Source organism: Paracidovorax konjaci (genome assembly GCF_900112675.1).
In the GTDB taxonomy this organism is placed as follows: Bacteria; Pseudomonadota; Gammaproteobacteria; order Burkholderiales; family Burkholderiaceae_C; genus Paracidovorax; species Paracidovorax konjaci.
Genome location: NZ_FOMQ01000006.1, coordinates 1 through 56,313, shown reverse-complemented (window position 1 = coordinate 56,313; position 56,313 = coordinate 1). Strand labels below are relative to the sequence as shown.

Here is a 56,313-nt window from a genome sequence, read left to right as displayed (position 1 = left end):
GCTTTGCACGGGCGCAGCGCGAGATCGGGCTGGCGGCCGGAGAACCCCCGGCACGCCGCGGCTTTCCGCCTTCGGTGTTCGCCGAGATCCCCCGGCTGCTCGAACGCGCCGGCATGGGAGCGCGCGGCTCCATCACCGCGCTCTACACCGTGCTGTACGAGGACGAGAGCGGCAACGACCCCATTTCCGAAGAAGTGCGAGGGATCCTGGACGGCCACATGATCCTGTCGCGCAAGATCGCGGCGCGCAACCAGTACCCCGCCATCGATGTGCTCGGCAGCCTGTCGCGTGTCATGTCGCAGATCGTCCCCAAGGACCACCAGCAGGCCGGTGGCCGGCTCCGCCAGCTGATGGCCAAGTACGAAGAGATCGAACCCCTCGTGCAGATGGGCGAATACAAGCCTGGCAACGATCCGCTGGCCGACGAGGCCATGGAGAAGTACGAGGAGATCCGGGCTTTTCTCAACCAATCCACCGCGGACCTGTGGGAGTTCGACCGGTCCGTCGACACGCTGGCCGGCATCTCTGGCTGAACCTCGCATCCGGTACCGCGGCGGCTGCGGCCGCCCGCAGGTGCGTCTTCTCTCCGCCGCTGTCTCTGCACGAGCCCGGGCATGTCCTCCCAGGCTGATCCACGGGCATCCCCGTTTTCAATGGGGCGGCGCTTCCCGTATCGGCCGCAGCGACACCGCCACGGCATCCCTTCGCACAAAGAAGAAAGCCTCCAACCGGGGGGCCGGCGGAGGCTTCTCGGTGCGAGGACCGCTGTCAGGCTTCGCGTCGGGCGGCCATGCCGCCGCAGGCCTCATGCGCCGGACTGAAGAGCCTCACATAGGACACATAGACCCCGGAACGTGTGAAGTCGTCGGCCACGAAGGCCTGGTACTTGGCGCGCAGCCACTCGCCCGAGGTCGATCCGCCACGGCGCAGTTGCGCGAGGATGTCGCCGCGCAGCTCGTCGATGTCGGCTTCGGTCATGCCACCCCTGCGCAACGCGACCAGCGCCTCGTCGCGCGGCAGGCCGAGAATGGACACCCGCCGCTCACCGACCGGCTCGGGCCGCAGGAGGATGCCCACCACGGCAGCCGTGCGCTCCACGATCACCTCGCGCAGCTCCGCTTCGCTGAAGGCGGCGCGCAAAGCCTTCCAGTTGGCCGAAGCGGTGCGGTGCGCAGGGCCTTGCCCCGGCCGCCGAGAAACTCCACCACTTGCCGCATCTGGCTGCGCTGCATGGCATCCAGCTCGGAGAACTGGAACCGGTCCATCAGTTGCCGGGCCGGCGATGGCGCGAGGCCATCGCAGACATCGGCGTTTCCGGCCGGCGCGGGCCGGGCCGTGGGCCCGAAGCGCACCATGGGACTGGCGCGCCGCAAGGCCGCCGCGAGCGGAAGCGGCAGGCGCGGCGCCCGCCGCGGCGCGCCCACCAGCGGCCGGGCACCCCGCACGCGGCGATCGCTGCCGGCGCGGGCCATGGAGATGTCTGACAGCATGGACATGGCAGAGATCTCCTCGGTCCTCAGGCGTTTTCAGGGCCGCGGGGCTCGGCCCTTGGGCGGTCTTCCGCAGCACGTACCGCGCCATCGGCTTGCCAGGTGCTGCCGATGCTCTTGTAGTTGACTGCGGCCCAGGCCCCCACGGCGCCGTTGGTGAGCAGCGCACTGGCGGCAGGCGGAAAGTCCTTGGTCACGAATCCCACCAGGTCGCCCACCGAGTTCGCGCTGTCGATGAAGGCCACGCGCGCAGCCACATGGTCTTTCAGCCGGCCGAAGTCGTTGTCCTTGATGTGCGGGGCCAGTTTCTGGAGCGTGTGCGACTGCTGGGCCTCGTGCTCGGTGACGGAGAACCAGTCGGCCGTCTCCAGCACGGTGTTGATGGCCGCCTTCACAGCGATCATCTTGGCGGTGGACGCCGCCGCGTCTCCCAGAGAGAGGCCTTCGACAGGCACGCCACGCAGGACATCCCTCACGTTGGCCGAGGTCACGCCCTTGGGCAGCGTGAGCCCCGGCAAGCCGCCCCAGGCATACCCCGCGGCCATATTGGCACCGCCGTAGAACAGGCCCGCGCTGACGATGTGGCTGCCGCTCACGCCGTTGCTCCGGCCTTCGGGTGTGAGCTTGACCATCCCGAACTTGGACTGGATCCCGTCGCGCATCATCGAATAGACGAGCACCTTGGCTTCACTGGCGATCGTGGCCGCCGCGAAGGAGTTGTCGTCCTTCGCGTAGCCATGTATCGCGAAACCCACATTGACCGCCAGAGAAGCCAGCTGCATGGCAAGCACCAGGTCGGAATGCACCGTCTGCTCTTTTTTCAGTTCGGCTTTTTCTTCGGGCGTCTTCCGGGCCCACTCATCCACGCTCAGTGCATGGAAGCCCCGTGCGGCTTCGTCCGGATTGCGGCGCTCGCGCGCCTGGCGGAGCACCTGCAGCCCCATGTTGGTCACGCCCATGCCGACCTCGATGCCCAGCAGTGCCCCGGCAGGTAGGTGCCTCAGTCCCGCCTGCAAAGCCTCGGCGCCGACCTCCCGAACCGCGGTGGTGACACCCACCGCCACGCTCTGATGGGTCAGGTGGCCGGCAATGGCGCCCACGATCCTCGGATTGGGCGTGAGCAGGTGCTTTGCCACGGGCAGCAGGCCGCTCGCCGATCGCCCGGTATGGTGCAGGGCGGCGCTTGCGCCATCCTTGGCACGCGACATGACGTGGAGCGCGCCGTAGCCCGCGGCTGCGGCGGTGTTGGTCAGGACGCCGCCCACGGCGCTGGCCGCCGTGCGAGCGTCCGCTCCCACTTTCGCCAGCGAGTCTCTCGCCATGGCGCGCCAGCTTTGCTGCTCGGGCACCGGCACATAAGGAGTTTCGTCGCGCGGACCCAGATCGATATTGTCAAACTCGGGAATCTCCCTCTCGTCGGAAAAATCGAAATGCGCCGACTGGAACCGGATGTCCTCCGAACGCAGACTCGATCCCACGCGGAGGGGCGCTGCGTCATGCGTAGGGGACCTATCGGTAATAGGCAAAGGCGTCCTGCGCCGAGAAGACGTCGACATGGTGTCTGTCGACGCGCTGGGATGGCGTTGGGGCGGGCCTCCCGCTGAAGTCTGGTCGTGCCGACGGCTTCGGCCTGCGGAAACCTGTGATGTCTGGGTGCTGGTGCCGGCAGCGTGATCGTCGCTCTGCACGGAAGTCCTCGGCGCGGGACGGGAGCTGTTGTTGGTGGAATTGATCATGGTTCACTCCTGACTTGCCTGGGCAACGGCCACCGGGGTGGCAAGAGGGCTGGCGGCAGCTGACGTGCTCGGCACGCCGAAACCCTGCGCCAGCGCACCCATCTGGCGCACGCCGTTGGCGAGGTGGTCCGCATCGGTGGCAGGCCAGCGGCCGACCAGCACCGAGCCCCGCAGGCCCCGCGCGAACACGACGCCGGCCTTCACGAAAAGATGCATGTTGGCGATCAGACCTGCGCGTGCGCGCGCCGGATCGGCAAAGTAGGCATCGCCCAGTTCGATGGACAGCAAGAGCGTGTCCTCATCTGCATTGGGAACCACGCCCACGCGGTGGCTCTCCAGCTCGAAGAGGCCGGTGCGTGCCGCCTCGCGGCTCTGCTCGGGTGTGGCGCCGAGCTTCAGTGCGGCATCGCGCACCAGGGCCTGCACGGCGGCGGATGCCTCGAACTCCTGCACGGGAGAGGGGGGCTGCGGGAAATCGATGCGTGCATTCATGCTGCAGCCTCCTGTGGGTGGGCCGCCTGCGCCACGGCTTCGGCACCGGCTGCCACCGCTGCGCAGAGAGACAACATACCGTCGAAGTTGGCCGAGAGCATGCGCGGATCGTGCAGATCGGCATCGAGCGGCAGCAGCAGGACGGCATCGCCACCTTCTTCCAGGCTGAAGGCCCAGTTGGCTAGCAGGATCGCCTGACCGTTCGCCAGCAGCAGCGCCTCGGCCCAGCGGGCTTCGGACACGCTCGCCGGGCGACGCACCAGGGCGGTGGCGAGCAAGCGTCCGTCGTCGCGTTCCGACAGCGACGAGACACCCAGCAGGATGCCGTCGGCCATGACCATGCCCTGCTCGCTGAACGCGCGCACGGACGCATCGTCGGCACCCATCAGGCGCACGGCGGCTTCCAGGCACGCTCGGCGCGTGGGTGAAAGATGGAGTCGCGGGGTCGAAGCCGCCTCCGCGATTTCGGGAGTGGTAGTCATCATGCTCCTCCAGCACGTTTTTCGAAGGCCCACCATGTGCAAGTCCGGGTGGCCGGCGGATCAGCGCGCGTGCCGCGCTGCGGCAGTCCGGACAAGGGGGCTGTCGGCTGCTGGAATCCATCCTAGGAACAGCGCCCCACCGCGCGGCGCCGGGTGCGAAGCGCCGTGCCCTGCTGCGAAACGCGGCCGCTCGCCCGCGGCCTGAGGGGCCCATCGCCTTCCAACCGGTCTCTTCGCCCGGGATCGGAGATTCCGCGCGTGGCGGCCTACCCTGGCTCCCTCGACGATTACGCACGCACGATCCCATGATCTCCATTGCCCACGCCGCTTCCGAGGAAGCTTCCACTTGCGAAGAACGTACTGTCCGCGACGTCCGCGGCCTGATCGCGCTGTGCCAGGGAGAAGTCCGGAACCTGCGGAGACTGGCGCTGCGCGGAGCCTTCTGCGACGAAGATCTCCGCCTGCTTCCGGCCACGTTGAGAACACTGGAGCTGGCAGACTGCCCGGCCGTCAGCTCACGGGGGCTGGCCCTGCTGCACGGGCTGCCGCTCGAAACGCTGGTGCTGCGGCGCGTTCCCCTGGATGCGCAAGGCGCAGACCTCCTGGCCCGCCATGCGTCTCTGACCACGCTGCACCTGGAGCATGTCCCGGTCGATGCAACCTGTGCGCAGGCGCTGGCGCGTTCCGGCACTCTCACGGCGCTGCACCTGAACCAGTGCGCACTGACACCGGGCTGCATCGCCGCGCTGGCAGAGAGCCCGCGGCTTTCGCATCTGCAGGCGCGCGGCAACGCACTGGGCCCCGAGGCAGGCGCCGCTTTGCTCGCCTGCCGCACCTTGAAGGTACTCGACCTGAACGACAACCGGCTGGGTCCCCAGGGCACCGCGATGATCGCGCGCATGCGCGGCCTGCAGTCGCTTTCGCTGAATCACAACGCCATCGGCGATCCGGGGGCCCAGGCACTGGCGGAGCTGCCTGGCCTCCATACTTTCATGGCCCATGGCAACCTGATCGGTGAGGCGGGCGCCGGCGCTCTGGCGCAGAGCACTGCATTGCGATCCCTCGGGCTGCACCGCAACCGTCTCGGCGATGCCGGCACCCGCGCCCTGGCAGCCTCGGGGGGACTGGAACACCTCAGCCTCTCCCGCAACGGCATCGGTGTTGCGGGCGCGGCGGCGCTGGCACACATGCCCACGCTGGCGACGCTGGTGGTGGCGCACAACCCCTTGGGCGATGCAGGCGCCACGGCGCTGGCCACCTCGGTCTCCCTGCGCTTCCTCGATGCCGGGGATTGCCAGATCGGTGACTCTGGCGCGGCTGCACTGGCCTGCTGTGCCCGCCTGATGGCGCTTGTCTTGAACAACACGTCATCGGACACGGTGCGCATCGGAGAGCGCGGCGCGCTCGCGCTGGCAGCCAGCCCTTCCCTGGAGGAAATCGACCTCGAAGGGCAGGCCGTCGGCTCGGCGGGCGCGCGCGCATTCGCCGCCAACTTGCGGCTGCGATGCCTCAGCCTCGCGCGCAATGAAGTGGGCAATGCGGGGGCCCACGCGCTGGTGCGCAACGCCACGCTGGCCAGCCTGGATCTTTGGAACAACCGCGTGACCGATGCGACGCTCGACTGCCCATCGGCCCCCTGGATCCGTCGACGAGGCACCGCTTCGCGGTCGGTCGGCCGCGTGTCCGGCTGACCTCTGCGCCCACCCCTTTCTGCGGCGGTCGGGCGACTGGCGGAACCATGCGGGAAAAGCCCGCGGGCTGAGTCTGCGCGGCTTCCTGCGGCTTTCACAGGTGCGCACCGCTTCCTGCTTCACTCCATATCCCGGCACGGACTGCAACCGTCCAGCGCGCTGGCACGCTCCACCGTCCACACCCGGCGGTTCGGAAGCGGTCCCGCTCTCGACCGGGCAAGCCCCTCGCGCAGACGCCTTGCCCCGAGAAGGTCTCTTCACCGTGCCCATCAGGTGTTCCCGGCAGAGGTCTGACCCGCTGCCGCAGCCTCCCAAGAAAAAACGCCCGGGGCACGTTACCGTGCCACCAGGCGTTGCGGGTGTGCAGGATTGCGCAGGCAGCTTGCATGCCACGCGCATCCGGCCGGGGCATCAGCCCGTGTAGTTCTTCCAGCCGCGGTTCTGCGCCCCTTCGACCTGCGCGGCCTTCGGAGCGATCACGTCGTAGGGCGTATCGGTGATGGTGTTGCCACTCAGATGGATCTTCGCCTGGGTGGCGTCCGAACGGACCACGGCTTCCTTGCCGTTCGTGAACGACGAGTTGGTCACCGAGATGTCGATCGGGAAATCCTTTCCGCCATTCGTGCGAACAGCCTTGCCGAAGGTGTCGGCCGTGAAGCCGTCCAGCTTGAAGGATCCACCGGCGTTGAGCTGGAAGATCTTGTCGTTGGCATTGAAAGCGCCGCCGCCGTTCACCTCCACGTTGCCGGGGCCCTTCATGGTGAAAGCGTCCTCGCCCACGTCGCGCCACCAGACATTGTCCAGCTTGGCATCGCCCTTGGCATGAATGCCGTCCGCACCGGAGAGCTGGACGTTCTTGATGCTCGCGCCGGGCTCCAGCAGGAACACAGGCTTCTGGCCCTCGGCTTGGCCGCCGTCTCCCAGCGCCGGGCCCGCCTGGAAGTGCTTGCCGCCGCCGTCGAAGACTTCTCCGGCCTTGACCACGATGGTTTCATTGACCGTTACCTCGCCAGTGGCTGCAGGCAGTGCCTGGGCTTTGCCGGTACCCGCAGTTCCGGAAGGTTTGGTTCCAGCACTGCCCTCCACGCCATCGGTGCCCTTGGAGCCGCTGCTTCCGCCGCCAGAGCCTTCCACGCCCTTGCCGCCGCCACTGCCGCCGCCACCGCCGCCAGAGCCTTCGACGCCCTTGCCGCCGCCGCTGCCGCCGCCACCGCCGCCAGAGCCTTCGACGCCCTTGCCACCGCCACTGCCGCCGCCACCGCCGCTGCCATTGCTGCCCTGGGTGTTTTCATCTCCAGGCTTCTTGCCGGTCAGCATTTCGATGAGCTTCATCAGCAACTCGAGGATCTGCTGCAGTTGTTCCTGACCCTGGGCGCCTTTGCCGCCCAGGCTGTCGACGCCGCTCGTATCGCCATTGATGAAGTTGTCCAGCAGCTGCTTGATCTGATCGCCCGGGCTGGCGCCCGTGGCGCCGCCGGTGCCACCTGCGCCACCGCTGCCACCACCGGTACCGCCCGCGCCGCCTGCGCCACCCGCGTTGCCGCCGCCACCGCCGGCCGCAGCGCCGCCGGCAGCCCCACCGCCATTGCCCCCCTTGAGGGCAAGTCCCAGCAGTTCGGTGAACGACTTCAGCACATCGAGCAATTGCTCAAGGGAGTTCCCGCCGCTGCCGCCCTGGCCTGCCTTGCCGTTCAGCAGGCGCTCCAGCGCCTTGGGATCGCCGCTGAGCAATGCCTCGATCAGCTGCTTCACCAGATCGCCCGTCCCGTCGCCCCCGCCCTGGCTGCCGCCCACACCGCCGGCATAGCCGCTTCCGCCCACGTTACCGCCGCCGCCCGATGCGCCGCCGTTGGAGAGCGACTCGAGGTTCTGCAGCAGGTTCTTGGCGGTGTCGTTGAAGCTGCCGTTCACCGCGCCATCGTCCAGTTGGTCGAGCGTCTTGCTGTCGGTTCCCAACGCGTTCGCAAGCTTCTGCGCAAAGGCGTTGGCCTTCTGGTCGGCGAGCGACTTCTCCAGCGCTTCGGTGAAGCTCTTGAGCAATTCCGTAAAACGCTGCAGCACACCCTCTGGCCCGGACCCGCCGCTGCCCTGGGTGCTGCCGGAGCCGGAAGCGGGATCCTTGCCGCCGACATTGGAGCCTTCCTTGCCGAGCTTGTCCTGAACCGCCTTGAGCACCTGTTCGAGAATCTGCAGGATGATCTGCTGGAGCGGGTTGCTCCCGTTGCCACTGTTGCCGAGGGAGTTCGAAGAACTGCTGGAAAAGCTCAGGGACGAGGCCTGAAATTGCGTCTGGAGAGAGACGGACATGAATGGGACTCCTGTGAAACGTTGAAACAAAACCTCCACCTTGCGGTGAAGCCAGAGCAGGCCCAAGGGGTTGCAGTCCCCCCGGCCCACCTCCCGAGCGATGGGTAGCCAGCCGAGCGCGGGCCGCGACGGGGCGGGCTCCTGCGCAGCGCGCGCATGCGACACATCCCGACTTAGCGCCCCCGTTTGGACGTCCCGTGGCAGCCACGGAGACAGCCCGTACCGAAACGCGGAAGTCGTTCCTGCACGTTACGGGGAGGTTCCGGAGAAAAGAGGCGGTGGCACGAATCGGGGGCCAGGCATGCGAACCGACTGGTCTGCGCAGACTTTCCGCGTGGGACCGGCCTTCCCCGGTGTGCGCTGCCGGCGGAAGGCGTTCCGCCATGGCCGCCCCCGAGCCATGGCGCAAGGCGCACGGGCCCCATGGGCCCGCGTGCATCAACGGCGGGTGCCGTTGCCCGCAGGCTGCGGTGCCGGGGCAGGAGTGGGCGCCGGTGGTTGCGTGTTGTTCTGCTCCGGGGCCGGAGTTTTCTGCGTTTCAGGAACCGGCGGAGGAGGAGGCGCTTCGGTATCTTCAGGGTTCACTGGCTCGGGCCGGGTAGAGGCGGTGTCCTGGAATTCGCGGCCATCGGTCACCGGGGCGGCGGGTGGAGGGCTGGACTGGGTGCCCGTGCTCGCAGGCGCTGCGGGGCTGGGGCTGGGGCTTGCGCCTCCGGCGCCCTGGGGAGCCGGGCTTCCGCTGCCGCCGCCTGCACCTTGTGGCGCAGGGGTTCCACCGGAGCCGCTGCCGGAACCACCGCCCGCCTGCCTGGAATCCTCGCCGCCTTGCTTTTTGCCCATCAGCGCTTCGATCAGCTTCATGAGCACTTCAAGAATCTGCTTGAGTTGCTCTTGCCCTTTCTCACCCTGGCCGTTGAGCATGTTGTCCACGCCACTGGTGTTGCCCTTGGTGAAATCGTCCAGCAGCTGCTTGATCTGGTCGCCGGGGCTGGCGTTTCCGGCAGAACCGCCGTCGGCACCGCCGGTACCGCCCGCACCCGAGCCGGCGCCGCCCGAACCCGAGGCGCCACCGCTTCCTTGCGCGCCACCGCCCCCTCCTGTGCCTTCTGCACCGCCCGTTCCCCCGGAGCCGTCTGCGCCGCCGGAGCCTCCGGCGCCACTGGAGCTGCCGCCCTCACCGCCGGCAGACTTGTTGCCGGACTGGAGCGCCATTTCGAGCAACTGAATGAACTGCTTGAGCACTTCCATGAGCTTGTCGAGCGAGGCGTCGCCCTTGTCGCCCTTGCCATCCGCACCGCCGACATCGTTCTTGCCGCCCAGAAGGTCTTCCACGCCCTTGGAGTCGCCCTTGAGCAGGCCATCCACCAGTTGCTTGGCCAGATCACCGACGCTGCCAGCCCCACTACCGGCGCTGCTGCCTCCACCGCTTCCGCCGCCCACGCCGTCGGTGCTACCGCCACCACCGCCGCTGCCGCCGCCCTGTACATCGCCGCTGCCTCCCGCGCCGCTACCGCCGGACAGGGATTCCAAACTCTTCATGAAATCCTTGGCGAACTCTTCAAAGCTCCCGTTGCTTTGGCCATCGTCCATCTGGTCCAGCGTCTTGCTGTCGGTGCCCAGGGCATCTGCCAGCTTCTGGGCGAAATCATTCGCTTTCGTGCCACCTTGCGAAGAATCCAGAGCCTCGCTGAGGCCCTTGAACATATCGGCGAACTTCTGCATGGCCCCTTGGGGACCGGCGCCACCACTTCCCTTGGAGCCCCCGCCGGAAGCCGCATCGGAGCCACCGACAGCATTGTTCTTGTCGTCCTGTCCCGATTGGTTCTGCAGCGCCTTGATGACCTGCTCGAGGATGAGCATCAGGATCTGCTGCAGGGGATTTTCCGAACTGCTGCTGCCCGATGAATTTCCCGAAGAGTCTGAGAAGCCCAGGGATGATGGTTGAAGCTGCGTTTGAAGAGAGATTGCCATGGATGAACTCCTGTGAAGTGTTGGAAGACAGCGGCCTCCCCGAGGCGAACGCCGGAGCAGCCCCGGCCCCGATGGATATTCCGGCCGCTGCTGCGATAGCGACGGACAGCCCGCACGGGCGCCCGACCCGACCCCTCATCCCGGCACCGCGCCGCCCTGCCGCACACGCGCAGACGCGGGCGCAAGCCATCGGCTCCGGCGCCAAGGAAGGCAGGAGATCGTCCTTTCAAGGTAAAAGGCACGTCCGGTGCCACCGCCGCGGCATGCGAAACGAGCACCGCGCAAGCGAACGCCCGAGAGACCGGAGTTCACGGGCCTGCGCCGGGCGGCAAGGCCGTCAGCGCGCCGGATCGGTGGGGGTGCCAGCCCCTGCGCGACCACCCCCCGGCGCCGGAGCTGGGCTTGGCGCTGTCGCCGCTGACGGCGCCGGAGATCCCATGTCGCCCTGGCCGAAAATGCGCTCCAGGCGTTGCGCCACGGGGCGCAGGGTGAGCTGGGCACGGACCTGGTGGAAGAACACCCCCACCAGCAAGACCAGCAACAGCATGGTGGCGGCCCCCTTGACGGGTTGTGCCAGGCTGCCTGGCTCGAGCTTTTCCGCGGCCTTGCTGAGCAACCCCATCCCCAGGTCGATGAGCATCAGGGTCACGAGCACCGGGCCGGCGATCTTGAGCACCGTCTGCGCGTAGCTGGTGATTTCATCGGGGAAGAACCGCTCCATGAGCACGGGCCAGCTCGGCATCATTCCGCTGAGCGGCCACCAGTCGTAGCTGTCGAACAGCAGCCCGACAAACACCAGCATCCCGCCCAGCATGTAGAAACCCACGATGGCGAGCTGCATGAGCAGGTTGCCCACCGGTGTGCTCTGCTGGCCGCTGAGCGGATTGGTCTGCTGGATGTTGTTGTAGCCCGCCTGGTTGTCGATGAGCATGCCCACGCCTTCCGCCACCCAGAACACCAGCGACACGGCGAACCCGATCAGCATGCCGATGACGGCCTCCTTCAACGCGAGCGCGAGAAACAGCAGAGGGCCGGTCGAGGCGAGCAGACCCGGCGGCTGCCCCCAGGCGATGAAGCCGCCAAGGATGAGAACGGTGCCGTTGCGCACGCGCCCCATCAGCAACTGGTCATTGGTGGCGGGCAGCACCAGCATGGCCGCATAGAAACGCGTGCAACAGAGCGCGAGCAGGCCGAGCATGCCCTTGAAATCCGCCCCAAGCTGGAAGAGCGCCAGGGCATTGTTGACATAGCCGTCCATTGCGTTTCAAGCCCTTGCAGAACGCGATTCCCGGCCCACTGAAGCAGACCGGCGACGCCCACGCACGGCCGCCAACATGCGTGCGACGGCCGTCTCTTCGGCCTCTTCGTCCTGAGCGTCTTCCTGTGCCTTCTCGGCTTCAGCGATGGCGGCGGAGAGCCGGTCCCGCGTCGCCTCGAGCTGTTGCTGCGCGCGGCGCACTGCCACCTCGCAGCGCCGCATCTGGTCGCGGGCGGCCTCGACGCGGCCATTCGCTTGCGCAATCTGCTGTGCAGCCTCTGCGCTCCGGCCTTCCGCCTCGGTAATCAGCATCTGCAGCGTGATCGCATCGCTGCCCAGAAAGCGGCGGCCCTGCTCCGTCGCTGCGGACAGCCGATCACGGCATCCGCGCTCGGCGTCCCGTGTCTGGGCTTCGGCCGCCTGGGCCTGCGCATGGGCCTGCTGTTCGTCCTGCAATGCGCGGACGCTGTTCTGCAAGGCGGCCTCCGCCTGCTCCGAGCGACGGGCCTTGAGGCGCACGAGGGTGCGCAAGCCTTTGATCGTGCTCACTGGTTCTCCATCGGCCAACCCCCGCCGGCCTGCTGCACGCCAGCCTAGGGAAAGGTGCGGCGGCCGAAACCGCAGGGGCCGAAGTGGCAACACGCCATGCGAAGCCGCATGTTCGCGCCGCAAGGCGTTTTCGCACCGCTTCGCACTTGGCGGAACCGCTTCGCGCGGTAGCCGTGCCCGCGCCTCAAGGGCTCCTAGATTGGCGCATGCCGTGCATTCCGCGCGTCGCTTCAACGGTGCCCCATGTCGGAAAAAACCGAAGAACCCACAGCCAAGAAACTCAAGGATGCCCGCAAGAAAGGGCAGACTGCCAAGAGCCAGGACCTCGTGGCAGCCGCTGTCCTGGGCGCAGCCTTGCTGGTGCTGGTCGGGGCCGGTCCGCTGCTCTACGACCGCATGCAGCGCATCGTGTCGACCGCCCTGGAGCAGGGGATGCAGGCACAGAGCACGCAGGATCTTCTAGCCCTGCTCTCCTCCATGGCGCTCGACGGCATGGTGGTGGCCTTCGGCATGGTGATCGTCTCGGTGCTGGTGGCAGCCCTGGCGCTGCTGCCGCAGGTCGGCTTCGCGATCACGTTCGAACCCCTGACGCCCAAGTTCGACAGCCTGAACCCGGCGGAAGGCCTCAAGAAGATGTTCAACGCGCGCTCCCTCGTCGAGTTCGCCAAATCGGTCCTGAAGGCCGTCGTGCTGGGGGCCGTGCTCTGGAAGATCGTGATCGGGCTGGTGCCGCTGCTGGTGGGCTCCGTGTACCTCACACCGGAGGCCAGCGGAAAGATCGCATGGAGTGCCCTCCTGCATCTCTTCTCGTTCGCATTTCTGGTCTTTCTCGTGATCGGGCCCGTCGATTTCGGCCTGCAGCGCTGGCTTTTCATGCGCGACCAGAAGATGAGCAAGGACGACGTCAAGCGCGAGAACAAGGACAGCGAAGGGGATCCGCACCTCAAGGGCCACCTCAAGTCCCTGCGGGAGGAGATGGCGACCAGCCCGCCGCAGGAACGCGTTCCCGGCGCGACCGTGGTCGTGACCAATCCTACGCACTACGCCGTGGCACTGCGCTATGAAGCCGGCGTGACACCGCTGCCCATCGTGGTGGCCAAGGGCATGGACGAACAGGCCGCCGTCATCCGCGGCCTGGCCACCATGCACCACATCCCGCTCATCGCGAATCCGCCGCTGGCACGGGCGCTGCACAAGCTGCCCCTCGATCAACCGATCCCCGAAGAACTGTTCGAAGCCGTTTCCGTGGTTTTGCGCTGGGTGGCCGAACTCGAGCGGCTCGGCGGCGGCGCACCGAACTGACGTCTCCTTTCCATTCCCTGTCCCGTATCGAGAAAGCAAACCATGGCCAAACGATTCGACTCCACCCTCGTCAATGACCTGACGATGGCCGGCTTTCTCGTCGGTGTCATCGCGCTGATGATCCTGCCGCTGCCCACGCTGCTGATCGACACCCTGCTCGCCATCAACCTGAGCATCAGCGTGCTGCTGCTGATGACCACGCTCTTCATTCCGGATGCGGTGTCGCTCTCCACCTTTCCGTCGCTGCTGCTCTTCACCACGCTGTTCCGGCTGTCGCTCAACATCGCATCGACCAAGGCCATCCTGCTGCATGCGGATGCGGGCCACCTGATCGAAAGCTTCGGGCAGTTGGTGGTGGGCGGCAATCTGGTCGTGGGGATCGTCGTGTTCCTGGTGATCACCATCGTGCAGTTCATCGTGATCGCCAAGGGATCGGAGCGGGTGGCGGAGGTCGGTGCGCGGTTCACCCTCGATGCCCTGCCCGGCAAACAGATGAGCATCGACGCCGACCTGCGGGCCGGCCTGCTCACCGCCGACGAGGCCAAGGCCAAGCGGGCACGCCTCAGCATGGAAAGCATGCTGCACGGCGGTATGGACGGCGCCATGAAGTTCGTGAAGGGCGATGCGGTCGCAGGCCTGATCATCACCCTGGTGAACATCCTGGCGGGCGTGGTGGTCGGCATCATGTACCACAACATGACCGCGGGCGAAGCGGCCAACCGCTTCGCGGTGCTGTCCATCGGCGACGCGATGGTGTCGCAGATCCCGGCGCTCTTCATCTGTATGGCCGCCGGTATCCTGACCACGCGCGTGGCGGACGAACACCGCAAGAAGCCCACATCGCTGGGCGAGGACATGACCGAGCAGCTCACGCGCAACACGCGCTCCATGTATCTCGCTGGCGCGCTCACGCTGGGCTTCGCGGCCATCCCGGGATTTCCGGCACTGCCCTTCTGCCTCCTCGCGGCAGGGCTGGTGGGCGGCGGGCAATGGCTCTCGCGCCAGCGCAAGGCGGACAGCGGGAAGACCCATTCGAAACCCATCGCTGCCTTGCTGCGCGAAGGCGGCAAGGGCGAGGGGTCTGCCATCCAGCACCGCGCTCCCGAATTCGCCAAGCCCCTGTCGATCCGGCTGTCCGACCCGCTGGCGAAACTCATCAACGCCGAGCGGCTGAACCAGGCACTGAACAAGGAGCGTGAAGGGCTGCAGACGCGGTTGGGCCTGCCGTTCCCGGGCGCTGCCATGTGGGTGCTGGACGAGTTGCAGGACATGCGCTTCGAAATCCTCATCAACGACGTGCCGGTGGCGCAGCCGCAATTGCCCGGCGACATGCTGCTGCTGCTCGATCCGCAGTCGCCCCTCGCCGCGCAGGCACAGCGCCATGGCCCGCTGCTCGGCATGGTGGAGTCCCTCTGGCTGCCCCAGACCGCGGTTCCGCCGGCCCAGCGTGCAGGCACCTTGCTGGAAGTGGAGCAGGTGATCGCCCGGGAGGTGGTGGAGACCCTGCAGCGCCACGCGCACCTGTTCATGGGCGTGCAGGAAGTGCAGTGGATCATCGAGCGGGCCACGCCCGAATATCCCGGACTGGTTGCCGAAGTGCAGAAGGTCATGCCGCTGCAGCGCATGGCCGAGGTGCTGCGCCGTTTGCTGGAGGAGCAGGTTCCCATCCGCAACATCCGCAGCATCTTCGAAAGCCTCATCACGTGGGCTCCCAAAGAGAAGGATCTGCTGCTGCTCACGGAGTACGTGCGGTCCGACCTCGGCCGCTACCTGGCGCACGAAGCCGGCGGTGGACAGAAGCACCTCTCCGCCATCCTGCTGGCGCCCGAGATCGAACAGGCCATCCGGGGGTGCATCAAGCCCACCCCGGCAGGCAACTACCTGGCCATGTCGCCAGACGATGCACGTGACCTCACGGACCGGATTGCCGCCGTCGCGGGCTCCGCATCCCATGCCGGCGTGGCGCTGGTCACCTCGATGGACATCCGCCGGTACGTCAAGAAAATGATCGAAGGCCGGCTCGAATGGCTGCGCGTGTACTCCTTCCAGGAACTGGGCAGCCTGATCGAACTGCGTCCGATCGGCCGCGTGGCCTGAGGCCGAGCCATGGAGCGCACCGATCTTCTTTCGCGCCAGCGCATGCCCGGCATGCCGTCCGGAACGTTCGCGGATGCAAGCCTGGCAGCAGTGTCCGCGGCCGGGCGCTTCCAGCGCCAACTCTTCCAGGCGGACGACACTCCAGACGGTCCTGCATTCCTGCGCACTGAACGCACAAGACCGTATGGGGCGGGAAAAAACGAGGATTCGGAGAACGCAGCCAGCGATGCCGGCAACCCCTCCTCCGAGGCCTCGCACCTTGCCAGCAGCTTCACGGCCATGCCCTGCATCGCGCAGCAGCGGTTGCTGCCCTCTGACGCAGGACGCGATGGCATCGGATTGGACGAGGACCAGGCTGCCGCAGACCGTGAGGCCGACGCTGTGCCACCCGCCGATGCACAGGCCGGATCGGCTGTGCACGACGCCGCCGCGCCGCCCCCGTCCACGCAGCCCCCTGCATGCCGCGACACCGCCAGCCTTTCCCGGGAAAGGCAGGGCAGCCAGGAATCGGAGGATTCGCCAGCGGATGCCGCATCGCGTGTGAATGCCGCTCCGCAAGCCCCACCCGCGTGGTTGCAGGACACGGTACAGCGCATCGCCTGGCTTTGCGCCCAGGCAGACCCGGCCTTTCAGTCCTGGTCGGTCACGGTGCCAATGGACCCGGCCGTGCTGCCTGAATGCGAACTCGGCCTATCGCTTTCGCCCTATGCGATGAGCCTTCGGTTCCGAACCAGCTCTTCAGAGTCGGCACGCCTAATCTCACTCCATCGCGATCCCCTGCGCGCACAGCTCGAGGCATTGGGCCCGAGCCCACGCGGCATCGACATCGAACTGGAAGCATCGACGTGAACGCCTCAGCGCCCGTACCGACCATGACCGACGAACTGGCTGACCGCCTGCCGAAAGTAATGCCGGGCGAGGCGCACCTGGCACGGATTGCCTTCGACCGGCGTTTCGCCCGGTGGGCTGCCCAGGCATGCCAGGAAGACTCCGGCCGTATCGCAACAGCCAGACCTGGAACCCGGCGCGATGCCGTGGTCCTGGACTTCTCTTGCGTGCACGGCCGCCTGCAGGCCTCCGTGCCGCTCTCTGCATGGCCGGCCCTCGAAATGGCCGCCCGGCTGACCGACGCTTCGCTGGCCCGCGATGTGGCGGATTCATTGCTGGCCGCACCGCTGGCTGCCATGGCCCCCGTATTGACCGGGCTGACGCTGACGGGACTCTCCCTGCGCCCGGCACAGGCCGTGCCATTGGAATGGATATGCGGTGGAGTCCGGCTGGGCCTGCATTCCATCGACGAAGGCGTGGCCGTTCAGCTGCACTCCTGCCTCTCCCGTTCCGGCCAGGCAGACGGTGCCCCCTTGTCGGGCCTGCAATTGCCCGGCCGCGCACGCATTGCGATCCGCAGGATCGCCTCCCCGGATCTCGCGTCCCTGGCGCCCGGCGATGTCGTGCTGTGCGGTTCGCTCATCGCCGGCGCCCGGCGCCTCTGCCACCTTTCCTTCGGACTGGGAAACACCATGCAAATACCCGCAGAACTCGACCTGGACTCCTCGGAGCTGACGCTGGGGGCTGCGCCGCGTTCGGACGCTGGCGATACCGTGAGCCTCACCGCCTTCGCACAGCTCTCTCCCGGCAGGGCCGCGCCGGTACACGGTGCATTCGCAGCATCGGTGCCCGCGGAAGATGGCGGGGACGATGACTTTGGTGCGGAGCCCGAGGAGACCCCTCTGCCGCTGACGGACATCGGCGGACTCTCCGTGCCGGTGGCCTTCGAGATCGACACGGCACGCATTCGCCTCGACGACCTCGCAGCGCTCGGCGCTGGCTCGGTGGTTCCCCTGAACGTCGCGGTACGCGACGCCACGGTCCGCCTCGTCTGCCATGAACAGGTCGTGGGCACGGGCCGGCTGGTCGTCATCGGCGACAGCCTCGGCGTCCGTATCTCGCGCATGTCGCTGCCCTTCTCCAATACCTCAGCGGCCACGCCATGACGCCGATCTCGGGACTCGATCCCGTCTCGCTCGCGCTCTCGCTGCTGCTGCTGGCGGTTCTGCCATTCGCCGCGATGATCGTCACGTCCTATACCAAGGTGGTGGTGGTCCTCGGACTGCTGCGCAATGCGCTCGGCGTGCAGCAGGTGCCACCCAATATGGTGCTCAACGGCATCGCCATCATCATCTCGGTCTATGTGATGGCACCGATCGCCATGGAGGCCTCCGAGCGCATGCAGATGGCACCGCCCGCGGCGCAAAGCTCCAACACCCAGCAACTGCTCACGGCCGCTTCCGCTGCGCGCGAGCCGTTCAGGAAATTCCTGGGCAAGCATGCCGACCCTGCGGAGAAGGCTTTCTTCCTGAAATCGGCCCAGGCACTCTGGCCCGAGGAGCGCGCCAAGGCGCTGCAGCCCGACGATCTGATCGTCCTGGCTCCCGCGTTCCTGCTCACCGAGCTGACTGCCGCTTTCCGCATCGGCTTTCTCCTCTATCTGGCGTTCATCATCGTTGAGCTGGTCATCGCCAACGTCCTCCTCGCCATGGGCCTTTCCCAGGTGTCGCCCACCAACATCGCCATCCCGTTCAAGCTGCTGCTGTTCGTCGTGCTGGACGGCTGGTCGCAGGTGATGCATGGGCTCGTGATGACTTACCGCTGACGCAGCGCCGCATGCCATGAACCACGACAACATCGTCCAGCTCACGTCCGAGGCACTGATGCTGTGCCTGCTGCTGTCCCTGCCTGCGGTGGCGGTGGCCGCCATCGTGGGGCTGCTGGTGGCACTGGTGCAGGCAGTCACATCGCTACAGGACCAGGCGATCTCGCAGGGCATCAAGCTCATCTGCGTGACCGTGACGGTGGCCGTGAGCGCTCCGTGGGTCGGCAGCACGGTTCTGCAGTTTTCGCAGCGTCTTCTCACCGCCGTGTTCGCGCCATGATCCCAAACCCTTTCTCTGCACAGAAGCAGTTGCAACGGACACGGCTGCTGCGCAACCGCCAGCAACTGCAACAGAACCACATCAAGCAGGAGCACCTGCGGGACCAGGTCACGCAGCAGAACTTGCGGCGCCAGAGCACGGGAAGCTTCAACAACTACGTCTTCAAGACGCTCGGCCGCCCGCCTCCGCCACCGCCTCCCCGGCAAAGCCACCTGCCGGGCCAGGGCAGCGAGCAGGCGCCGGAGGGCGAACGCACGCCGCTCGACTATCAAGCCGACTTCGAGCGGGCAAAGGAGACCGGCGAGGCGGCGCGCAGCGAGCATGCGGGCCACGAAACCGAGAGCCACAAATCCGCCCACGAGCGCGAACACGAGCGGGCGGCGGCACACCGCGAGCAAGAGGTGCTCGATCCGTACGCGCAGGACGTCTTCCTCCAGCCGGGGGGCAATGCGACACAACAGGACAACCGCGACGGCGACACGGGCTCCGGCAGCCAGTCCGGCGGTCATCAGCCCGGCAGCGATTCAGGCGGCCAAAGCCGCAATCCGCAGAGCCGGGCTCTCGCCGGCAGGGCGAAGTCCGCCGCGCCGACGCTGGACAAGGCGCTCCAGGACGCGATCGAAACCGGGCTGGCCAGCAGCGATACGTCAGTACAGGTGGCAACGCTGGTGAGCGTGCTCGGACAGATCGTGCTGGCCGGGAACCGTCTCGACAACCGGAGGCAGACCACCCTGCTCAGCCTCATCGGCAGGCACATTGCCGAACACAAGGACAACAAGGCATTCGCCATGGCATTCGCCACCGTGGGCACTATCCGCGCGGCGCTGATAGCGGCAGGGTTCGATGTCGCGCAGCAGGCCCCTGCCGACCGCCTCGCACTGCTGCCGCTGCAGCTCCTCAACCTCAGCCGCCCTCGCACGCCCTCCCAGAGCAGTCTGACGACGGAGCGGCTGGCGAATGCCGATCAGTGGCTCCTGTCCCGCGCCTGAAGACCATGAGCTTTCAACAATACGAACAATTGGTGACCGACCTGTGCTCTGCCATCGATCTGCCCGACACAGGGGCAGTGCTGGAGCGGGGCTGGGTCGAAGTGGAAGGCTTCGAGGTCCAGCTCACCCACTACGAGAACGACGTGGGTGCGATGTACCTGAACTTCCACTTCGGCATCGTCACGGCAGGACGGACGCTGTCGGTCTACCGCCTGCTGCTGGAAGCCAATCTCACCGTGTACGCCCAGGACCAGGCCCAGGCGGGCATCAATCCGGACACCGGAGGCATCATCCTGATCGTGCGCGTCCCCATGACGCCGGACATCAGCGGTACCTGGCTCGCGGAGACCATGACGCACTATGCGGAACACGGCCGATATTGGGGCGACAACATCCTCAGCTCGACCGACGAAGCCTTCATGGGCATCTGCTCCGGGAACTATCTGTGGATCAAGGTGTGAAAGCCGTGACAGTCCATCCCGGGCGCTCCGTGCGGAGCCCGCGCTTGAAGCCGAGCGTGGCTTGCTCAGCTTCCCAGCGGCGGCATGGGCGGAATGGCCATTGCCGGCATGGCGGCCCGGGTACGGGGTGCATGCACGTGCGCGCAGGTCTGGTGCGACACCGGGCCCGGCTCCACCCCGCTGGCCGACAGCAGGCGATAGCCCCGGCCATAGGCCGCCTGCACACGCAGGCTGCACCCGGTCTGGCGCAGCTTGTTGCGCAATTTGTAGATGTGCTGCTCGAGAGTGCGCTTGTTCGATTCCACGGACCGTCCCCACACGCGCGCCACGATGGTGGGAGAAGAGACGACCTGGTTCGGGCGCGAAAACAGCAGCCATGCCAACTCGCATTCGCGGTGGGTCAACTCGACCACCTTGCCGCCGTGGACGATGCACTGGCGTGCCGGGTCCAGTTGGCAGCCGTCCACCGCGATCGCGTGGGATGCCTCCAGGGCATACGCTTCCACGTGGCCGCGGATGCGCGCCTTGAGTTCGTCGTGCCCCACCCGGGACAGATTGATGTAATCGACGGCGCCGCACGCCAGAGCGGTGCCGAAACCCGCCTGCAACTCGGAACCGGCGACGAGCACCGGCACATGGGCAGAGATGCAGCTGCGGATCAGCCCGAGATCCTCGGCGAGGGTGCCTCCGCAATCCTCCAGGATCACCGCATCCGGCGACTGTTTGCGCGCCTGCATGCGGAAGGCCGCGATGCTGACTTGCAAAATGGCTTGGATTCCCCCCCGGGCGAGTAAATCCACCAGGAATTGGTTGACCGCCGAACGGCGCGACAGCAATGCGACTTGCATGAAGTTCCCCATACGCAAACGTTTTCGTTGATATAGCCATGGCTGTTAAAGCCACGTGATCGCCACCAATGCATTCACAAAGTTTTTCACTTATTGCAAATGACTGTGCGTGAGTGACGACAGGCGCAAGCTTAGTTCATTCCGGATTACACCAGGCCATTAATCATTTCCAAAACGCCGATAGTCAGGGGCAATCTCAGAGGAGAAATTGTTTCTTTCCAGCCTTATTTTTCACATTTTGTTAATCAGTTGTTCCTTCATCTGTCAATCAGAAAGGTCGGCTGACTGTTTCAAAACACGGTCCTACCGAACAAGCACTGGACATCGGCAAAAAGCGATAAGACCGCAATGGAGGGGCCTGGCCACCCTGCCGACAATTGCCGGTGGGCAAAGTTGAGGATTGGCCAGAAAGTCGCTGAGGTTTGTTTCGGCCCGGATTCCTAGCATCAAGTCGTCATCAATCACGAGGCGCGGCGGGGGCCGCGACGACAACATGCTCATCTCTCTGCTCTCTCTTTCGTGCCAACGCGTCGGCCACCACGCTCCGGTGCTCACCCAACTGCTGCGCAACCTGCAGATCAAGGAGGCAGCTGCCATGGGGCGCCGCCGACTCGAACGGGGGCGGCTGCGCGACGCGAGCCCGATGGAAGAAGGTGCCCTCCTGGGCCGCGCCCTGCTGGTGATCGGCCAGGAGGAACTGGCGAGCGACGTGTTTCACCACCAGTTGAAGGCCTACGACGCGATCTCGCGCAGCACGGTGCGCTGGCACTCGGCACTGGACCAGGCCTGGATGTTCCAGCACCTGCACAAGCCGTCACGTGCAGCGGCCTGCTGGGCACTCGTTTCCAACGACCACGACGCCCCCGCACCGCTGCGTGTGGAGGCCTGCTGCGGTCTCGCGCTTTCGCTGCAGACCCAAGGCCAGCATGCCTCTGCGCTCGTGGCGACACAACGGGCCCTGGCCCTGTGCGAAGCGCAAGACACGAGCTACCTTGCATTGCATGCCGAAGCCATCCGCCTGGAGGTTCTGGCACGCGTGGAGCTGCTGCACAGCGAGGAATTGTCAGACCATGCCTTCGCCGAGTCGGCTCTGGAAATGGGCCGCGACCGCACGCCCGGAGAGGCGCTGGCAACAGAGCTTCGCCACCTGGAATCCCATTCCGGCACCCCGCCGCTGCTGCAGGCGCGTCTCGGCTACCTCGCGGGCATGCTGGCGAGCCACGGGGCGGCACGCCAGGAATCGGTATCGATCTTCTCGCGCTGGCTGCGCCAGCACGGACTTGCGGGGATCGAAGGCGAAGCCCGTGTCGAAGGGTGCCTGGCATTGCTGGCCAGCCGCGCCGTGCCGGCCGCCCGCGAAGTCATCATGCCGCTGGCGGGCGGCGAGCGGGAAATCGAGCACCATCCACTCGCCTCGGACATCCAGTATTGCCTGTCGAAAATCCACATGAATGAAGGCCGCCTCGGCGAATCGCTGCGCCAGTACAAGCGGCATGTGGCACAGGCCATGCGTGTGGTCCACCACGCGGCATTGCAACGCATGGATGCGGGGACCGCGCCCCAGGCCGGTACGTCGCAGGACACGGTGGGACTGCGCCTGCCCCCCCGCTATCGGGCGGCCTACCGCTACATCATCGAGCACCTGCACGATCCCAACCTGTCGGTGCGAGAGATCGCGGGCCGCCTCGGCGTCACCGAGCGCGCTCTGCAACTGGCATTCCGCAACCACCTCGGCATGACGCCCGCCGAATTGATCCGCCGCGAGCGCGTGCGGCGCATCGAAGGCGAAATGGAAGAGGCCAGCGCCACCGGCGGCCGCGTACACATGCTCGATGTCGCCTCGCGCTGGGGCATCAGCAATCGCTCCACGCTGGCCAACGCGTTCAAGCTTTCGTCGATGCGGCATTGACATGGCGCCGCATCCCAGCCGGCACCCGCGAAGCGCGGGGCCGGCCGCAACGGTCCCTGTGCCCCCGGCGATCCACAGCGGAGCCGCCGCCCCCTTTCAGGGCGCCGCGCCGGAGCCCTTCCGCTCCTGGGCCACCGCCTCCAGCCGCGCGAATTCCCGGTGCTCGTAGGCGATGTAGGCCTCCATCATGCTGCGGTAGATCGCCTCGATCACATCGGGCTCGCCCCCCTCGGCCAGCGCACGTTGGCGCACCCTGTCCACGATGAACTCGATACGCCCCTCGTCGCGCACCTGGGATGCGTCGCGCTTGTTGCGGGCTGCCTGGGTCATGTAGCCGCCGCGCTCGACGAGCAGCGGCACGAGGATGTCGTCGAGCGCGTCGATGCGCGCGCGCACCTCGGCCATGCTGCTGCACTGCTGGGTTCGTTCAATGGCGCGGGTCATTCCAGTCCTTCTTCCACCAGTTCGGCGGCACGCAACAGCGCGCGGGCCTTGTGCTCTGTTTCCTTCCACTCCAGTTCGGGCACCGAATCGGCCACCACGCCGGCAGCCGCCTGCACATAGAGGGTTCCATCCTTCACGATGCCGGTGCGGATGGCGATGGCCACATCCATGTCCCCCGCATAGCTCAGATATCCGCAGGCGCCGCCATACAGCCCCCGTTTCGTCGGTTCGAGCCGGTCGATGAGTTCCATCGCGTGCACTTTCGGCGCACCGGTGAGGGTACCTGCCGGGAAAGTGGCCTTGAGCACGTCCATGCTGGTCATGCCATCGTTCAGCAGGCCCTCGACATTGCTGACGATGTGCATCACGTGGCTGTAGCGTTCCACGACGAAGGCCTCGGTCACCTTCACCGAACCGGTGCGTGCGATGCGGCCGATGTCGTTGCGCGCGAGATCGATGAGCATCACGTGCTCCGCGCGCTCCTTCGGGTCGTTGACCAGCTCCACCTCGGCAGCCTTGTCCTTCTCGGGCGTGGCCCCACGCGGGCGCGTGCCGGCGAGCGGCCGGATGGTGATCTTCTGGCCTTCGTCCGTGCGCTCCTGCCGCACGAGGATCTCCGGGCTCGCCCCCACCACGTGGGCATCGCCGAAATGGTAGTAATACATGTAGGGCGACGGGTTGAGCGAACGCAGCGCGCGGTACAGCGACAGCGGCGACTCCGTATAGCGCTTGTGGATGCGCTGCCCCACCTGCACCTGCATGAAATCGCCCGCGGCGATCAGTTCCTTGGCACGTTCCACGGCAGCCAGGTACTCGGTTTTCGAGAAATCGCGCTGTGGTGGATGGCTCTCGGTCGGCTTCACCTGCGGTGCGGCGACGGAGTACTTCAGCTGCTCCTTCAGTTCGCGCAGCCGCTTCTTGCCGCGCGCGTACGCTTCCGGCTGGGAAGGGTCGGCGTAGACGATGAGGTAGAGCTTGCCCGAGAGGTTGTCGATGACGGCCAGCTCTTCGCATTGCAGCAGGAGGATGTCGGGCATCCCCAGCGCGTCGGGCGGGCAGCTGGCTTCGAGCTTCTTCTCGATGTAGCGCACGGCGTCGTAACCGAAATACCCGGCGAGGCCACCGCAGAAACGCGGCAGGCCGGGCCGCAGCGCCACCTTGAATCGCTTCTGGTACTCCGCGATGAAGTCCAGCGGGTTGCCTTGCGCGGTTTCGACCACCTGCCCGTCGGTCACCACCTCGGCGCGGGCCTGCGCACCGAAGCCGCTGGCCCGCAGCAGCGTGCGTGCCGGCAGGCCGATGAAGCTGTAGCGCCCGAAACGCTCGCCACCCACCACGGATTCGAGCAGGAAGCTGTAGCGCCCGCCATCGCGGGCATGGGCCAGCTTGAGGTAGAGGGATAGGGGGGTTTCCAGGTCCGCGAATGCCTCGGCGATGAGGGGGATGCGGTTGTAGCCTTCGCTGGCCAGGCTTTTGAATTCGAGTTCGGTGATCACGGAAAGATCGCTCCAGATCGGTCGGCAGGAACGGGCGCGTTGCCCGGCTGCCACCCAGGTTCATTGCATTCGGCCCCGCGGGGGCCACGGTGGCGCGCCGGGGGAATGGCCCGGCAGCCTTCAGCGGTTCGATGCGGCAGGCTTGCGCCAGGGCCAAGCTCCCCGGTCGCTACAACCTGTGATGACCACGTGGTGAATGAACATGGGCGCAAAGTGTAGCAAAGCCCCCTGCGCGAAAACCCTGTTGTGCACGACACCTGCCGTTGGGGAAAATCCCAAAAAGAACGATCGTTCGTTTTTTCAGGAGACGCTATGACATTGCGGCATCGGGGTGCAGCCTGGGCCATCGCAGGCATCCTGGCCGGGGCCGCCATGTGCGCTTCCGCCCAGCCCGTCACCACGGCCGCGGGCGTCGCCTACGAGCCCGCCATCACCCTGGACAACGTGCCGCTCGTACTCAACGGCGCGGGGGTGCGGTACAAGGCCGTTTTCCAGGTATACGCGGCAGGGCTGTACCTCGAACGCAAGGTTTCCACCGCCGAGGAAGCGATGGCGCTGCAGGGCCGCAAGCGCGTGTCCATCACGATGCTGCGGGACATCGATTCGACGGAACTGGGCAAGCTGTTTTCGCGCGGCATCGAGGACAACCTCGACAAGGCCACGTTCTCACGGCTCGTGCCGGGCGTGCTGCGCATGGGCCAGATCTTCTCGGCCCACCGCAAGCTCTCGGCCGGCGACAGGTTCACGGTGGACTGGATTCCGGGTACCGGCACGGTCATCACGGTCAAGGGCTCGGCGCAGGGCGAGCCCTTCCGCGAGCCCGAGTTCTTCAGCGCGCTGCTGGGCATCTGGCTGGGGCCGCAACCGGCCGACTGGAAGCTCAAGGAGGCCCTGCTGGGGCACGCCCGCTGACTTTCCGAGCACACTTCGGCTGCATTGGAAACACGGGATTCCTCTACCGGCCGCCAGCACGGCCGCGGCTATCTTGGCGCAAATTCAGCCACAGGCCAGAGAGAAAGAGGAGCCGCCATGGCATTGCACCACCTCAAGGTCGGCACGCGCCTTGCGCTGTCGTTCGGCGTCGTACTGGCCATCACGGCGGCCATAGCGGCCATCGGTGTCTGGCGGCTGCAGGCGCTGGAAGACACGACCCAGCAGCTCACGATGGAGGACAACGAGAAACTCCGCATGGCCTGGCAGTGGCGGCAGTCCGTCGAGCTGAACTGGGTGCGGACGCGCGCTGCAGTGCTGGACTCGGACACGTCCCGCCTCGGCACGTGGCAGTCGGAGATGGACAAGACCTCCGAAATGACCGTGGCCTCCCGCAACCGCCTGCAGGCGCTGGTCACCACCGAAGAAGGCAAGCGCCTCATCGCCCAGGCCGACGCGGCGCGTGACGCCTACCGCGGCCCCCGCTCCGCCCTGCTCAAGCGCCGGCAGGCCGGTGAAGATGTGTCCGCATCGCTGGGCCGCGACATCCAGCCGCTGGCCGAACGCTACATCGCTGCGATCCTGCAGCTGGAGCGGCGCCAGCAGGCCCTTTACGACGCATCCGTCCGCGAGGCGGAAGATGCCGCCGCCGTGGGCCGCTGGACGCTGATCGGCGGAGGGATCGCCGCCGTGCTGCTGGGGGCGTTGGCTGCGGCGCTTCTGAGCCGTTCGATCACAGGCCCCTTGCGCCTGGCAGCCACGCGTGCGGGCCAGATCGCCGGGGGCGATCTCACCCAGCCCATCGATGCGCGGGGCAGCGACGAGGCGGCCGAACTGCTCCATGCCCTGCGGCACATGCAAGAGAACCTATCCCACGTGGTGGCGGGCGTGCGCGGCAATGCGGAGAACGTCTCCACCGCCAGCGTCGAGATCGCCCAGGGCAACAACGATCTTTCCGCACGCACCGAGCAACAGGCCAGTGCCCTCGAGGAAACCGCTGCCTCGATGGAAGAGATGACCGCCACCGTGCGCCAGAACGCCGACAACGCGCGGCAGGCCAACCAACTCGCCACCAGTGCCAGCGCGGTCGCTACCCGCGGCGGCGACGTGGTGACGGAGGTGGTGGACACGATGAAAGGCATCAACGACAGCAGCCGCAGGATCGTGGACATCATCGGCGTGATCGACTCCATCGCCTTCCAGACCAACATCCTCGCGCTCAACGCCGCCGTCGAGGCCGCCCGTGCCGGCGAGCAGGGCCGGGGGTTCGCCGTCGTCGCCGCCGAGGTGCGCACCCTTGCACAGCGCAGCGCCGAAGCGGCCAAGGAGATCAAGGCCCTCATCAACGCCAGCGTGGAACGCGTGGAACAGGGCACGCAACTGGTGGACAAGGCGGGCGCGACGATGACGGAAGTGGTGCAGGCGATCCGGCGTGTCACCGACATCGTGGGCGAGATCACCGCCGCCAGCCAGGAACAGAGCCAGGGAGTCGCGCAGGTCGGCGAAGCCATCATGCAGATGGACCACGCCACGCAGCAGAACGCGGCCCTGGTGGAGCAAAGCGCCGCGGCCGCCGACAGCCTGCGCACCCAGGCCGCGCAGATGGTGGACGCGGTCGCGGTATTCCGGTTGCCTCAAAAAGGCGGAGCGGCACCCCGGCCCGCGCCGCCCTCTCCCGCCAGGGCCGCAGCCGCTCCACCGGCAGCCGCAATCACACGCGTGCCGCAAGCGCCGCGCAAGCCGGCGACAACCTTGCCGGTGCCTGCCGCCACCGCGTCGCCGCCCCAGGCGCTGCCTTCCACACCGCAGCCATCCGCGCCGCCAGCCCGTGGGAACAGCGACGACTGGGAGACCTTCTGAGACCGCAGCACTGCGGCATACCGCCGCAGGCGGGCATCAGACCGGAGGACTCAGCTCTTCCAGGCTGTCCACGTGGGCATCCGCCTCGACCGACCGGGCGGGCTCGCCATGGTTGTAGCCATAGGTCACCAGCACCACCGGGCACCCGGCGGCGCGGGCGGCCCGTGCATCGTTGACCGAATCGCCGATGGCCAGCGTGCGGGCAGGCGCCGTGCCCAGCGCCTCGCAGGCCTTCAGCAACGGCAGCGGATCGGGCTTCTTGCGCTCGAAGGCATCGCCGCCGAACACATGGTCGAAAAAGCCGGCCAGTCCCTTGGCCTCGAGCAGGGGAATGGCGAAGGCCGTGGGCTTGTTGGTGACGCATGCCAGCCGCAAACCTGCGCCGCGCAGGGCTTCAAGGCCTTCGGCCACGCCGTCGAACACGCGCGAGCAGCTCCCATTGATGGCGAGGTAGTGGCGTTCGTAGGCGGCCCAGGCCGCGGGATAGCGTGCATCGACTTCCGCTGCGCGCCGGGAGGGCTCCAGCGCCTGCAGCACATGGGCGAGCACCGAGCGCAGCAGATGCTCCGAGCCCTTGCCCACCATGCGCTCGATGTCCAGTGCCGCAATGGCCGGCAGGGACAGCTCGGCGAGCATGCGGTTGATCGCCTCCGCAAAATCGCCCAGGGTATCGACCATGGTGCCGTCCAGGTCCACGATCGCCGCATCGGCACGCGCCGTCAGCGCTGCCACGGAAGTTTCGGCCATGCCGTCCTCTTCGTCTGGTTGAGGCGCCCCCGAGGGGTGGCGCCGGGAAGCCGGCACGCCGCGTGCCAGCCGGGCCCGCAGTGTAGGACGTGCGGGATCGGCCACACCCGTTGTCTGGCCCGTCCGACAGACCCCCTGGCCGCCCGCGCCTACGCTGGGGGCACCCGTTTTCGCTCGACCGTAGCGCGCCGTACCGCGAAAACGCAGCCCCGGATGCCGGCCACCCAGGTGCCGGCCCGCCCCCAACCCATGAAACCGGAGGTCTCCTGCCATGACGAATCGCTTTGCCCTTGCTCCCCGCATCCTCTCTGCCGCCTGTCTGCTGGCCGCCTGCGCCGCCGTGCAGGCCGCGCCCGACGCGTCTGCGCGCGACCGCTACCAGCAGGACCGCCAGGCCTGCATGAGCGGAGACACCGCGCAGAGCCGCGAAACCTGCCTGCGCGAAGCCGGTGCCGCGCTGCAAGCGTCCCGCACCGGCCAATTGGCCAGCCAGGACGCCACCGACGGCTATGCCCGCAACGCCGCACAGCGCTGCGAAGTGTTCAAGACCGATGAAGACCGCCGCGCCTGCATCGGGCGCGTGCAGTCGGGCACGGCCGAAGGCTCCGTGGCCGGTGGCGGCGTGCTGCGCGAAGGCACGATGCAGGTCCAGGTGCCGCCTCCCGGCACCGGCGCTCCGCGCACGCTGAGCCAGTAAGGACAGCACCTGCGCGACGCCCCTGGCAGCCGCCGCTGCGGGGGGTGTGGGCCCGTAGGGTCCGGGCTCAGGCCAGGGCGGCGCGCATCGCGTCGATCACGGCGCGGTAGTCGGGCTTGCCGAAGATCGCGCTGCCGGCCACGAACGTGTCGGCGCCCGCATCCGCCGCACGGCGGATGTTGTCCACCTTGATGCCGCCATCCACCTCCAGCCGGATATCCTTGCCGCTGGCGTCGATGCGTTTGCGCAATGCCTCGATCTTGCGCAGGGCGGAATCGATGAAACTCTGACCGCCGAAGCCGGGGTTCACGCTCATCACGAGGATCAGATCGACGTCCTCGATCACCCAGTCCAGCACGTCGATCGGCGATGCCGGGTTGAACACGAGGCCCGGCTTCACGCCCTTGGAGCGGATGGCCTGGATGCTGCGGTGCACGTGCGCCGAGGCATCGGGGTGGAAGCTGATGTAGTCGGCGCCGGCCTCGGCGAACGCGGCGGCGATGGCATCCACGGGCTCCACCATCAGGTGCACGTCGATGGGTGCCGGGCGGCCGTCGGGCGTGACGACATGGGGCTTCAGTGCCTGGCAGACCATGGGGCCGAACGTCAGGTTCGGCACGTAGTGGTTGTCCATGACGTCGAAGTGCACCCAGTCGGCGCCGGAGGCGATGACGTTCTTCACTTCCTCGCCCAGGCGGGCGAAATCGGCGGACAGGATCGAGGGGGCGATTCGGAATTGGCGTGTCATGCCGGAATTGTCGCAGCAGCCGCCATTACTATTGCGCCCATGCCGAAGTACCAGTTCCAGGCCGAGGTGCAGCCCCAGTACCTGCCAGAGCAGTCCACGCCCGAAGACGGCGTCTACAGCTTTGCCTACACGATCACCGTCACCAATACCGGCGACCTGCCGGCGCAGCTCATCTCCCGGCACTGGACCATCAGCGACTCGCGCGGCCATACCGAAGAGGTCAAGGGCCTCGGCGTGGTCGGCCAGCAACCGCTGCTGCGGCCGGGCGAAGCCTTCCAGTACACCAGCGGATGCCGGCTGCGCACCCCCAGCGGAAGCATGCACGGCACCTACTTCTGCGTGGCTGAAGATGGCGAGCGTTTCGAGTGCCCCGTGCCGCTGTTCTTGCTGGAAGCCCTCTCCGGGGGCGGCTCCGGCGGCGCCCCGCTGTCCGGCCGGGTGCTCCATTGAGCCCGCGGCTGCGCGACGCCTCGCCGCAATCCCTGCTGGCCAGCCTCGATCCCTCGGCGCCGCTCGCGCGGCGGCATCTGTGGCTGATCGGTTTCCTGGCATGGGTGCGGGGCGACCGCCGATCGGTCGATGACGCCCTGGCCCGCCTGCAGCGCTTCGTGGAGGCGGCGGAAGGCGATGCCCAGGCCCGCGCCCGGCTGCAGGCGTGGTGGACCACGCTGGTGGGTACGGTGGACATCACCACGCTGCTGGCGGATTTCGGGTTCGCGCCGCGCACGGCCCTGGCCAGCGAAATGGCCGAGCGGCTGCGCTACAAGCTGCTGCCCGGCAGCCCCGAAACGATCGACGCCTCGGAACTCTTCATGCTGGCGCTGCCGACCGATTTCGACGCGCAGTGGCTGGCGGCGCTGGACGAGCCTCTGCTCGAACGGCTCCTCGCCCTGCTCGCACCGGGCGACGGAACCGGTGGCACCACCCGGTGGCAGCAGTCGCTGCTGGACGCGATCACCTATTGCGCGGGGCAGATCCTCTCGACCGGCTTCGCGCCCGAACTGCGCCTGCGCATGGCCGGGGCCGCGCGCGATGCGCAGCCCTTCCATGCGCTGATCCGCGACGTGGAGAGCCTGCGGGTCGAGGTGCTGCACCAGTTGCGCACCACCGACCGCCTCGATGACGCCGTGCTGCGCCTGCGCGAGCGCCTCGAAGCGTGCCGCGCGGCGGCGGCCACCGTGTATGCGCACTTCGAGGACAACGGCATCTCGGTCGGCCTCGTGTTCCGGCTGCGCCAGCTGCGCGAACGCATCCTGCGCGTGCGCGACCTGCTGGACTGCCTGCTCTCGCCCACGCCGGCCACGAGCGCCGCGCGGCTGATGGCACGGCTCGTGACCGTGGGGCGCGAGCGGCGCAGCCTGCGCGCCCTCATCGCCTCCAATTCGTCGCTGCTCGCGGCCAAGGTGGCCGAACGCAGCGCCGAGACGGGTGAGCACTACATCACGCGCACGGGGGCCGAGTACGGCGCCATGGTGGCGAAGGCGGCCGGCGGTGGGTTCGTGATGGCATTCACCACGCTCATGAAGTTCGGCATCGCCGCCCTGGCGCTCTCCAGCTTCTGGGGCGGCTTCTGGGCGGGCGTCAACTATTCGGTGAGCTTCGTGCTGGTCATGCTGCTGCATTGCACGGTGGCGACCAAGCAGCCCGCGATGACGGCCCCGGCCATGGCGGCGAAGCTCAAGGAGCTGCAGACGCCCGATGCGATCGAATTGTTCGTGGACGAGGTCACGCACCTCGTGCGCTCGCAGGTGGCCGCGGTGCTCGGCAATGTGCTGGTGGTCTTTCCCGCCGTGGTGGGCATCACCATGGGCATCGCCTGGGTATCGGGCGCACCGGCCATCAGCCCGGCCGAGGCGCGGCACGTGCTGCATTCGCTGCAGCTCTTCGGCCCCTCGCTGCTGTTCGCGGCGTTCACCGGGGTGCTGCTGTTCGCTTCGAGCATCATCGCGGGCTGGGCGGAGAACTGGTTCGTGCTGCACCGCCTCGATTCGGCGATGCAATACAACCCGCGCATCACCCGCTGGCTCGGCACGGAGCGCGCGGCGCGCTGGGCGCGGTTCTGGCGCGACAACCTCTCGGGCTTCGCGGCCAACGTCTCGCTGGGCTTCATGCTCGGCCTGGTGCCGGCGTTCGCCGCGTTCTTCGGCCTGGGGCTGGATGTGCGGCACGTCACGCTCTCCACGGGGCAAATGGGTGCCGCGCTCACCGCGCTCGGCACCTCCACGCTGCACCAGCCCGCGTTCTGGTGGGCCGCCGCCACCCTTCCGCTCATCGGGGCGCTCAACGTGTCGGTGAGCTTCTATCTGGCGTTCCGGCTGGCGCTGCGCGCGCACAGCGTGACGCGCGTCGAGCGGGCCCGCATCACCACGGCCCTGCGCTCGCGGCTGCGCCGCGCGCCGATGCAATTCTTCGTGCCCCGCCGCGCCGCCTGATACCCCTTTGCCCGGGGTGCCCGTCCTACAGAGGCCCTCCGGATCAGCAGGTACATTCGGTCGGCCCCGGCCGGGGGACGCGCGGACCCACGCGCGGATCGGGCGGGTAGCGGGCACCCGCCCGCGAGAAGCGAAGGATTACAACAATGGATGAAATCATGGGTTTCTGGGCGCAGTGGTTGCGCCCATCGGCCGGGCTGCCCACCGTGCAGTGGTCGCTGCTGCTCGCAGTGGCCGCCGTTTCGGGCTATCTCTTCCAGCGCCACATCGGCCTGCCCAAGGTGGTGGGCTACACGCTCGTGGGCACCGTCGCGGGCCTGCTGGGCTTCAGCGGCGCGGTGTGGCCCCTGCAGGGCATCAGCCTGTTCCTGCTGGAGCTGGGCATCGCCATCGTGCTGTTCGAGGCGGGCGGCCGCATCCCGCTGCGCTGGTTCCGGCACAACCCGATGGTGCTCGCGCAGAGCATCATGGAATCGGCCCTCACGTACTTCGCCGTGTACTACGCCATGCTCTGGTTCGACGTGCCCGAGCGCGCCGCCGGACCGCTGGCGCTGGTGGCGCTCGCCGCATCGCCGGCCGTGCTGACGCGCGTGGTGGCAGACACCCGTGCCGCCGGCCCGGTGACCGACCGCTCCATCGTGCTCGCCACGCTCTCCACGCTCTATGCGCTCACGCTGGGCAGCGCGACGGCCGAACTGATCAACCGCCCCGCCGCACGCATCATGGACACGGTCTACCCCGTGATGGTGGTGCTCGGCGTGTCCGTCATCGTGGGCGCGGTGCTCGCGCTGGTGCTGCGCATGGCCTTGCGCTTCATGAGCCCCACGAGCGAGAACACCGCATTCCTGCTGCTCACGCTGATCGCCGCGGGCACCGCCGTGGCCGCACACATGGGCGGCTCCGCACCGCTCGCCGCGCTGCTGGCCGGCATGCTGCTCAAGCAGCTCAACCCGCGGCCATGGGCCGTGCCGCGCCAGTTGGGCACGGCGGCCTCGCTGCTCACCATGCTGATGTTCGTGCTGGTCTCCACGGTGGCCGCACAGGCCGACTGGAGCGGCCCGGTGGCCGGCGTGGTGCTGGCGCTCATCGTGGTGCGTCTGCTGGCCAAGGCCCTGGGCGTGGCGCTCGGCAACGTGGGCAGCGGCGCCAGCTGGCGCCAGGCCCTCTGGGTGGGCTGCGCGATGACGCCGATGTCGTCCATCGCCCTGCTGATCGCTTCGCAGTTCGTGGTGGCCTCGGCCTCCACCGGGCAGCTCATCGCGCGCGTCGCGCTCCCCACCATCCTGCTCATGGAAGTGCTGGGCGCCGTGATCGCCACGGTGGCCATCTACCGCGCCGGAGAGAGTTCCAAACCCTGGGCGCCGGCCACGCGCGCCGCCAACGCAGAGCGGGAGCCGCAACCATGAGCCTCGAAGCCTTCCACCATTCCGAGCCGCTGACGCTCGGCGTCGAGCTGGAACTTCAGCTCGTCAACACGCACAACTACGACCTCGCTCCCTACGCCGAGGACATGCTGCGCCTCATGGAAAAGCAGCCGCTGCCCGGCAGCGTGGTGCCCGAGATGACCAACAGCATGATCGAGATCTCGACGGGCGTTTGCCATTCGGGCAGCGAGGTGCTGGGCCAGCTCACGCAGATCCGCGATGCGCTCGTGAAGAGCGCCGACAAGCTCAACATCGCCGTGGCCGGCGGGGGCACGCACCCGTTCCAGCAGTGGCACGAGCGCCGCATCTACGACAAGCCGCGCTTCCAGGAGCTGTCGCAGCTCTACGGCTACCTCTCCAAGCAGTTCACGATCTTCGGCCAGCACGTGCACATCGGCTGCCCCGATGCCGATGCCGCGCTGCTGATGCTGCACCGCATGTCGCGCTACATCCCGCACTTCATCGCGATGTCGGCCTCCAGCCCGTACGTGCAGGGGCAGGATACGGCGTTCGACTCGGCGCGGCTCAACTCGGTGTTCGCGTTCCCGCTGTCGGGCCGCGCGCCCATGGTGCTCACCTGGAAGGACTTCGAGGGCTACTTCGACAAGATGACGCGCACGGGCGTGGTCAAGAGCATGAAGGACTTCTACTGGGACATCCGCCCCAAGCCCGAGTTCGGCACCATCGAGATCCGCGTGTTCGACACCCCGCTCACCATCGAGCGGGCGGCCGCGCTGGCCGGCTACGTGCAGGCCCTCGGCGCCTGGTTCCTGGCCGAGCAGCCGTTCACCCCCACCGAGGACGACTACCTGGTCTACACCTACAACCGCTTCCAGGCCTGCCGCTTCGGCATGGACGCGGTGTACGTGGACCCGGCCACCGGCGAGCACATGCCGCTGCGCGACCACATCCTGCAGACCATCGACCACATCGCGCGCCACGCGGCGGTGACCGGCGCGTCGGGCGCCCTGCACCTGCTGCGCAGCGAGGCGGCCGCGGGCCAGAACGATGCCCGCTGGCTGCGCGAGCGCCAGCGCAACGAGCAGTTGCTGGGCGAGGTGAGCCGGCAGGCCGCGCTGCGCTTCCGGGGCGCTCCCGCCTGACGGAGCGTTGCCTTCGCGGCCCTCGGCAGGCCGCAGACCTGCCGATGCGGATGTTCAGCGGCGCGCCCCGGCGAACCCCGGGGGCAGCGAAAAATCCACGCACTGCTGCACCAGCGCGCGCATCGCCCCGATAAGCGCACGCGTGTCACCACGCTTCCACTGGAAGGCATAGTGCAAGGGTGCCAGGGGCACGCGGGCGCGGGCCGCGCGCAGGCCCATGGCCTCCACCCACGGGCCCGGCAGGATGCCCGTGCCCACCCCCAGCCGGAGCATGCCCGCCACGGCGCCCCAGCTGTTGCAGGCGATGCGCTCGTGCACCGAAGCGCCATTGGCCAGCAGCCAGTCGTCCAGCAACCGGGTGGTGCCGGCGCCTTCGGGCAGCGTGACGAGGGGGTAGGCCTTCAACAGGGCCGCGGCATCCGGAGCGGATGCACCGGCCAAGCCGGGCGCCACGCTCCATCGGAAATGCACGGCGCCTACGGGCTGCGAGAGGAGTTCGCTGCGCGAAGAGCGACCGGCGATCACGGCGAAGTCCAGCTCGCCATCCGAGAGGCGACGCTCCAGCGCGCCGCCGACATCCACGACGGGCTCGAGGCCCAGCTGTGGGTGCGCCGCCCGCGCCGCCGCCACGAAGCCCGGCATCCAGGTGAGCGCCGAGAGGTCCCCCACACCGAAGCGGCACGATCCCGCGAGCGCTGCGCCGGCATCCATCGATTCGTGCAGCGCAGCCATCGCATTGAGCACGTCCAGCGCACGGGGAAGCATCCGGCGGCCCGCATCGTTCAATACCGCGCGATGCCCGCTCCGGTCGAAAAGCGGTTGCCCCAGCGCCGCTTCGAGTTCGGCGATGCGCTTCGACAACGAGGACACGGAAAGGTGCACACGCTCGGCCGCCGTGGCGAAGTTGGCACTGGTCGCGGCCCACCAGAAGGCCTCGAGCTGTTTGACGGTGGGCATGGGGACAGCGGCTTTATTTCCATTTGGCGAACAAATGCATTCTAGATAAGTCGCTTTTATTCAAGTGGATGTCCCCTTAGATTCGCGCCATCCCCCGACCCGCGAGCGCGTTCCACCATGGCATCCTACGCAGAGCCCTCCTCCGAAAAGCTCCCCGCCGCCCTGCGCGGCCTGCTGGCGCTGCACGACTTCGAGCCGGCCGCGCGCCGGCGGTTGCCGCGGCCCATCTTCGGCTACATCGCCGGCGCCGCCGAAGACAATGCATCGCTGCGCGACAACCGCGCGGTCTTCGACGAATACGCCTTTTCCACCCGCGTGCTGTGCGACGTGTCGCAGCGGTCGCAGGCGGTGGAGCTGTTCGGGCAGCGCTACAGCAGCCCGTTCGGCATCGCCCCCATGGGCATCGCGGCGCTGTCGGTCTACCGGGGCGACCTCGCGCTCGCCCGGGCGGCACGGCAGGCCGGCATCGTGTCGGTCATGAGCGGCACCTCGCTGGTCCCGATGGAGGAGGTGGCCCAGGAGTGCCCCGGCACCTGGTTCCAGGCGTACATCCCGGGCGACCAGGCGCGCATCGACGCACTGGTCGACCGGGTGTCCAGGGCCGGCTTCGGCACGCTGGTGGTCACCGTGGACATTCCCGTCTCCGCCAACCGGGAGAACAACATCCGGACCGGCTTCTCCACGCCGCTGCGTCCCGGCCTGCGCCTCGCGTGGGATGGCATGGCCCGGCCCCGCTGGGTGGCCGGCACTTTCCTGCGGACCCTGATGCGCCATGGCATGCCGCATTTCGAGAACTCGTTCGCCACGCGCGGCGCCCCCATCCTGTCGTCCAGCGTGCTGCGCGACTTTTCCGCGCGCGACCACCTCGGCTGGACGCACATCGAGGCGATCCGCCAGCGCTGGAAGGGGCGGCTCGTGATCAAGGGGCTGCTCAGCGTGGAGGATGCCCTGCGGGCGCAGGGCGCCGGCGCGGATGGCATCGTGCTGTCCAACCACGGCGGGCGCCAGCTCGACGGCGCAGCCTCGCCGATGCGCGTGCTCGAAGCCGTCGTGGCCGCGCTGGGGCCCGATTACCCAGTGCTCATCGACAGCGGCTTCCGCCGCGGATCCGACGTACTGAAGGCGCTGGCCCTGGGTGCACGCATGGTGCTGGTGGGACGCCCTTTCAACTATGCCGCCGCCGTGGCGGGCGAGGCCGGAGTCGCCCACGCCATCGGCCTGCTGCGCGATGAAATCGACCGCAATCTGGCCATGCTGGGAGCGACGTGCTGCGCGGATATCGGTCCCCGCCACATCGTCCGCCGCCGCCCCTGAGCGGCACGGGCGGCATCGCCCGCATGCGGATGGGATGGCGCTGGAGTGCCGGCGCAAGGACCGCCGTGCCGCCAGGGCCCAGGTTTCAGGACCGTTTGACCAGCTCCACCCGCCGGTTCTTCGCCTTGCCTTCTGGCGTCCCGTTGTCCGCCACGGGGTCCGCGGCGCCGAAGCCGGCAGATGACAGGCGGGACGCATCGATGCCCTGGCCCGCCAGGGCCGCGACCACGGCCTTGGCGCGGCCGTCCGACAGGGCCTGGTTGTGCGCCGGGTCCCCCGTGTCGTCGGTGTAGCCGTTGACGGCCAGCTTCAGCGACGCGTCCTGCCGCAGCAGTTGCACCACCTGCCCGAGCTGCGGCTGCGAATCGGGCAGGATGTCGGTCTTGTCGGTGGCGAAGTTGACCTGCAGCGCCACCTTGCCGGTCCTGTCGATCTGCGCCTTCAGTGCGCTGGCCGGCAGCAGCCCGGCGGTGACCTGAAGGGGCCGGGTCTCCACGATGAGCAGCCCGCCGCCGAACGCGTGGCTGCACAGATGGATCCAGAGATCGCGGTCGGCGCGGTGCACGACGAACACCTGCGCGGGGTTGTTCCAGAGGTCGCCCAGGCCGCTGTTGTACTTCGTGGCCACATCGCGCGGCCATTCCTTGATCTGCTGGGCGGCGGCTTCCGGAATCCGGCCATCGAAGATCTTGGCGCCGCCCAGCGAGGCCACCACCGCCTCGATGTTGCGCACCAGCTCCAGGTCCGAGAAGGTCTTGCCCTGCGCGGCGGCGATGTTCGCCGACCAGACCCGGCCTTCCACCGGCTGCAGGCGGTCTCCCGTCCAGAACGGCACCTGATCGAAATCGGCGACGTCGGGCGTGGTTCCCGCGGCATAGCCAACGGGCAGCGCGATGTAGGGGAAGGCGCCCAGCGGTGCGTTCGAGACCGGCAGGCCGGACACATCGAACGCCTTGCCGGAGGAAGCAGCCAGCGCTGGCGATGGGGCCGCGGCGCTGGTGGCAGCGGCCGGAGCGGCCGGCGCAGAGGACTCGGGCCGGGCCGGGGCGCCGCCGGTTTTCTGCGCCGCATCCTGCTTGCCGCAGGCCCCCAGGCCCAGGGCCAGAACCAGCGCCACCGCCGCTGCTTTGTGCACAGACAGACTCCCGTTGAAAAGAGCGCCGCAGTGTAGCGGCGGGCCTGCACGGTCCGCCACCCCTCCGCGGTGGGGGTGGCGGGTATGCTCGCGGCCATGGGTGAATTCGATCTGATCGCGCGCTACTTCCAGCGCCCCGTGCGCCGCGCCGCGCTCGGCGTGGGCGACGACTGCGCGCTGCTCGCGCCCGGCGCCGGCATGCACCTGGCCGTCTCCAGCGACATGCTGGTGGAGGGCCGCCACTTCTTCCCCGACGTGTACCCCGCGCACCTGGGCCACAAGGCGCTGGCGGTGAACCTGTCGGACCTCGCGGCCTGCGGGGCGCGGCCGCTGGCCTTCACGCTGGCGCTGGCACTGCCCCGCGCGGACGAAGCGTGGCTGCAGGGCTTCTCCGAAGGGCTGCTGGCGCTGGCGGACGAGCATGGCTGCGAGCTGGTGGGCGGCGACACGACGCAGGGGCCGCTCAACATCTGCATCACCGTTTTCGGCGAGGTGCCCGCGGGGCAGGCGCTGCTGCGCAGCGGCGCGCACGCGGGCGACGATCTCTGGGTGAGCGGGCATTTGGGCGATGCACGCCTGGCGCTCGATGCGCTGCAGGGCCAGGTGCCCGTGCAGTTGCCGCCGCCCGTGCTGGCACAGGCGCGCGAGCGGCTGGAGCGCCCCACGCCGCGCGTGGCGCTGGGGCAGGCGCTGCGCGGCCTGGCCAGCAGCGCCATCGACGTGAGCGATGGCCTCGTGGGCGACCTGGGGCACATCCTGCGGGCCTCGGGCGTGGGGGCGCGCATCGACACCACGCTGGCCCCGCAGCTCATGGCGGCCTGCTCGGGCCACGCGCCCGAGAACCTGCCCTACGGCTGGGAGAACCTGCTGCGCTGCGTGTTCGCGGGCGGCGACGACTACGAGCTGCTGTTCACGGCCCCGCCCGCACGGCGCGCGGCGGTGGAGGCCGCGGCCCGCCAGGCGGGCACGCGCGTGACGCGCATCGGCGCCATGGAGGCCGAGCCCGGCCTGCGGCTGCTGGACGCCGGGGGCCAGCCCCTGTCCGCGCAGTACCTCGCCTTCGACCACTTCCGTTGAAGCGCCGCCACGCGTGCCGGCGCACGTGCTCGGCTCCGGTGGGCGGCCTTGCCACCGCGTGAAACCGCAAGGGTGCAGCCCCCTTGCCTCTGGGTCGAACCCGGCGCCCGCACCCCAAGTTGTACGACATCAAATCACTCGCGCAAATCGATAGCCACAGGCTTCGCGATTTTTCTGACTTCTCGTCACAAATTGGTGCGTTTCTCTGCGGGTAAACACGCAAACCCTTGCCGAACCGCCTCGCAACAATGCCGCCTGTTGTACGACATCATCTAACTAAGTACAACCCACAAGCCAGCCCGCCGCACCTGCGGCCGAGGCCGGCACGGCGGCGCCGGAGGGCGCTGCCGGCATCCGAAGAACCAGGAGAGGAGACATTCCCATGAAGAGAAGAGACTTTGCGCTGGCCGCGCTCGCCCCCATGGCGCCCGCGTGGCTCACGGCCTGCGGCGGCGGGGACGGCGATTCCGGCAGTCCGCGCGGGCAGGCCGTCGGCGCCATGCGGCGCGCTGCGGTGTACATGGACGAGGTGGTGTCGTACCGGGGCGGCTACGTGTGGTCGTACTCGCCGGACCTGAAGCAGACCTTCGGCGAGATGGAGGCCTACCGCACCATGTGCTGGATCCAGCCGCCCGGCACGCCGTCGGTGGGCCACGTGTACCTGGACGCCTACCACGCCACGGGCGACGAGCGCCACTACCAGGCGGCCGAGCGCACGGCGCTCGCGATCGTCGCCGCGCAGCACGCCTCGGGCGGCTGGAACTACATCCACGACTTCGCGGGCGAGGCCTCGCTGCGCCAGTGGTACGACACCATCGGCCGCAACGGCTGGCGGCTGGAGGAGTTCCAGCACTACTACGGCAACGCCACGTTCGACGATGCCGGCACGGCCGTGGCCTCGCAGTTGCTGCTGCGCATGTATTTGGAGAAACGCGATGCGCGCTTCCTCGCGCCGCTGCAGAAGGCCATCGGCTTCGTGCTCGACGCGCAGTTCGGGCCCGAATGGGGCATCGCCGACGGCGGCTGGCCGCAGCGCTTTCCGCACTTTCCCGGCGCCGTCTCCAGCATGCCGCCCACGCACCCCGAGCAGGTGCCGGCCGGCGCGCACGCGGGCATGGAGGACGGCGACTACACGCTGCACGTCACGTTCAACGACGACGTGATGGGCGAGAACATCAAGTTCCTCACGATGTGCGTGATCGCGCTGGGAGAGACCCGGCTCGTGCCGCCGATCCAGCGCGCGATGGAGTGCATGCGCCGCATGCAGCAGCCCGGCCCGCAGGCCGGCTGGAGCCTGCAGCACCTCTCGCGCGCCCAGGGCGGCCGCGCCGCGGGGGCCCCGGCCGGTGCGCGCAGCTACGAGCCGCGCTCGCTGGCCACGCACACCACGCAGACCAACATCCGCCAGCTGTTCAACTACTTCCAGCTCACCGGCGACCGCAAGTACCTGGCGCGCGTCCCCGAGGCCATCGCCTGGCTGCGCAGTTGCCCGCTGCCGGCCGAGGCGATCGCCAACAACGCGCTGCTGGGCGGCGGGCGCACACACCCGACCTTCGTCGAGCTGGGCACGAACGATCCGCTCTACGTGCACCGCTACGGCTCCAACATCCACAACGGCGGCTACTACGCCGACAAGAACTACCGCGACACCGTGAGCCACTATTCGGCCGGCCGCGCCATCGACATCGCGGGCCTGGAATCGACCTGGGCCAAGCTGAACGCGATGACCGACCGCGAGGTGGCCGACATGGCCGCGCGCTCGCCGCTCGCCGGCGGCCCGCAGCGCGCGCTGCCGCGGTACTTCTCGATCCGCGAGGTGGACTTCCCCGACCTCTTCGCAGGCGCCGCGATGCCCACGCCCAGCGTGCCCGAGAAGGAGGCGCAGCAGCTCGTGGACGAACTGGGCGACAAGCGCTACTGGACCTCGCCGGTGCCCGAGATCGTCAACCCCTACCTGGGCGACGGCCCCGCCGCGGCCTACACGGGCACGGCCTACCGCAGCCGGCACGTGGGCGACGTGTACGACACCTCGCCCTACCCGGCCGACAACCCGCCCGACGCCGCGCCCTACGTGAAGAAGGACAAGCCGCAGTTCATCGTCACCTCGGAATGGATCCGCCGCATGGGCCGGCTCATCGCGTACGTGGCGCCGACGAACTGAGCCGGGCTCCGGTGCGGCCGCCACGCGCAGTCTTTGGATGCTATTAATTCAATAGCAAACTATTGAATGGAATCGGCGGCATGGAGCACTTTTGGCTCCAGGCCTCCTGCACGGTGCCGCGGGCACCGGCGCTGCTAGCATTGCCCTCCCTGTCCACCCCGAGAGAGAAGGAGCGGAGATGCCCCTTGCACGCCCACGCCCGCCGGCCGCGGCCCGCCCGACCCCGATGCCCCGGCCCGCCGGCGCCACCGCGCTGCGCCGCGCCCTGCCGGTGCTGGCGGCCTGCGCGGCCTTCGGCGCGGCCGCGCAGGAGCCGCCGCCCGTGGCCTCGCGCATCACCCAGGTGACGGTGGCGCCCGGCATCGCCACGGTGGAGCGCAGCGCCCGCATCGCAGCGGGCGCGCGCGGCGCCACCTTCGCCTGCCTGCCGGCCAGCCTGGACGCGGACAGCCTGCAGATCGGCGCCGATGCCGGCGTGCGCGTGGGCGAATTCAAGGTCACCACCGAGGACCGCGACGTGGCCGCCGGCTGCGCGAGCCCGCTGGACGACCGCATCCATGCGCTGGAAGACCAGATCGCGAACGTGCAGGGCGAGATCGCCGCGCTGCGCCGCGTGGACCGCTACCTGAACCACGTCGCCGGCGGCGGCAACGGTGGCGCCAGCCCCGCCGCGCGCGACGGCCAGGGCGCTGCTGCGGCAGGCGCTTCCGCCGCGCCGCCTCCCGTCCCGGCCGCGCAGATCCCGGCCACGGCCGAGGCGCTGCGCAAGACCTCGGCCGATACGCTCGTGCGCCTGCCGCCGCTGCAGCGGCGCCAGGAAGCGCTGGAGCGCGAGTTGAAGCCTCTGCGCGCCGAGCGCGACCGCGCCGCGGGCGGCCCGCGCTCGAAGGTGGTGTCGGTGGCCGTCCACCTCGCCGCCGACCGCGAGGCCGAATTGCGCCTCACCTACCAGGTGCGCGGGCCCGGCTGGCAGCCCGGCTACCGCGCGCGGCTCGACACCGCCACGGGCGCCGTGGTGCTGGAGCGGCTGGCCGTGGTGGCGCAGCGCAGCGGCGAGGACTGGAGCAACGTGCGGCTGGCGCTCACCACGCAGGCCCCCGCGCGGGCCACGCAGGGGCCGCGCCCCGGCCCGTGGACGCTCGACGTGGCCGCCCCGCCGGAGCCGCAGCGCCGGCTGGAGCGCCTGTCGGCGCCGATGCCGGCGCCCGCGCCCGCGGCCCTGGCCGCCCCGGCCGGCATGGCGGAGGAGCCGCTGCCCGACTTCGACGTGGCGTCCCTGGAAGGCAGCTACGCCACGCGCTTCGAGGTGCCGCAGCGCCTCACCGTGCCCGCGAGCGGCCAGCGCACCACGCTGCTGCTGGGCACGCACAACGCATCGGCGCGCCTCGTCACGCGCACCCTGCCCGCGCAGCAGGAGACCGCCTACCTCGTGGCCGAGATCGCACCGCCCGCCGGCCCCTGGCCCGCGGGGCCCGTGGGCCTGTACCGCGACGGCGCCTTCGTGGGCCAGGGCCGGCTGGACTTCGCGGCCGCCGCGGCCGCACCTGCGGCAGCCGGCGCCGGGGGCGTGCAGGAAGCCCGCACCGTGCCGCTGTGGTTCGGCCCCGACGACCTCGTGCGCGTGCAGGCCGAGGCGCCGCAGCAGACCACCGGCACCGCCGGCCTCACGGGCTCGCGGGTGGAGCAGCGCACCGTGCTCGCCTACCGCATCGACAACCGCCACACCACGCCGATCACGCTGCAGGTGATCGACGCCGCCCCGGTGTCGCGCAACACGAAGATCGAGGTCGAATCGCGCTACACGCCCGCGCCGCTCACCACCGCATGGGAAGGCCGCGCCGGCACCACCGCCTGGCAGCAGACGCTCGCGCCCGGCGCCGGTGCGCGCTTCACGGCCGAGCACACGGTGCGCCACGCCAAGGACATCGAACTGAACGAAACCAAGCCATGAACGCGCTGCCCCCACTGCCTTCCGCCCCGTCCGCCGCCGCAGGCACCGCCGCCCGCCCCGGCCGCCGGCCGCCCGCCGCCACCGCCGCCTTCCTGCGCGCCCACCCGGCGCACTGGATCGCGCTGGGCTTCGGCTCGGGCCTCTCGCCACGCGCGCCCGGCACCGTGGGCACGGCCTGGGCGTGGCTCGCCTACCTGCTGCTGCAGCAGTGGCTCGCGCCGGCGCAGATCGGCCTCCTGATCCTGGCCGGCACGCTCGTGGGCTGGTGGGCGTGCACCACCACGGCGCGCCACCTCGGCGTGGCCGACCCGGGCTGCATCGTGTGGGACGAGATCGTGGCCTTCTGGTGCGTGCTCTGGCTCGCCATGCCCATGGGCTTCTGGGGCCAGTGCGCGGCCTTCGCGCTGTTCCGCTTCTTCGACGCCGCCAAGCCCGGCCCGGTCGCCTGGGCCGACAGCCTCTTCAAGGGCTTCGGCTGGCGCGGCGGCTGGGGCATCCTCTTCGACGACTTCGTGGCCGCCTTCTGCACGCTGTTCACGATCGCGCTCTGGAGGGTGCTGTGGTGAGCGGGCCCGGCGACGCGGCCGGCGGCACAGCCCGCGATCCGCTATCGAAAGATGAGCAAACTATCGAACAGAACCGGCGGCATGAGGCCGATCTGGCCCACATCGCACGCACGCTCACCGCGCGCGGCTGGATGCTGGCCACCGCCGAGAGCTGCACGGGCGGCCTGATCGCGGGCGCCTGCACCGACCTGGCCGGGTCGAGCCAGTGGTTCGAGCGCGGCTTCGTCACCTATTCCAACGCCGCCAAGACCGAGCTGCTGGGCGTGCCCGCCGCGCTCATCGCCGCGCACGGCGCCGTGAGCGGGCCCGTGGCCCGCGCCATGGCCGAGGGCGCCGTGCGCCACGCGCACGCCCAGGTGTCCGTGGCCGTCACCGGCGTGGCCGGCCCCTCCGGCGGCAGCGCCGACAAGCCCGTGGGCACCGTGTGGTTCGGCTGGTGCGTGGACGGGGCGGCGCACACCGAGGTGGTGCGCTTCCCGGGCGACCGCGCGGCCGTGCGGGCGGCGACGGTGCGGCACGCGCTGGCGCGGCTGGCGGAGCGGCTGCGCTAGCGGCGGCGGGGGCCGCCCTCACAGCGGGGCGTAATCCCCCAGGCCGTCGGGCCACGCCGTCAGCACCTCGTACCCGTCGGGGGTGACGGCCACCATGTGCTCCCACTGCGCGGAGAGCGAGCGGTCCTTCGTCACCACGGTCCAGCCATCGGCCAGCTGCTTCGTCTCGCGCCGCCCGGCATTCAGCATGGGCTCGATGGTGAACACCATGCCGGGCTCCAGCCGGACGCCCTCGCCCGGGCGGCCGTAGTGCAGCACGTTGGGCTCGTCGTGGTAGACCTGCCCGATGCCATGCCCGCAGTATTCGCGCACCACGCTGAAGTGCGCGCGCTCGGCGACCGTTTGGATGGCGTGGCCGACGTCGCCCAGCGTCGCGCCGGGGCGCACCTGCCGGATGCCCGCGCGCAGGGCTGCGTAGGTGGTCTCCACGAGGCGCCGCGCGAGCGGGCCGGGCGTGCCGACGAAGTACATGCGGCTGGTGTCGCCAAACCAGCCGTCCTTCTGCACGGCCACGTCGATGTTGACGATGTCGCCCTGCTTCAGGATGCAGTCCGGCGCGGGGATGCCGTGGCAGACCACGTGGTTGACCGAGGTGAGGATGGTCTTCGGATACCCCAGGTAGCCCACGTTGGCCGGCACGGCGCCCTGCACGCCCACGATGTGCTCGCGGCAGAGGCGGTCGAGCGCCTCGGTGCTGGCGCCGGGCACGACGTGCGGCGCGACCATGGCGAGCACCTCGGCAGCCAGTTGCGCCGCCCGCCGCGCCATCGCCAGTTCATCCGCGGTCCGCAGCGGAATGCCGTTGCGCGCCATCACTGCGCTTCCGCCGCCGCAGGCTTGGCCGGCGCGCCGACCGCCGTGGCCACGTCCAGGCCCCCCGCCAGTTCCGAGCGGACCAGCAGTTGGCAGATGGCGCGGTGGTCGAGGTCCGGGTACAGCTCGGTCAGCATGCCCACGCGCATCCAGTGCTCGGCCTGCGCGTTGATCGACCGGCTGAGCGCATTGCCGGCCACGCGCAGGTTTTCATGCATGAGGTCGGAAATCTTGACGATGCCCATCTGCAATCTCCATATGAAACGTATATGCATTGTATTCATTTCATATGCATCACGGGTTTCCCATGCCTGGGCCTGGCCCCAGGCCGGGCTGATCCAGGTGCGCCGCGACGTGACCGCCGGCACCAAGACCCTGCAGACTTCATCCCGCAGTTCAACCTGGGCAAGGGCAAGGCCCGCATGGACGGCTTCCGTGAACCGCTGGCCGCGCCGGACAAGAGCGAAACCGGCCTGCTGGCCGAGCGCACGCTGGCCCTGGCGGGTGCCGCGGGCCAGGACGACTGGACCGGTTTCCGAAACCCCCGGGGCCCCGGCCCTCGGGGCCGGCAGCTGAAAAATTGCTCCTGAAATCAGAGCAAACTGTTCAATGGATCCGGCGGCATGGGGCCCAGGGATACCGCTCAGCGCGCTCCCACCCGCCCCACCAGCCCCTCGCTCGCCGCGTTCATGCCCACCACCTCCACCGGGCATCCGTGGTGCTGCAGCCGCACCACCACCTTCTCCAGCGCGGCGACGGCGGTCACGTCCCAGAAGTGGGCGCGCGAGACGTCGATGCGCACCGGCCGGCCCTCGGCCGAGAGGATGTCGAAGGCGTCGATGAAGGCATCGGCCGAGGCGAAGAACACCTGCCCCGCCACGTGCCAGGTGCGCAGGCCCGTGGCGGCGTCGTCCTCGGCGCGCACGTCGAGCAGGCGGGCCACCTTGAATGCGAAGAACACGCCGCTCAGCACCACGCCCACGGCCACGCCGGCCGCGAGGTTGTGCGTGCCCAGCGTGACGGCCACGGTCGCCAGCATGACGGCGCTGGAGGTGCGCGGGTGCCGCACCAGCGTGCGCAGCGAAGCCCAGTCGAAGGTGGAGGCCGACACCATCACCATGATGGCCACCAGCGCGATCACCGGCACGCGCGACACCCAGTCCTTGAGCGCCACCATGAGGATGAGCAGGAACACGCCCGCGAACAGCGTGGAGAGCCGCCCCCGGCCGCCGTACTTCACGTTGCCCACGGCCTGGCCGATCATTCCGCAGCCCGCGATGCCGCCGAACAGGCTGGCCGCGATGTTGGCCAGGCCCAGGCCCGCGCACTCGCGGTTCTTGTCGCTGGGCGTGTCGGTCATCTCGTCCACCACGGCGGCCGTGAGCACCGATTCGAGCAGGCCCACGAAGGCGATGGCGAGCGCCGGCAGCGCGATGGTGCGCAGCGTCTCCAGCGTGAACGGCACGCCGGGCAGCGCGAAGGCCGGCAGCGCATCGGGCAGCGTGCCGAGATCGGCCACGGTGGGCAGCAGCAGCCCCATGCCGGAGGCCAGCGCGGTGAGCGCCACCACGCACACCAGCGGCGACGGAATGGCCGTGAGCGCGCGCCAGCCCAGCCAGGCGCCCAGGCGCGGCAGGCCGTAGATGATGGCCAGCCCCAGCGCCAGCATCGCCCAGGTCATGGCACTGGCGCCGCGCAGGTGCGGCCACTGCGCCGAGAAGATCAGCACGGCCAGCGCGTTCACGAAGCCCGTGCGCACCGAGCTGGAGACGAAGCGCACCAGCACCCCCATGCGCAGCAGCCCGAACGCCAGCTGCACCGCGCCGGCCAGCAGCCCCGCCGCGAACAGGTAGCCGATGCCGTGCGACTGCACGAGCGGCGCGGCCACCAGCGCCACCGAGCCCGCGGCCGCCGACACCATGGCCGGGCGCCCGCCCGCGAAGGCGATCACGAGGCTGATGACGAACGAGGCGAACAGCCCCACCGACGGATCGACGCCCGCGACGAACGAGAACGCGATCACCTCGGGAATCAGCGCGAAGGTGGCGACCGCGCCCGCGAGCAACTCGCGCGGGATGCTGGGCGCCCATTCGGCGCGCAGGCGCGCCAGGAAGGAAGGATTCATGTGGACAGGCGATGCCGGGGCGCCTCAGGGATAAGCCGTCAGGCTCCGCAGCACTTCTTGTACTTCTTGCCGCTGCCGCAGCTGCACGGATCGTTGCGGCCGGGGGTGTCTTCGCGGCGCACGGATTCGATGCGCGGGCCCATGCTCTTCCAGAGCTGGCGCAGGTCGTAGACGGCCCAGATCGACTCGCCGAACACTTCCAGCCGGTCCTCGCTCACGCTGGGCGGGCCGTCCTCGGCATACATGTTGTGTTCGGGGCGGCCGGTGTCGTCCTCGGTCAGCGCGACGATGTGGTCCAGGCCGCCGTCGAGCCACTGCGCGGCTTCCTTGTCGCGCGGGGCGGCCCATTCCTCGGGCCAGTTCTCCACGGCGAACATGAAGCCCAGCGCCCAGACCTGGCCGAACGAGGGCACGTCCTGGTCGGCCATCTCGGCACGCTCTTCCTCGGGCAGGCAGGCGATCGCGCCGCGCATGTCCATCACCTCGGGCTGGAAGGCCCGGTCGTCCTCGAGCGATTCCACCATGGTGTCGAGCTGGCCCGCCACCTCGTTCCAGCGGCGCGTCCAGAGTTCGACGAAGCGGGCCTGCTGCGCATCGTCCCGGAAGGCCGGCAGGCGCGGCAGCGCGGCGCCCTCGGCGGACAGCTCCAGCGGGCCGCCATCGTCCAGCAGCATCGGCAGGTACTCGGCCGGCGGGATGGCGCGGCGCGTACACACGAGCGCCGTGAGGAAACCGTCGCAGAACTCCCACTGGGGGATTTCCTCGGCGCGCGAGCGCAGGTCGTCGAGCAGCGCGTCCAGCTCGTCGAGGTCGTCGTTGCTGAGCGCGGGTTCGATGCCGGCGGGAGCGGCCTCGTCGGCGGGCGGGGTGGGGTGCTGGGAATCGGTCATGGGGGCTAGCTCCTGGCGCGGCGGGCGCGGGCAGTGTCGGGAGAAAAGGAAAAGGGCGGGTCGGGGAGGTCCGTGCGGGAGCGGCGGATGCGGCGGGCCGGGGCCGTTCACCCCGGGACCGCGCGGCGCGCGCCGGCCGGCCGCCGGGGCCGCCCGGCAGGAAGGCACCCTCTATGATGCCGCCGCGGCGGGCCGGGCCCGCATCGCGCTCCGAGGCGGCGAGTGTAGCCGCGCGCCCCGTTTTCCTCCTTTTTTCCGCCCATGCCCGCCCTGCCGCCCCCACCCGTTCCCGCCTCCGCGCCCGCACCTGCCGCCGCCTCCACCGACTGGGCGGCCTTCCTGCGCGAATGGCTGCCCGCGCAGACCGCCAACGTGCAGCGCTACACGCTGGAGGGCACCCAGGTCTGGCTCAAGCGCGCGGCCCCCGCGCGCGGGCCCGCACGGCACCGCGCCATGGCGCTGCTCGCGCGGCTGCTGCGCCTGCCGGTGCTGCGGCCCGTGCCCACGCCGGGCGGGGCCGAGGGCATCGCCACCGAAGTGCGGCGCCTGCGTGCGCTGGCGGCGCTGGGCCTGCGCGTGCCCGAGGTGCTGGCCGCGCGCGCGGACGGCTTTCTCATGCGCGACCTGGGCCGCCCGGGCGAGGAAACCCATTCGCTGGGCAACGAGATCGACCATGCCGTGGCGCAGGGCCCCGAGGCCGTGCTCGCGCTCTGGCGCCAGGGCCTGGCGGCCATTGCCGAAGTGCATGCGCGCGGCAACTGCCTGAGCCAGGCCTTCGCGCGCAATTTGGTGCGCTGCCCCGACGGCGTGGTGGGCTACCTCGACTTCGAGGACGACCCCGCCGCCGCCCTGCCCCTGCCCGCCTGCCAGGCCCGCGACCTGCTCTGCTACGCGCACTCCACCGCGCTCTACCTGCGCGACGCGGGCGCCCTGCCCGCCGCCCGCACCGAAACCGCCGCCTGGCTCGCCACGCGCGACCCCGCCCTGCGCACCGTGGTGGAGGGCTCAGTGCACCGCCTCGCCTGGCTGCGCCGCCTCCCCCAGGACCGCCGCTGGGGCCGCGACCTGCAGCGCGTGCGCGCTGCCTACGACCTACTGGCGCCGTAGCCCACGCAACCCGAGATCAACCAGCAGACTTTGCCATCCACCGAGAGGCGCGGCGGCCTGCGCGCCCCCTCGGCCTCAACCCATCAGAAGGCCGCGGAGCAGGCCAAGCCAGCACACGCCGTGGATCGGGCTCCGCCCGTCCACCGGCGTGGCCCCCCTTCCCGCAGTGCGCAGCACTGCGAGAGAAGGGGCTGAGGGCCGCGGCTCCAAGCCTGCCAATGCAGGCTTGGACGTGCCCGAAGGGCTGCCGCCTCCGGCGGCAGCACCGAGCGGCACAGCCGCTCCGGGGGGTTGTCACTCCTCACTCGTCCAGTCCACCTGCGCCCCCAGGCTGCGCAGGTTCTCCACGAAGCGCGGGTGCGCGCGCCGGATCGGCGCCGCATGGCGGATCTCCGAGCGGCCCGGGATACTGGCCGCCACCATGAAGAGCGCGATCGCCACGCGGATGATGTAGGGGCTCTCGACCACCGCGGGCGCGAGCGCCTGCCCGCCGAAGGTCACGATGCGGTGCGGATCGGACGAGAACACGTGCGCGCCGAATTTCGACAGCTCGCCGGTCCAGCCGAGCGCACCGTCGTAGACCTTGTTCCAGAACATCGCGTTGCCCTCGGCGCGCACGCCCAGGGCGATGAAGATGGGCAGCAGGTCCACCGGAAAGTACGGCCAGGGCGCCGCCTCCACCTTGGTGAGCGTGTTGCCCGTGAAGGGCTGCTGCACCGCGAGCGGACCCGCGCGGCGCACGCGCGACCAGCCGTCCTCGTGCGCGATCTCGACGCCGAACTTCGCGAACGTGCGGTCGATGAGCGGGAAGTTCTCGGGCGCGCTGTTGCGCACCACCACGTCGCCGCCCGTGATCGCGCCCAGCGCGAGGAACGTGGTGATCTCGTGGAAGTCCTCGTCGAAGCGGAATTCGCCCCCGCCGAGCGGCATGCCGCCTTCCACCGTGAGCCGCGAGGTGCCGATGCCCTCGATGCGCACGCCCAGCAGGCGCATGAAGCGGCAGAACTCCTGCACGTGCGGTTCGGAGGCCGCATTGGTGAGCGTGGAGCGGCCCGGCGCGCTGGCAGCGCACAGCACGAAGTTCTCGGTGGTGGTGACCGAGGCATAGTCGAGCCAGTGGTCGGTGGGCGCCAGGGCGCCGTCGCGCCGCACGAGCAGCGAGCCCTCGGCGCGCTCCACGCCGGCACCGAAGCGGCGGAACACGTCCACGTGCGGATCGATCTCGCGCACGCCCAGCGTGCAGCCCTTCACGTTGTCCTCCAGCCGCGCCACGCCGAAGCGCGCAAGCAGGGGCGGCACCAGCATGATCGACGAGCGCATCTCCTCGGGCAGCCGGTGCGAAGCCGCGTCGAAGACCGTGCCCTCGTGGTGCAGCTCCAGCGTGCCGGTGGCGTGGTCCATCTGCACCGTGCTGCCGAGCGCGCGGAAGATGTCGAGGATCTTGCGCACGTCGGTGATGTCGGGCACGCCCAGCAGCCGCAGGGGCTCGCGCGTGAGCAGCGTGGCACACAGCACGGGCAGCACCGCGTTCTTGTTGGCCGAGGGGGTGATGCGGCCGCGCAGGGGCGTGCCGCCGTGGACGATGAGGTTGGACATGGGGAAAAAGGGCAGGGCAGCGCAGCGGAAGAAGGGGCGCGATGGTGCGCGAAAACGGGCAGAAAACGTGCGTGAAGTGCGCGTGATGCACGGGAAGGAACCCGGCGCGGGAGACCGCGTGGGCACGGGCCAGGCGGCACTTTAGCGCCTGGCGGGCCGGTCGGCACGGCATTCCGCACGCCGGTGCGCGAGGGGTGTCGGGGGCGTTTCCGTAGACGGGCGTAGCCCGCGTCCGACAGCCGAGCCGCAACGCCCCGCCTATCGTGCCCTCAGCGGGCCTTCACCGTGTGCCCGAGAACAACGACTACATGCCCTCCACTGCCACCGCCGACGCCTCCTCCGGCCCCGCGCCCCGCGCGGAATCTCCTTCCACCGCCGACGACGCGCCCCGACGCGCGCCGGCCCTCTCCAAGGCCGCATGGCGGCAGTTCATGCATGTGGCCAAGCCCTATTGGCAGGGAGACAAGAAGGTCGCCGCGTGGTCGCTCCTGGGGCTGCTCGTGCTGCTGATGCTGTGCGAGACGCAACTGGCGGTGATGCTGATCGACCGCACGGGCGAGATGACCTCCGCGCTCGCCGCCAAGGACAGCGACCGCTTCTGGGGCGCCGTGCGCACCTGCCTGATCGTGCTGGCCTTCGCCGTGCCGGTCTACGCGTTCTACTACTACATGCGCGACGCCTTCGCCAACCACTGGCGGCGCTGGCTCACGCACCGCTTCCTCGACGGCTACCTGAGCGGGCGCCGCTACTACGACCTGACGGCCCAGGGCGTGATCGACAACCCCGACCAGCGCATCAGCGAAGACATCAACACCTTCACGGGCCGCTCCACGCACTTCCTGCTGATCTTCGTGGGCGCGCTCATGCAACTGGTGGCGTTCAGCGCGGTGCTGTGGTCGATCTCGCGCGTGCTGGTGGGTTTCCTGGCCGTGTACGCGCTGGTGGGCACGGTGGTGGCGCTGTATGTGTTCGGCGCGCCGCTGATCCGGCTGAACTTCTGGCAGCTGCGGCGCGAGGCGGACTTCCGCTTCGGGCTCATGCGGCTGCGCGAGAACGCCGAGTCGATCGCGTTCTACCGCGGCGAGGCGCAGGAGCGCGCGCAGCTCGACCACCGCTTCCAGGCCGTGTTCAACAACTACGCCCGGCTCATCAAGCGGCAGCGCTCGCTCAACCTCTTCCAGCGCGCGTTCAGCCAGCTCACGGTGGTGATCCCCAGCATCATCCTGGCCGATGCCGTGCTCTCGGGCGACATGGAGGTGGGCCGCGCGATCCAGGCGGGCGGCGCCTTCGCGGCCGTGCTGGCGGCGGTCTCGCTGATCGTGGACAACTTCGAGAGCCTGAGCCGGTTCGTGGCCGGCATCGGCCGGCTGGACACGCTGGGACAGGCGCTCCTGGGCGAGACCGGGCGCGAGGAGCCGCAGGAACCCGAGGCCGCCTCCGCGGCCCGCAAGCTGCGCCGCCGCCAGCGCCTGGAGCGCCTGCGCGCCCGCGCACGCGGCCAGTCCCGGGTGGCCGAGGCGGGCACCGAAGCCCCGGCACAGGACGCCGGCGCGGCAGGCCCCGAACGAGAAGCCGCCGGCACCGATGCCTCCGACCCGCCGGACCCCGGCACCGAGATCGAAGCGCGCGAAGGCGACCGCTTCGCGATCGAGGGGCTGACGCTCTACACGCCGCAGTTCGCGCGCCTGCTGGTGCGCGACCTTTCGCTGGACCTGCAGCCCGGCGACGCGCTGCTGATCACCGGCCCGAGCGGCTGCGGCAAAAGCTCGCTGCTGCGCGCCATCGCCGGCCTGTGGCGCACGGGCGAGGGCGTGGTCCACCACCCCCCGCTGGCGGAACTGTTCTTCCTGCCGCAGCGGCCCTACATGCAGGCCGGCACGCTGCGCAGCCAGATGCTCTACCCCGAGCGCGAGACCTCGCTCACCGACGACGAACTGCTGCAATTGCTGAGCGACGTGCACCTGCCCGATCTGGCCGACCGCGTGGGCGGGCTCGATGCCACGCGCGACTGGGAGAAGCAGCTGTCGATCGGCGAGCAGCAACGCCTGGCCTTCGCACGGGTGCTGGTGCGCCAGCCCCGCATCGTGATCCTGGACGAAGCCACCAGCGCGCTCGACAGCGCCAACGAGGCCGCCCTGTACGAGCGCGTGCGCGCCAGCGGGGCCTCGATCATCAGCATCGCCCACCGCCCCGCCGTGCTGGCGCACCACACGCACGTGCTGCTGCTCACGGGCGACGGCGGCTGGTCCGTGCACGCAGCAGAAGATTTCGAGTTCGCCGAATGAGTTGACGGGTGCGCCGGGCCGCGGGGCCGGCGCGCGTCAGGCGGGTTCGGGCTGCGGCGCCGCGGCGCCCGATTCCAGCACCAGGGCCGTCGCCACGTGCGCGTCCAGGGCCAGCAGGCGTTTGCGCATGCAGATCACGGCCTTGTCCTTGGAAAGCAGGATCGCGCGGTGCGCGGCGGCGAGGTCGATGAATTTCTGGTCGTCGGCGTCCTTGCAGACATACGCCACGCGCGGCGCGGTCTCCACCAGGCGGGTCTGCGCGTCGAAGGCGGCCAGCACACGCGCCGCGTCCACGCGGTAGTAGTCCATGCGCGCGACGATGTGCGGATAGGCCAGCACGCGCTCCAGTTCGCCCCGCATCACCTGCGTGGCGATCCAGTCGAGGCGCCCCTGGGCCAGCAGCGTCCGCAAGGGGGCCGTGGCGGGGTCGGAGAAGATCATCAGGTCCAGCGCCACGTTGGTGTCCACCACCACGGGACGCGGCGGCTCGCCGGGCGGGGCCGCGGCGGGCAGGCGCAGCTCAACCTTCATGGCTGCCGGCACCGTGCGCGGGTGGCGTGCGCTGCGCGGCCGGCGCGCGCTCCCGGGCCGTGCCCTGCACCATGTCGAAACGGAACAGCCTGCATTCGATGGGGCCGTTCCACATCGGCACGCGGCGCGACTCCTTCAGGCGCATGCGGCCGGGCAGCTTGAGGTCGGGCGTGAGCATCCAGGCCTGCCAGCCGGCGAAGTTCTTCTTCCAGTGCGTGGCGAGGCGGGTGAAGAACTCGCCACCGTCCTCGGTCTGCGCGGTTTCGCGGCCGGCGGCGCGCAAGGGCTCCGGCGGCTCGCCGGACCGTGCGCTGGCACGCGCCTGGGCATTCTGGCCGGCGCTGCCGGCGGCGGCGATGCGCTCGCCGTAGGGCGGGTTGAGCAGCAGGATGCCCGGCATCTCGCTGGGCGGCATGCGCTGCAGCGCGTCGCCGCCGCGCCACTGCACGGCCCCGGCCACGCCGGCGCGCTCGGCATTGCGCTGCGCGAAATCCACCATGCGGTGCGACACGTCGGAGCCGAACAGGCCCACGGCCGCAGGCCGGATGCCGGCCCGCGCGTCGCCGATCAGCGCCGTCCAGACGTGCGGCTGGTAGGGCAGCAGCTTCTCGAACGCGAAGCGCCGCGTGAGGCCCGGGGGGATGCGGCACGCCATCTGCGCGGCCTCGATGGGAATGGTGCCGCTGCCGCAGCAGGGGTCGTAGAGCGGCAGCGGCGCGTCGCCCAGCGGGTCCCAGCCCGTGGCGGCGATCATGGCCGCGGCCAGCGTTTCCTTGAGCGGCGCGTCGCCCTTGTCCTCGCGCCAGCCGCGCTTGAAGAGCGGCTCGCCCGACGTGTCGATGTAGACCGTGGCGCGGTCGGTGGTGAGGTGCAGGTGGATGCGCACGTCCGGGTGCTGCGTGTCCACGTCGGGCCGCACGCCGCCGGCCTTGGCGCGGAAGCGGTCGGCCACGGCATCCTTCACGCGCAGCGCGGCGAAGTTCAGGCTGTTGAGCGGGCTGTGCTGGGCAGTGACGTCGATGCGGAAGCTCTGGCGCGGCGTGAACCAGATCTCCCAGGCCACTTCGCTGGCGATGGCGTACAGGTCGTTCTCGGAGCGGTACATGCGCTCGGCGAGCTGCACCAGCACGCGCTGGGCCAGCCGGCTGTGCAGGTTGAGCCGCAGCGCGTCGCGCCACGAAGAGCGCACCTGCACGCCGCCGCGCCCGGTGAGCAGGTCGTGTCCGGTCAGGCCCGTGATGCCGTGGACCTCGTCGGCCAGGAAGCCCTCCACGCCAGCGGCGCAGGGCAGAAAGAGTTGCAATGAGTTCATAAGGCAGGGGTGAGGATACGCGCAGCCCGTGGCCCGAATCCCCTTCGAACGTCTTTCCATATACCGGAACGGCTGTATCAATGTGTTGATAATCCTCAGCAATCGACGATAACCAAGCGATCGCGCCTTTTTTCGGTTTCCATGGAGTCCCCCGATGTTCAACAGCCTGCGAGCCCGCCTCATCGGCATCTGCATCGCCATCACCACCCTCTCGCTGGTCGCGCTGGCGCTCGCGACGTTCTTCGTCGTGCGCGGCAACACCGTGTCGGGACTGGACGAGCGCATCGGCCAGCTCACGCGCGTGCACGCGGGCGAGCTGGCGGAGTGGGTCAGGGAAAAGCAGCGGATCACGTCCTCCCTGAAGGCCGCGGTCGGGCAGGCTGAGCCTGTGCCCTTCCTGCTCGCCGCCAAGCAGGCGGGCGCCTTCGACGACACCTACTTCGTGTACGCCGACCGGCGCAACGTGTTCTCCCACCCGATGCCGGACAACTACGACGGCACGGCGCGCCCCTGGTACAAGCAGGCGGTGCAGACCGGCGGCCCCGCGCTCACACCCGCCTACGTGGACGCGAGCACCGGCAAACTCACCATCAGCTTCGTCGAACCCGTCGGGCCCGCAGGCCAGCCGACCGCGGTGGTGGGCACCGACATGCATCTGGACACCGTGACCCGCAAGGTCAACGCGATCCACCCCATGGAAAAGAGCTTCGCCTTCCTGCTGGACGGCCAGTCCAACATCCTGGCCCATTCCAAGCCGGAACTGGCCCTCAAGCCCGTCACGGCCATCGCCCCCGCGCTCGACGCCGCCCTGCTGGCGCGCCTGGCCGCCGACGGCGGACGTGCCGATGTCTCCATCGACGGCGCGGACCAGATGCTCTACGCGGCCAAGGTGGAGGGCACGCCCTGGACCCTGGCCATCGCCATCGACCGCGCCGAGGCCACCCGCCCCGTGCGCGACCTGCTGCAGGTCGCCGCCCTCATCACCATCCTCTGCGTGGCCGTGGCCGTCGGCCTCGTCACCGTCGCCGTCAGCCGCCAGCTGCGCCGCCTCGCCGTCGTGCGCGACGCCCTGGAGGACATCGCCTCCGGCGAAGGCGACCTCACCCGCCGCCTCGAAACCCACGGCAGCGACGAGCTCACCCAGATCGCCCGCGCCTTCAACCACTTCGTCGACAAGATCGCCGCCGTGCTCGTGCGCATCCGCGAATCCTCCGAATCCGTGCGCCTGGCCACCAGCGAGATCGCCAGCGGCAACCAGGACCTCTCCGGCCGCACCGAGCAGCAGGCCAGCTCGCTGGAGGAAACCGCCGCCGCCATGGAGCAGCTCACCGCCACCGTCCAGCAGAACGCCGAGAACGCCCGCCAGGCCAACCACCTCGCCGCCAACGCCTCGCAGATCGCCGCCCACGGCGGCAGCGTCGTCGGCCAGGTCGTGCAGACCATGGGCGGCATCGATGCCTCCTCGCGCAAGATCGTGGACATCATCGGCGTCATCGACTCCATCGCCTTCCAGACCAACATCCTCGCGCTCAACGCCGCCGTCGAG

Annotated in this window: 51 protein-coding genes (1 of these 51 only partly in view); 28 read left to right on the top strand and 23 right to left on the bottom strand. The window is 69.2% G+C overall.

The window, feature by feature from the left end; all coding sequences use genetic code 11:
* Positions 1-533 carry the final stretch of a type III secretion system ATPase SctN gene (gene sctN / locus BM144_RS10600; RefSeq protein ID WP_092951971.1) on the top strand. It extends 787 nt beyond the left edge of the window, so only the last 533 of its 1,320 coding nucleotides appear in the window; the start codon falls outside the window, past its left edge; the stop codon is at positions 531-533.
* 235 nt (positions 534-768) lie between these two features.
* Here the strand turns inward: sctN and BM144_RS10595 are convergent, their stop codons facing one another.
* The 5 genes from BM144_RS10595 to BM144_RS10575 all read right to left on the bottom strand — a co-directional run bounded on the left by BM144_RS10595 (position 769) and on the right by BM144_RS10575 (position 4,200).
* The gene (locus tag BM144_RS10595; RefSeq protein ID WP_092951969.1) at positions 769-1,140 is read right to left on the bottom strand and encodes a hypothetical protein; all 372 of its coding nucleotides are present in this window, start codon (positions 1,138-1,140) and stop codon (positions 769-771) included.
* Positions 1,101-1,496 carry a hypothetical protein gene (locus BM144_RS10590; RefSeq protein ID WP_092951967.1) on the bottom strand — a complete coding sequence of 132 codons (396 nt, stop codon included), beginning with the start codon at positions 1,494-1,496 and terminating at the stop codon, positions 1,101-1,103. The genes BM144_RS10595 and BM144_RS10590 overlap by 40 nt, the downstream gene beginning before the upstream one ends.
* 20 nt (positions 1,497-1,516) lie before the next feature.
* Positions 1,517-2,968: a hypothetical protein gene (locus BM144_RS10585; RefSeq protein ID WP_092951965.1), complete on the bottom strand. Its 1,452-nt coding sequence runs from the start codon at positions 2,966-2,968 to the stop codon at positions 1,517-1,519.
* A 261-nt stretch (positions 2,969-3,229) separates the two neighbouring features.
* Positions 3,230-3,718, bottom strand: a complete 489-nt coding sequence (locus BM144_RS10580; protein WP_092951963.1) for a hypothetical protein — start codon at positions 3,716-3,718, stop codon at positions 3,230-3,232.
* Entirely contained in the window at positions 3,715-4,200 is a 486-nt protein-coding gene (locus BM144_RS10575) for a hypothetical protein (RefSeq protein ID WP_245783625.1), read from the bottom strand. The genes BM144_RS10580 and BM144_RS10575 overlap by 4 nt, the downstream gene beginning before the upstream one ends.
* A gap of 305 nt (positions 4,201-4,505) precedes the next feature.
* On the opposite strand from BM144_RS10575, the gene BM144_RS10570 reads away from it, so the two are divergent.
* Positions 4,506-5,891: a leucine-rich repeat domain-containing protein gene (locus tag BM144_RS10570; RefSeq protein ID WP_092951959.1), complete on the top strand. Its 1,386-nt coding sequence runs from the start codon at positions 4,506-4,508 to the stop codon at positions 5,889-5,891.
* Positions 5,892-6,302: 411 nt separating this feature from the next.
* On the opposite strand, the gene BM144_RS10565 is transcribed toward BM144_RS10570, so the two are convergent.
* The 4 genes from BM144_RS10565 to BM144_RS10550 form a co-directional block, all read right to left on the bottom strand.
* A complete protein-coding gene (locus BM144_RS10565; protein WP_245783624.1) occupies positions 6,303-8,264 on the bottom strand; it encodes a pectate lyase in 1,962 nt (653 codons plus the stop codon).
* A 372-nt stretch (positions 8,265-8,636) separates the two neighbouring features.
* Entirely contained in the window at positions 8,637-10,058 is a 1,422-nt protein-coding gene (locus BM144_RS10560; protein WP_092951955.1) for a hypothetical protein, read from the bottom strand.
* A gap of 448 nt (positions 10,059-10,506) precedes the next feature.
* Positions 10,507-11,427 (bottom strand): type III secretion system export apparatus subunit SctT, encoded by a 921-nt coding sequence (gene sctT / locus BM144_RS10555; protein ID WP_092951953.1) that lies wholly within the window; start codon positions 11,425-11,427, stop codon positions 10,507-10,509.
* Between the two features lie 6 nt (positions 11,428-11,433).
* Entirely contained in the window at positions 11,434-11,976 is a 543-nt protein-coding gene (locus BM144_RS10550; RefSeq protein ID WP_092952496.1) for a type III secretion protein, read from the bottom strand.
* Positions 11,977-12,219: 243 nt separating this feature from the next.
* Between BM144_RS10550 and sctU the strand changes: the two genes are divergently transcribed.
* The 8 genes from sctU to BM144_RS10510 are packed head-to-tail and all read left to right on the top strand — an operon-like array spanning position 12,220 to position 19,758.
* The gene (sctU, locus tag BM144_RS10545) at positions 12,220-13,278 is read left to right on the top strand and encodes a type III secretion system export apparatus subunit SctU (protein ID WP_092951951.1); all 1,059 of its coding nucleotides are present in this window, start codon (positions 12,220-12,222) and stop codon (positions 13,276-13,278) included.
* A 42-nt stretch (positions 13,279-13,320) separates the two neighbouring features.
* Positions 13,321-15,375: a type III secretion system export apparatus subunit SctV gene (sctV, locus tag BM144_RS10540; protein WP_092951949.1), complete on the top strand. Its 2,055-nt coding sequence runs from the start codon at positions 13,321-13,323 to the stop codon at positions 15,373-15,375.
* A gap of 9 nt (positions 15,376-15,384) precedes the next feature.
* Positions 15,385-16,224 carry a type III secretion HpaP family protein gene (locus BM144_RS10535; protein WP_092951947.1) on the top strand — a complete coding sequence of 280 codons (840 nt, stop codon included), beginning with the start codon at positions 15,385-15,387 and terminating at the stop codon, positions 16,222-16,224.
* A gap of 23 nt (positions 16,225-16,247) precedes the next feature.
* The gene (locus BM144_RS10530) at positions 16,248-17,369 is read left to right on the top strand and encodes a FliM/FliN family flagellar motor switch protein (RefSeq protein WP_245783623.1); all 1,122 of its coding nucleotides are present in this window, start codon (positions 16,248-16,250) and stop codon (positions 17,367-17,369) included.
* Positions 17,366-18,028: a type III secretion system export apparatus subunit SctR gene (gene sctR / locus BM144_RS10525; RefSeq protein ID WP_092951943.1), complete on the top strand. Its 663-nt coding sequence runs from the start codon at positions 17,366-17,368 to the stop codon at positions 18,026-18,028. The genes BM144_RS10530 and sctR overlap by 4 nt, the downstream gene beginning before the upstream one ends.
* Positions 18,029-18,044: 16 nt before the next feature.
* The gene (gene sctS, locus BM144_RS10520; RefSeq protein ID WP_092951941.1) at positions 18,045-18,308 is read left to right on the top strand and encodes a type III secretion system export apparatus subunit SctS; all 264 of its coding nucleotides are present in this window, start codon (positions 18,045-18,047) and stop codon (positions 18,306-18,308) included.
* Positions 18,305-19,297 carry a hypothetical protein gene (locus tag BM144_RS10515; protein WP_092951939.1) on the top strand — a complete coding sequence of 331 codons (993 nt, stop codon included), beginning with the start codon at positions 18,305-18,307 and terminating at the stop codon, positions 19,295-19,297. The genes sctS and BM144_RS10515 overlap by 4 nt, the downstream gene beginning before the upstream one ends.
* A 5-nt stretch (positions 19,298-19,302) precedes the next feature.
* Positions 19,303-19,758 carry a type III secretion system chaperone family protein gene (locus BM144_RS10510; protein ID WP_092951937.1) on the top strand — a complete coding sequence of 152 codons (456 nt, stop codon included), beginning with the start codon at positions 19,303-19,305 and terminating at the stop codon, positions 19,756-19,758.
* A 65-nt stretch (positions 19,759-19,823) separates the two neighbouring features.
* Here BM144_RS10510 and BM144_RS10505 read toward each other — a convergent pair whose 3' ends face one another.
* The gene (locus BM144_RS10505; RefSeq protein WP_245783622.1) at positions 19,824-20,618 is read right to left on the bottom strand and encodes a response regulator transcription factor; all 795 of its coding nucleotides are present in this window, start codon (positions 20,616-20,618) and stop codon (positions 19,824-19,826) included.
* A 481-nt stretch (positions 20,619-21,099) separates the two neighbouring features.
* On the opposite strand from BM144_RS10505, the gene BM144_RS10500 reads away from it, so the two are divergent.
* A complete protein-coding gene (locus BM144_RS10500) occupies positions 21,100-22,515 on the top strand; it encodes a helix-turn-helix domain-containing protein (protein WP_092951935.1) in 1,416 nt (471 codons plus the stop codon).
* 96 nt (positions 22,516-22,611) lie between these two features.
* On the opposite strand, the gene BM144_RS10495 is transcribed toward BM144_RS10500, so the two are convergent.
* Positions 22,612-22,959, bottom strand: coding sequence for a chorismate mutase (locus BM144_RS10495; protein WP_092951933.1), 348 nt, complete (start codon positions 22,957-22,959; stop codon positions 22,612-22,614).
* Positions 22,956-24,455, bottom strand: coding sequence for an anthranilate synthase component I (gene trpE, locus BM144_RS10490; RefSeq protein WP_092951931.1), 1,500 nt, complete (start codon positions 24,453-24,455; stop codon positions 22,956-22,958). Before trpE ends, BM144_RS10495 begins: the two co-directional genes overlap by 4 nt.
* 312 nt (positions 24,456-24,767) lie before the next feature.
* Between trpE and BM144_RS10485 the strand changes: the two genes are divergently transcribed.
* Both BM144_RS10485 and BM144_RS10480 read left to right on the top strand, forming a co-directional pair.
* Positions 24,768-25,367 (top strand): chalcone isomerase family protein, encoded by a 600-nt coding sequence (locus BM144_RS10485; protein ID WP_092951929.1) that lies wholly within the window; start codon positions 24,768-24,770, stop codon positions 25,365-25,367.
* 117 nt (positions 25,368-25,484) lie between these two features.
* Positions 25,485-27,245 (top strand): methyl-accepting chemotaxis protein, encoded by a 1,761-nt coding sequence (locus BM144_RS10480; RefSeq protein WP_092951927.1) that lies wholly within the window; start codon positions 25,485-25,487, stop codon positions 27,243-27,245.
* Between the two features lie 36 nt (positions 27,246-27,281).
* On the opposite strand, the gene gph is transcribed toward BM144_RS10480, so the two are convergent.
* The gene (gph, locus tag BM144_RS10475) at positions 27,282-27,992 is read right to left on the bottom strand and encodes a phosphoglycolate phosphatase (RefSeq protein ID WP_092951925.1); all 711 of its coding nucleotides are present in this window, start codon (positions 27,990-27,992) and stop codon (positions 27,282-27,284) included.
* A 271-nt stretch (positions 27,993-28,263) separates the two neighbouring features.
* On the opposite strand from gph, the gene BM144_RS10470 reads away from it, so the two are divergent.
* The gene (locus tag BM144_RS10470) at positions 28,264-28,689 is read left to right on the top strand and encodes a hypothetical protein (RefSeq protein ID WP_092951923.1); all 426 of its coding nucleotides are present in this window, start codon (positions 28,264-28,266) and stop codon (positions 28,687-28,689) included.
* 67 nt (positions 28,690-28,756) lie between these two features.
* Here BM144_RS10470 and rpe read toward each other — a convergent pair whose 3' ends face one another.
* Positions 28,757-29,437 (bottom strand): ribulose-phosphate 3-epimerase, encoded by a 681-nt coding sequence (rpe, locus tag BM144_RS10465; RefSeq protein ID WP_092951921.1) that lies wholly within the window; start codon positions 29,435-29,437, stop codon positions 28,757-28,759.
* A 39-nt stretch (positions 29,438-29,476) separates the two neighbouring features.
* On the opposite strand from rpe, the gene apaG reads away from it, so the two are divergent.
* From apaG to BM144_RS10445, 4 genes are all read left to right on the top strand, one after another.
* Positions 29,477-29,887: a Co2+/Mg2+ efflux protein ApaG gene (gene apaG / locus BM144_RS10460; protein WP_092951919.1), complete on the top strand. Its 411-nt coding sequence runs from the start codon at positions 29,477-29,479 to the stop codon at positions 29,885-29,887.
* Positions 29,884-31,869, top strand: a complete 1,986-nt coding sequence (locus BM144_RS10455) for a site-specific recombinase (protein WP_245783621.1) — start codon at positions 29,884-29,886, stop codon at positions 31,867-31,869. The genes apaG and BM144_RS10455 overlap by 4 nt, the downstream gene beginning before the upstream one ends.
* A gap of 146 nt (positions 31,870-32,015) precedes the next feature.
* Positions 32,016-33,275, top strand: a complete 1,260-nt coding sequence (locus tag BM144_RS10450; RefSeq protein WP_092951917.1) for a cation:proton antiporter — start codon at positions 32,016-32,018, stop codon at positions 33,273-33,275.
* Positions 33,272-34,396: a YbdK family carboxylate-amine ligase gene (locus tag BM144_RS10445; protein WP_092951915.1), complete on the top strand. Its 1,125-nt coding sequence runs from the start codon at positions 33,272-33,274 to the stop codon at positions 34,394-34,396. The genes BM144_RS10450 and BM144_RS10445 overlap by 4 nt, the downstream gene beginning before the upstream one ends.
* Positions 34,397-34,450: 54 nt before the next feature.
* Here BM144_RS10445 and BM144_RS10440 read toward each other — a convergent pair whose 3' ends face one another.
* On the bottom strand, positions 34,451-35,353 hold the full coding sequence (locus BM144_RS10440; protein ID WP_092951913.1) for a LysR family transcriptional regulator: 903 nt from the start codon (positions 35,351-35,353) through the stop codon (positions 34,451-34,453).
* Positions 35,354-35,470: 117 nt separating this feature from the next.
* On the opposite strand from BM144_RS10440, the gene BM144_RS10435 reads away from it, so the two are divergent.
* Positions 35,471-36,667: an alpha-hydroxy acid oxidase gene (locus BM144_RS10435; RefSeq protein ID WP_092951911.1), complete on the top strand. Its 1,197-nt coding sequence runs from the start codon at positions 35,471-35,473 to the stop codon at positions 36,665-36,667.
* An 85-nt stretch (positions 36,668-36,752) separates the two neighbouring features.
* Here the strand turns inward: BM144_RS10435 and BM144_RS10430 are convergent, their stop codons facing one another.
* Entirely contained in the window at positions 36,753-37,802 is a 1,050-nt protein-coding gene (locus BM144_RS10430) for an OmpA family protein (protein ID WP_245783620.1), read from the bottom strand.
* Positions 37,803-37,898: 96 nt separating this feature from the next.
* Between BM144_RS10430 and thiL the strand changes: the two genes are divergently transcribed.
* From thiL to BM144_RS10405, 5 genes are all read left to right on the top strand, one after another.
* On the top strand, positions 37,899-38,879 hold the full coding sequence (thiL, locus tag BM144_RS10425; protein WP_092952494.1) for a thiamine-phosphate kinase: 981 nt from the start codon (positions 37,899-37,901) through the stop codon (positions 38,877-38,879).
* A gap of 382 nt (positions 38,880-39,261) precedes the next feature.
* Positions 39,262-41,040 (top strand): pectate lyase, encoded by a 1,779-nt coding sequence (locus BM144_RS10420; protein ID WP_092951907.1) that lies wholly within the window; start codon positions 39,262-39,264, stop codon positions 41,038-41,040.
* A gap of 226 nt (positions 41,041-41,266) precedes the next feature.
* Positions 41,267-42,991, top strand: a complete 1,725-nt coding sequence (locus tag BM144_RS10415; protein WP_245783619.1) for a DUF4139 domain-containing protein — start codon at positions 41,267-41,269, stop codon at positions 42,989-42,991.
* On the top strand, positions 42,988-43,557 hold the full coding sequence (locus BM144_RS10410) for a phosphatidylglycerophosphatase A family protein (RefSeq protein WP_092951903.1): 570 nt from the start codon (positions 42,988-42,990) through the stop codon (positions 43,555-43,557). The genes BM144_RS10415 and BM144_RS10410 overlap by 4 nt, the downstream gene beginning before the upstream one ends.
* A 62-nt stretch (positions 43,558-43,619) precedes the next feature.
* On the top strand, positions 43,620-44,108 hold the full coding sequence (locus BM144_RS10405; RefSeq protein ID WP_434802660.1) for a CinA family protein: 489 nt from the start codon (positions 43,620-43,622) through the stop codon (positions 44,106-44,108).
* A gap of 18 nt (positions 44,109-44,126) precedes the next feature.
* On the opposite strand, the gene map is transcribed toward BM144_RS10405, so the two are convergent.
* On the bottom strand, positions 44,127-44,921 hold the full coding sequence (map, locus tag BM144_RS10400) for a type I methionyl aminopeptidase (protein ID WP_092951901.1): 795 nt from the start codon (positions 44,919-44,921) through the stop codon (positions 44,127-44,129).
* The gene (locus BM144_RS10395; protein ID WP_092951899.1) at positions 44,921-45,166 is read right to left on the bottom strand and encodes a ParD-like family protein; all 246 of its coding nucleotides are present in this window, start codon (positions 45,164-45,166) and stop codon (positions 44,921-44,923) included. Before BM144_RS10395 ends, map begins: the two co-directional genes overlap by 1 nt.
* Before the next feature lie 177 nt (positions 45,167-45,343).
* Between BM144_RS10395 and BM144_RS23110 the strand changes: the two genes are divergently transcribed.
* On the top strand, positions 45,344-45,511 hold the full coding sequence (locus BM144_RS23110; RefSeq protein ID WP_175525992.1) for a hypothetical protein: 168 nt from the start codon (positions 45,344-45,346) through the stop codon (positions 45,509-45,511).
* Positions 45,512-45,564: 53 nt separating this feature from the next.
* Here the strand turns inward: BM144_RS23110 and BM144_RS10390 are convergent, their stop codons facing one another.
* Both BM144_RS10390 and BM144_RS10385 read right to left on the bottom strand, forming a co-directional pair.
* Complete coding sequence (locus BM144_RS10390; RefSeq protein ID WP_092951897.1) at positions 45,565-47,046, bottom strand: SulP family inorganic anion transporter; 1,482 nt, start codon at positions 47,044-47,046, stop codon at positions 45,565-45,567.
* Between the two features lie 38 nt (positions 47,047-47,084).
* Positions 47,085-47,936, bottom strand: a complete 852-nt coding sequence (locus BM144_RS10385; RefSeq protein ID WP_092951895.1) for a YecA/YgfB family protein — start codon at positions 47,934-47,936, stop codon at positions 47,085-47,087.
* 261 nt (positions 47,937-48,197) lie between these two features.
* Here BM144_RS10385 and BM144_RS10380 point away from each other — a divergent pair, with 261 nt between their 5' ends.
* Complete coding sequence (locus tag BM144_RS10380; protein WP_092951893.1) at positions 48,198-49,043, top strand: BUD32 family EKC/KEOPS complex subunit; 846 nt, start codon at positions 48,198-48,200, stop codon at positions 49,041-49,043.
* Between the two features lie 294 nt (positions 49,044-49,337).
* Here BM144_RS10380 and BM144_RS10375 read toward each other — a convergent pair whose 3' ends face one another.
* Entirely contained in the window at positions 49,338-50,639 is a 1,302-nt protein-coding gene (locus tag BM144_RS10375) for a UDP-N-acetylglucosamine 1-carboxyvinyltransferase (RefSeq protein WP_092951891.1), read from the bottom strand.
* Positions 50,640-50,947: 308 nt separating this feature from the next.
* On the opposite strand from BM144_RS10375, the gene BM144_RS10370 reads away from it, so the two are divergent.
* Complete coding sequence (locus BM144_RS10370; RefSeq protein ID WP_092952491.1) at positions 50,948-52,924, top strand: ABC transporter ATP-binding protein/permease; 1,977 nt, start codon at positions 50,948-50,950, stop codon at positions 52,922-52,924.
* A gap of 36 nt (positions 52,925-52,960) precedes the next feature.
* Here the strand turns inward: BM144_RS10370 and BM144_RS10365 are convergent, their stop codons facing one another.
* Both BM144_RS10365 and BM144_RS10360 read right to left on the bottom strand, forming a co-directional pair.
* Positions 52,961-53,455, bottom strand: a complete 495-nt coding sequence (locus tag BM144_RS10365; RefSeq protein WP_092951889.1) for a putative toxin-antitoxin system toxin component, PIN family — start codon at positions 53,453-53,455, stop codon at positions 52,961-52,963.
* The gene (locus BM144_RS10360; RefSeq protein WP_092951887.1) at positions 53,445-54,767 is read right to left on the bottom strand and encodes a THUMP domain-containing class I SAM-dependent RNA methyltransferase; all 1,323 of its coding nucleotides are present in this window, start codon (positions 54,765-54,767) and stop codon (positions 53,445-53,447) included. Before BM144_RS10360 ends, BM144_RS10365 begins: the two co-directional genes overlap by 11 nt.
* 154 nt (positions 54,768-54,921) lie before the next feature.
* Here BM144_RS10360 and BM144_RS10355 point away from each other — a divergent pair.
* Positions 54,922-56,313, top strand: a 1,392-nt coding sequence (locus BM144_RS10355; protein ID WP_092951885.1) for a methyl-accepting chemotaxis protein, incomplete at its 3' end; no start/stop codon positions are given.

Excerpts from the sequence above, each read along its gene's own strand:
- BM144_RS10590 (WP_092951967.1), bottom strand. The coding sequence starts at position 1,496 with ATGTCCATGCTGTCAGACATCTCCATGGCCCGCGCCGGCAGCGATCGC.
- BM144_RS10580 (WP_092951963.1), bottom strand. The coding sequence starts at position 3,718 with ATGAATGCACGCATCGATTTCCCGCAGCCCCCCTCTCCCGTGCAGGAG.
- BM144_RS10575 (WP_245783625.1), bottom strand. The coding sequence starts at position 4,200 with ATGACTACCACTCCCGAAATCGCGGAGGCGGCTTCGACCCCGCGACTC.
- BM144_RS10570 (WP_092951959.1), top strand. The coding sequence starts at position 4,506 with ATGATCTCCATTGCCCACGCCGCTTCCGAGGAAGCTTCCACTTGCGAA.
- BM144_RS10560 (WP_092951955.1), bottom strand. The coding sequence starts at position 10,058 with ATGCTCATCCTCGAGCAGGTCATCAAGGCGCTGCAGAACCAATCGGGA.
- sctT (WP_092951953.1), bottom strand. The coding sequence starts at position 11,427 with ATGGACGGCTATGTCAACAATGCCCTGGCGCTCTTCCAGCTTGGGGCG.
- sctU (WP_092951951.1), top strand. The coding sequence starts at position 12,220 with ATGTCGGAAAAAACCGAAGAACCCACAGCCAAGAAACTCAAGGATGCC.
- sctV (WP_092951949.1), top strand. The coding sequence starts at position 13,321 with ATGGCCAAACGATTCGACTCCACCCTCGTCAATGACCTGACGATGGCC.
- BM144_RS10535 (WP_092951947.1), top strand. The coding sequence starts at position 15,385 with ATGGAGCGCACCGATCTTCTTTCGCGCCAGCGCATGCCCGGCATGCCG.
- BM144_RS10530 (WP_245783623.1), top strand. The coding sequence starts at position 16,248 with ATGACCGACGAACTGGCTGACCGCCTGCCGAAAGTAATGCCGGGCGAG.
- sctR (WP_092951943.1), top strand. The coding sequence starts at position 17,366 with ATGACGCCGATCTCGGGACTCGATCCCGTCTCGCTCGCGCTCTCGCTG.
- sctS (WP_092951941.1), top strand. The coding sequence starts at position 18,045 with ATGAACCACGACAACATCGTCCAGCTCACGTCCGAGGCACTGATGCTG.
- BM144_RS10515 (WP_092951939.1), top strand. The coding sequence starts at position 18,305 with ATGATCCCAAACCCTTTCTCTGCACAGAAGCAGTTGCAACGGACACGG.
- BM144_RS10510 (WP_092951937.1), top strand. The coding sequence starts at position 19,303 with ATGAGCTTTCAACAATACGAACAATTGGTGACCGACCTGTGCTCTGCC.
- BM144_RS10505 (WP_245783622.1), bottom strand. The coding sequence starts at position 20,618 with ATGGGGAACTTCATGCAAGTCGCATTGCTGTCGCGCCGTTCGGCGGTC.
- BM144_RS10500 (WP_092951935.1), top strand. The coding sequence starts at position 21,100 with ATGCTCATCTCTCTGCTCTCTCTTTCGTGCCAACGCGTCGGCCACCAC.
- BM144_RS10495 (WP_092951933.1), bottom strand. The coding sequence starts at position 22,959 with ATGACCCGCGCCATTGAACGAACCCAGCAGTGCAGCAGCATGGCCGAG.
- BM144_RS10485 (WP_092951929.1), top strand. The coding sequence starts at position 24,768 with ATGACATTGCGGCATCGGGGTGCAGCCTGGGCCATCGCAGGCATCCTG.
- BM144_RS10480 (WP_092951927.1), top strand. The coding sequence starts at position 25,485 with ATGGCATTGCACCACCTCAAGGTCGGCACGCGCCTTGCGCTGTCGTTC.
- gph (WP_092951925.1), bottom strand. The coding sequence starts at position 27,992 with ATGGCCGAAACTTCCGTGGCAGCGCTGACGGCGCGTGCCGATGCGGCG.
- BM144_RS10470 (WP_092951923.1), top strand. The coding sequence starts at position 28,264 with ATGACGAATCGCTTTGCCCTTGCTCCCCGCATCCTCTCTGCCGCCTGT.
- rpe (WP_092951921.1), bottom strand. The coding sequence starts at position 29,437 with ATGACACGCCAATTCCGAATCGCCCCCTCGATCCTGTCCGCCGATTTC.
- apaG (WP_092951919.1), top strand. The coding sequence starts at position 29,477 with ATGCCGAAGTACCAGTTCCAGGCCGAGGTGCAGCCCCAGTACCTGCCA.
- BM144_RS10450 (WP_092951917.1), top strand. The coding sequence starts at position 32,016 with ATGGATGAAATCATGGGTTTCTGGGCGCAGTGGTTGCGCCCATCGGCC.
- BM144_RS10445 (WP_092951915.1), top strand. The coding sequence starts at position 33,272 with ATGAGCCTCGAAGCCTTCCACCATTCCGAGCCGCTGACGCTCGGCGTC.
- BM144_RS10440 (WP_092951913.1), bottom strand. The coding sequence starts at position 35,353 with ATGCCCACCGTCAAACAGCTCGAGGCCTTCTGGTGGGCCGCGACCAGT.
- BM144_RS10435 (WP_092951911.1), top strand. The coding sequence starts at position 35,471 with ATGGCATCCTACGCAGAGCCCTCCTCCGAAAAGCTCCCCGCCGCCCTG.
- thiL (WP_092952494.1), top strand. The coding sequence starts at position 37,899 with ATGGGTGAATTCGATCTGATCGCGCGCTACTTCCAGCGCCCCGTGCGC.
- BM144_RS10420 (WP_092951907.1), top strand. The coding sequence starts at position 39,262 with ATGAAGAGAAGAGACTTTGCGCTGGCCGCGCTCGCCCCCATGGCGCCC.
- BM144_RS10415 (WP_245783619.1), top strand. The coding sequence starts at position 41,267 with ATGCCCCGGCCCGCCGGCGCCACCGCGCTGCGCCGCGCCCTGCCGGTG.
- BM144_RS10410 (WP_092951903.1), top strand. The coding sequence starts at position 42,988 with ATGAACGCGCTGCCCCCACTGCCTTCCGCCCCGTCCGCCGCCGCAGGC.
- map (WP_092951901.1), bottom strand. The coding sequence starts at position 44,921 with ATGGCGCGCAACGGCATTCCGCTGCGGACCGCGGATGAACTGGCGATG.
- BM144_RS10395 (WP_092951899.1), bottom strand. The coding sequence starts at position 45,166 with ATGGGCATCGTCAAGATTTCCGACCTCATGCATGAAAACCTGCGCGTG.
- BM144_RS23110 (WP_175525992.1), top strand. The coding sequence starts at position 45,344 with ATGGACGGCTTCCGTGAACCGCTGGCCGCGCCGGACAAGAGCGAAACC.
- BM144_RS10390 (WP_092951897.1), bottom strand. The coding sequence starts at position 47,046 with ATGAATCCTTCCTTCCTGGCGCGCCTGCGCGCCGAATGGGCGCCCAGC.
- BM144_RS10385 (WP_092951895.1), bottom strand. The coding sequence starts at position 47,936 with ATGACCGATTCCCAGCACCCCACCCCGCCCGCCGACGAGGCCGCTCCC.
- BM144_RS10380 (WP_092951893.1), top strand. The coding sequence starts at position 48,198 with ATGCCCGCCCTGCCGCCCCCACCCGTTCCCGCCTCCGCGCCCGCACCT.
- BM144_RS10375 (WP_092951891.1), bottom strand. The coding sequence starts at position 50,639 with ATGTCCAACCTCATCGTCCACGGCGGCACGCCCCTGCGCGGCCGCATC.
- BM144_RS10370 (WP_092952491.1), top strand. The coding sequence starts at position 50,948 with ATGCCCTCCACTGCCACCGCCGACGCCTCCTCCGGCCCCGCGCCCCGC.
- BM144_RS10365 (WP_092951889.1), bottom strand. The coding sequence starts at position 53,455 with ATGAAGGTTGAGCTGCGCCTGCCCGCCGCGGCCCCGCCCGGCGAGCCG.
- BM144_RS10360 (WP_092951887.1), bottom strand. The coding sequence starts at position 54,767 with ATGAACTCATTGCAACTCTTTCTGCCCTGCGCCGCTGGCGTGGAGGGC.